Source organism: Idiomarina sp. UBA3162 (assembly GCF_002364475.1).
Taxonomy (GTDB): Bacteria; Pseudomonadota; Gammaproteobacteria; order Enterobacterales; family Alteromonadaceae; genus Idiomarina.
On the sequence record NZ_DEYI01000011.1, the window covers coordinates 57,672 to 102,841 of the forward strand.

General features: G+C 47.7%; 40 protein-coding genes and 1 riboswitch. Of the genes, 30 read left to right on the forward strand and 10 right to left on the reverse strand.

Features of this window, described 5'->3' with window-relative positions; all coding sequences use genetic code 11:
• Positions 1–6: 6 nt before the first annotated feature.
• Positions 7–1,371, reverse strand: a complete 1,365-nt coding sequence (locus B2X00_RS01735; RefSeq protein WP_290485856.1) for an SLC13 family permease — start codon at positions 1,369–1,371, stop codon at positions 7–9.
• A gap of 44 nt (positions 1,372–1,415) precedes the next feature.
• On the opposite strand from B2X00_RS01735, the gene B2X00_RS01740 reads away from it, so the two are divergent.
• Entirely contained in the window at positions 1,416–2,315 is a 900-nt protein-coding gene (locus tag B2X00_RS01740) for an ATP-grasp domain-containing protein (protein ID WP_290485857.1), read from the forward strand.
• A 46-nt stretch (positions 2,316–2,361) separates the two neighbouring features.
• On the opposite strand, the gene B2X00_RS01745 is transcribed toward B2X00_RS01740, so the two are convergent.
• Complete coding sequence (locus B2X00_RS01745) at positions 2,362–4,494, reverse strand: TonB-dependent receptor family protein (RefSeq protein ID WP_290485858.1); 2,133 nt, start codon at positions 4,492–4,494, stop codon at positions 2,362–2,364.
• Positions 4,495–4,671: 177 nt separating this feature from the next.
• Between B2X00_RS01745 and B2X00_RS01750 the strand changes: the two genes are divergently transcribed.
• Genes B2X00_RS01750 through B2X00_RS01760 form a run of 3 tightly spaced genes read left to right on the forward strand, consistent with a single transcriptional unit; the run spans position 4,672 to position 7,341 of the window.
• Positions 4,672–5,625 carry an META domain-containing protein gene (locus B2X00_RS01750; RefSeq protein ID WP_290485859.1) on the forward strand — a complete coding sequence of 318 codons (954 nt, stop codon included), beginning with the start codon at positions 4,672–4,674 and terminating at the stop codon, positions 5,623–5,625.
• Between the two features lie 8 nt (positions 5,626–5,633).
• On the forward strand, positions 5,634–6,065 hold the full coding sequence (locus B2X00_RS01755) for an Rrf2 family transcriptional regulator (RefSeq protein ID WP_290485860.1): 432 nt from the start codon (positions 5,634–5,636) through the stop codon (positions 6,063–6,065).
• Positions 6,066–6,075: 10 nt separating this feature from the next.
• Positions 6,076–7,341 (forward strand): metal-dependent hydrolase family protein, encoded by a 1,266-nt coding sequence (locus B2X00_RS01760; RefSeq protein ID WP_290485861.1) that lies wholly within the window; start codon positions 6,076–6,078, stop codon positions 7,339–7,341.
• A gap of 10 nt (positions 7,342–7,351) precedes the next feature.
• Here the strand turns inward: B2X00_RS01760 and B2X00_RS01765 are convergent, their stop codons facing one another.
• From B2X00_RS01765 to B2X00_RS01780, 4 genes are all read right to left on the reverse strand, one after another.
• Complete coding sequence (locus B2X00_RS01765) at positions 7,352–8,224, reverse strand: MaoC family dehydratase (protein WP_290485862.1); 873 nt, start codon at positions 8,222–8,224, stop codon at positions 7,352–7,354.
• Between the two features lie 13 nt (positions 8,225–8,237).
• Positions 8,238–11,306, reverse strand: coding sequence for an AAA family ATPase (locus B2X00_RS01770; RefSeq protein ID WP_290485863.1), 3,069 nt, complete (start codon positions 11,304–11,306; stop codon positions 8,238–8,240).
• A complete protein-coding gene (locus B2X00_RS01775; protein WP_290485864.1) occupies positions 11,303–12,451 on the reverse strand; it encodes an exonuclease SbcCD subunit D in 1,149 nt (382 codons plus the stop codon). The genes B2X00_RS01770 and B2X00_RS01775 overlap by 4 nt, the downstream gene beginning before the upstream one ends.
• Positions 12,452–12,528: 77 nt before the next feature.
• Positions 12,529–14,568, reverse strand: a complete 2,040-nt coding sequence (locus B2X00_RS01780; protein WP_290485865.1) for a BCCT family transporter — start codon at positions 14,566–14,568, stop codon at positions 12,529–12,531.
• 123 nt (positions 14,569–14,691) lie between these two features.
• Here B2X00_RS01780 and B2X00_RS01785 point away from each other — a divergent pair, with 123 nt between their 5' ends.
• Complete coding sequence (locus B2X00_RS01785) at positions 14,692–15,282, forward strand: TetR/AcrR family transcriptional regulator (protein ID WP_290485866.1); 591 nt, start codon at positions 14,692–14,694, stop codon at positions 15,280–15,282.
• Here B2X00_RS01785 and B2X00_RS01790 read toward each other — a convergent pair.
• The gene (locus tag B2X00_RS01790; protein ID WP_290485867.1) at positions 15,268–16,461 is read right to left on the reverse strand and encodes a cyanate transporter; all 1,194 of its coding nucleotides are present in this window, start codon (positions 16,459–16,461) and stop codon (positions 15,268–15,270) included. The genes B2X00_RS01785 and B2X00_RS01790 overlap by 15 nt on opposite strands.
• 130 nt (positions 16,462–16,591) lie before the next feature.
• On the opposite strand from B2X00_RS01790, the gene gmk reads away from it, so the two are divergent.
• From gmk to B2X00_RS01810, 4 genes are all read left to right on the forward strand, one after another.
• A complete protein-coding gene (gmk, locus tag B2X00_RS01795) occupies positions 16,592–17,218 on the forward strand; it encodes a guanylate kinase (protein ID WP_290485868.1) in 627 nt (208 codons plus the stop codon).
• A 68-nt stretch (positions 17,219–17,286) separates the two neighbouring features.
• Positions 17,287–17,559 carry a DNA-directed RNA polymerase subunit omega gene (rpoZ, locus tag B2X00_RS01800; protein ID WP_006954443.1) on the forward strand — a complete coding sequence of 91 codons (273 nt, stop codon included), beginning with the start codon at positions 17,287–17,289 and terminating at the stop codon, positions 17,557–17,559.
• A gap of 171 nt (positions 17,560–17,730) precedes the next feature.
• On the forward strand, positions 17,731–19,836 hold the full coding sequence (spoT, locus tag B2X00_RS01805; RefSeq protein ID WP_071462082.1) for a bifunctional GTP diphosphokinase/guanosine-3',5'-bis pyrophosphate 3'-pyrophosphohydrolase: 2,106 nt from the start codon (positions 17,731–17,733) through the stop codon (positions 19,834–19,836).
• Between the two features lies 1 nt (position 19,837).
• Positions 19,838–20,230 (forward strand): RidA family protein, encoded by a 393-nt coding sequence (locus tag B2X00_RS01810; RefSeq protein ID WP_071462081.1) that lies wholly within the window; start codon positions 19,838–19,840, stop codon positions 20,228–20,230.
• A gap of 17 nt (positions 20,231–20,247) precedes the next feature.
• Here the strand turns inward: B2X00_RS01810 and B2X00_RS01815 are convergent, their stop codons facing one another.
• Positions 20,248–21,597 (reverse strand): Na+/H+ antiporter NhaC family protein, encoded by a 1,350-nt coding sequence (locus B2X00_RS01815; RefSeq protein WP_290485869.1) that lies wholly within the window; start codon positions 21,595–21,597, stop codon positions 20,248–20,250.
• 130 nt (positions 21,598–21,727) lie between these two features.
• Between B2X00_RS01815 and B2X00_RS01820 the strand changes: the two genes are divergently transcribed.
• Genes B2X00_RS01820 through hemB form a run of 12 tightly spaced genes read left to right on the forward strand, consistent with a single transcriptional unit; the run spans position 21,728 to position 34,018 of the window.
• Positions 21,728–23,257 (forward strand): bifunctional GNAT family N-acetyltransferase/carbon-nitrogen hydrolase family protein, encoded by a 1,530-nt coding sequence (locus B2X00_RS01820; protein WP_110574511.1) that lies wholly within the window; start codon positions 21,728–21,730, stop codon positions 23,255–23,257.
• Between the two features lie 9 nt (positions 23,258–23,266).
• On the forward strand, positions 23,267–23,959 hold the full coding sequence (gene trmH / locus B2X00_RS01825; RefSeq protein WP_290485870.1) for a tRNA (guanosine(18)-2'-O)-methyltransferase TrmH: 693 nt from the start codon (positions 23,267–23,269) through the stop codon (positions 23,957–23,959).
• 3 nt (positions 23,960–23,962) lie between these two features.
• Positions 23,963–26,038 (forward strand): ATP-dependent DNA helicase RecG, encoded by a 2,076-nt coding sequence (gene recG / locus B2X00_RS01830; protein ID WP_290485871.1) that lies wholly within the window; start codon positions 23,963–23,965, stop codon positions 26,036–26,038.
• 52 nt (positions 26,039–26,090) lie between these two features.
• Positions 26,091–26,846 (forward strand): bifunctional demethylmenaquinone methyltransferase/2-methoxy-6-polyprenyl-1,4-benzoquinol methylase UbiE, encoded by a 756-nt coding sequence (ubiE, locus tag B2X00_RS01835; protein ID WP_290485872.1) that lies wholly within the window; start codon positions 26,091–26,093, stop codon positions 26,844–26,846.
• Complete coding sequence (locus B2X00_RS01840; RefSeq protein ID WP_290485873.1) at positions 26,846–27,439, forward strand: ubiquinone biosynthesis accessory factor UbiJ; 594 nt, start codon at positions 26,846–26,848, stop codon at positions 27,437–27,439. The genes ubiE and B2X00_RS01840 overlap by 1 nt, the downstream gene beginning before the upstream one ends.
• A 9-nt stretch (positions 27,440–27,448) precedes the next feature.
• Positions 27,449–29,101 (forward strand): ubiquinone biosynthesis regulatory protein kinase UbiB, encoded by a 1,653-nt coding sequence (gene ubiB, locus B2X00_RS01845; RefSeq protein WP_290485874.1) that lies wholly within the window; start codon positions 27,449–27,451, stop codon positions 29,099–29,101.
• Positions 29,102–29,108: 7 nt separating this feature from the next.
• Positions 29,109–29,354, forward strand: coding sequence for a twin-arginine translocase TatA/TatE family subunit (gene tatA / locus B2X00_RS01850; protein ID WP_290485875.1), 246 nt, complete (start codon positions 29,109–29,111; stop codon positions 29,352–29,354).
• 6 nt (positions 29,355–29,360) lie between these two features.
• Positions 29,361–29,699, forward strand: a complete 339-nt coding sequence (tatB, locus tag B2X00_RS01855) for a Sec-independent protein translocase protein TatB (protein ID WP_290485876.1) — start codon at positions 29,361–29,363, stop codon at positions 29,697–29,699.
• Entirely contained in the window at positions 29,692–30,414 is a 723-nt protein-coding gene (gene tatC, locus B2X00_RS01860) for a twin-arginine translocase subunit TatC (RefSeq protein WP_290485877.1), read from the forward strand. The genes tatB and tatC overlap by 8 nt, the downstream gene beginning before the upstream one ends.
• 15 nt (positions 30,415–30,429) lie before the next feature.
• Positions 30,430–31,230: a TatD family hydrolase gene (locus B2X00_RS01865; protein WP_290485878.1), complete on the forward strand. Its 801-nt coding sequence runs from the start codon at positions 30,430–30,432 to the stop codon at positions 31,228–31,230.
• Complete coding sequence (locus B2X00_RS01870) at positions 31,227–33,011, forward strand: sensor domain-containing diguanylate cyclase (RefSeq protein WP_290485879.1); 1,785 nt, start codon at positions 31,227–31,229, stop codon at positions 33,009–33,011. Before B2X00_RS01865 ends, B2X00_RS01870 begins: the two co-directional genes overlap by 4 nt.
• Before the next feature lie 5 nt (positions 33,012–33,016).
• Positions 33,017–34,018: a porphobilinogen synthase gene (gene hemB, locus B2X00_RS01875; protein ID WP_290485880.1), complete on the forward strand. Its 1,002-nt coding sequence runs from the start codon at positions 33,017–33,019 to the stop codon at positions 34,016–34,018.
• Here the strand turns inward: hemB and B2X00_RS01880 are convergent.
• Complete coding sequence (locus B2X00_RS01880; RefSeq protein ID WP_290485881.1) at positions 34,004–34,942, reverse strand: Ppx/GppA phosphatase family protein; 939 nt, start codon at positions 34,940–34,942, stop codon at positions 34,004–34,006. The two genes, hemB and B2X00_RS01880, sit on opposite strands and share 15 nt — an antisense overlap.
• Before the next feature lies 1 nt (position 34,943).
• The gene (gene rhlB / locus B2X00_RS01885) at positions 34,944–36,209 is read right to left on the reverse strand and encodes an ATP-dependent RNA helicase RhlB (RefSeq protein ID WP_290485882.1); all 1,266 of its coding nucleotides are present in this window, start codon (positions 36,207–36,209) and stop codon (positions 34,944–34,946) included.
• 93 nt (positions 36,210–36,302) lie between these two features.
• On the opposite strand from rhlB, the gene trxA reads away from it, so the two are divergent.
• From trxA to B2X00_RS01930, 9 genes are all read left to right on the forward strand, one after another.
• A complete protein-coding gene (gene trxA, locus B2X00_RS01890; RefSeq protein WP_071462065.1) occupies positions 36,303–36,629 on the forward strand; it encodes a thioredoxin TrxA in 327 nt (108 codons plus the stop codon).
• A 264-nt stretch (positions 36,630–36,893) separates the two neighbouring features.
• Entirely contained in the window at positions 36,894–38,162 is a 1,269-nt protein-coding gene (rho, locus tag B2X00_RS01895; RefSeq protein ID WP_006954424.1) for a transcription termination factor Rho, read from the forward strand.
• Between the two features lie 3 nt (positions 38,163–38,165).
• On the forward strand, positions 38,166–39,638 hold the full coding sequence (gene ubiD, locus B2X00_RS01900; RefSeq protein ID WP_290485883.1) for a 4-hydroxy-3-polyprenylbenzoate decarboxylase: 1,473 nt from the start codon (positions 38,166–38,168) through the stop codon (positions 39,636–39,638).
• On the forward strand, positions 39,639–40,340 hold the full coding sequence (fre, locus tag B2X00_RS01905) for an NAD(P)H-flavin reductase (RefSeq protein ID WP_290485884.1): 702 nt from the start codon (positions 39,639–39,641) through the stop codon (positions 40,338–40,340).
• 35 nt (positions 40,341–40,375) lie between these two features.
• Positions 40,376–40,474, forward strand: a riboswitch (TPP riboswitch).
• 84 nt (positions 40,475–40,558) lie between these two features.
• A complete protein-coding gene (locus tag B2X00_RS01910) occupies positions 40,559–42,673 on the forward strand; it encodes a TonB-dependent receptor (RefSeq protein WP_290485885.1) in 2,115 nt (704 codons plus the stop codon).
• A gap of 9 nt (positions 42,674–42,682) precedes the next feature.
• Positions 42,683–42,943, forward strand: coding sequence for a hypothetical protein (locus B2X00_RS01915; RefSeq protein WP_272978526.1), 261 nt, complete (start codon positions 42,683–42,685; stop codon positions 42,941–42,943).
• A gap of 16 nt (positions 42,944–42,959) precedes the next feature.
• Positions 42,960–43,541 carry a nicotinamide riboside transporter PnuC gene (gene pnuC / locus B2X00_RS01920; protein ID WP_290485886.1) on the forward strand — a complete coding sequence of 194 codons (582 nt, stop codon included), beginning with the start codon at positions 42,960–42,962 and terminating at the stop codon, positions 43,539–43,541.
• Positions 43,538–44,254 carry a phosphotransferase gene (locus B2X00_RS01925; protein WP_290485887.1) on the forward strand — a complete coding sequence of 239 codons (717 nt, stop codon included), beginning with the start codon at positions 43,538–43,540 and terminating at the stop codon, positions 44,252–44,254. Before pnuC ends, B2X00_RS01925 begins: the two co-directional genes overlap by 4 nt.
• 9 nt (positions 44,255–44,263) lie before the next feature.
• The coding region (locus B2X00_RS01930; RefSeq protein ID WP_290485888.1) for an MFS transporter permease at positions 44,264–45,170 on the forward strand (907 nt) is incomplete at its 3' end.

Sequence of the window (45,170 nt, forward strand, 5' to 3'; positions counted from 1 at the left end):
TTTGATTTAGACCAAAACCATGACAATTGCGGTCGTTACAAACGCTAGAATAATGTTTAGTACAACGCCTGTGCGCGCCATATCGCGGATGCTGATGCGATTAGACGCAAATACAATTGAGTTAGGTGGCGTTGCTACGGGCATGCAAAATGCACAGCTGCAAGCAATTACCGCTGGAATCATGAGTATCTCAATAGGCTGATTAATGGCCTGTGCGGTTGCTGCTAAAATGGGCATTAGAAGCGTTGCTGTGGCTGTGTTAGAGGTAAACTCGGTCATAAATGAAACCGCCAGCGTGAGTACCAGTATCAACAACCACAGTGGCCATTCTCCTAATACCGTTAAAGACTCACCCATTAACGTGCCGAGACCACTTGCCATGACGCCTTTAGCGAGACAAATACCGCCCGCGAATAATAATAAAATACCCCATGGGATGTCTTTCGCTAGCGACCAATCGAGTAAGGTGGGTTGTTGCTTTTCTCCCGTTGGAATAATGAACATGGCCAGCGCGCCCGCTAAAGCGACAGTCGCATCGTTCAGTGCGGGTAGCCCCAACAGACCTGTCCAGCCGCCAAACGGGGTGGTGCGCATCACCCACAGTAATACCACGACACCAAACACAGTCAGCACGCGTCGCTCATAAGCTGACATTTTATCTTGTTGGGGTAATTGTAATGGCATGCTCAAATGAACGTTACGAGTGAGATACCAAGCCATTAATGGAATGCTGATAACCATCATGGGTATGCCAATACCTAGCCAACGCGTGAAGTCGAAGCCTTGCCCTGAGATATTTTCATATATTGAGGCAAATATAAGATTAGGTGGGGTGCCCACTAAGGTGGCAATGCCACCCACCGAGCCTGAATAGGCAAGACCTAATAATAGGGCTTTTTGGAATGGCTTGTTGTCGGTGGCATCTGCAAGTGCCAATGCCACGGGGAGCAAAGCTAATACACTCGCGGTGTTAGAGATCCACATCGAAAGGAAGGCGGTTGCACACATAAATGCAACGACGATGCGACGGCCACTGTCGGGTCCAATGAGCGCAATTAATGACAGTGCGAGACGCTTATGTACACCGCTGGCTTCAATGGCTTTTGCCATCATGAACGCCGCCATGAATAGCAGAATAATGTTATCGCCTAAGGCTGTCGCCGCCTCTTTAGGGTCGAGAACACCAATAACGGGTAGTAAAATAAAAGGTAGCAACGCTGTTATCGCCAGTGGAATACATTCAGAAACCCACCACCAAGCCACCCATATGACGATTGCTAGGGTCAGCGCCGCATCAAGCGGCATGTCTAAACTTCGTGTTACTATGACACTTAATAGGGCGGCAATAGGGCCGATAATTTTATGGGACATGAGCGACCTGTAGACGTGTTCTTTTTATTGTAAGGAAGTGTAGCATGCGCGATATCGTAATTTTGCACGAAAATGAAGAATGGTTGAAGCCTCTATACGAAGCGTTCAAAGAACGTGGTGTTACACCTAAAAGTTGGTTTTTAGATGAAGGTGTTGTGCCGTTTCACAATCAGCCCGACGATGCTGTTTACTACAATCGAATGAGTGCGTCGTCACATACGCGGGGACATCGCTTCGCCCCCGAGCTGACAAAATTGGTGTTAACTTGGTTAGAAAGCCAGAATCGTACCGTCGTGAATGGTTCGCAAGTATTAGCGCTAGAGGTGTGTAAACTTTCACAGTATGCCGCATTGCAACGTTCAGGCTTGTCGGTACCGCGCACTTTTGCAGCGGTGGGTAAAGCACAACTGGTGGAAGCTGCGAAGCAATTTAATGACTGGCCGTTAATCGTAAAGCCTAACCGCGGGGGGAAAGGGCTCGGCGTACAAAAGTTCAATCAGCTTGATGAGTTGGTTGCTTATATAGAGAGTGCCGACTACGAGGAGCCGCTTGATGGCACTTGGTTAGTGCAACAATATATCAAAGCGAAATCACCGGTTATTACGCGGGCTGAATTCGTCGGTCAGAAGTTCGTTTACGCGGTGCAGGTCAATACTGAACAAGGTTTCGAATTATGCCCAGCGGACGCCTGTGAGATTGCAGAAAAATTCAAAATTACCACACGTTTTAATGAGCATTCGGTGATTCGTCAATTGGAAACGTTCCTACGCAGTAACGACATTGACGTAGCAGGCATTGAGTTTATTGAGAACAGTCAGGGTGAGCTCTTTGTTTATGATGTGAATACCAATACAAATTATAACCAAGATGCTGAGCAACGTGCGCACGTTGGCAAAACTGGCATGGGAGCGTTAGCGGACTATTTAATTGCGTTAGCTGGCTAGAAAAAGGACCGAGCTCTGGATGAGCTCGGCCGCTTGTACTTTACCACTAAAATTTATAGTCGATACCCATCCAAACGGTCTGTGGTTTGTTTGGGCGCGCACCATCAGGTGTACGTGCAACAATCGCTTGCTGGTCGAAGATATTTTCGACTTTTACATATACCGATGTTTGCGTGTTAAGTTCGTAGCGGCTGACTGCATCGGTAACGAATAGAGATTCTGTCTCATCAAACGCCGCAGTGCTGTTGTTACAACCTACGCTGACACACATTGAGTCAATATATTTAAAGTTGAGGTAGTTAATCCAGCCGGCATTGTTATCAAGGCTAATGCGGACGTTTGCGGTGTGCTCTGGAATATCGTTTAAGCGATCGCCGTCCATAAGACCCGACACTGCATTATCTTTACTAATCTCACCTTGAGTATAGGTGTAAGCAATATCAACTGGGATCAAAAAATTGCCAGCAGCAAAAGTATGTTGCGCTTGGAACTCTAAACCTTGCACAACTGATTCGCCAAGTACATAAGTACCGGATTCAGCACCGTTATCACATGGTGTGGCGATAGAGCACAACTGGGTGGTATCGCTAAAGTCGCTATAGAACGCAATAGCTTCAACAAACGTATTTTGTTCTTGATAGCGTAGACCGGCTTCGTAGTTGATACTCGTTTCTGGCTCTTGGTTTTCTGTTGCACCGCCACCGAGTGGTGAAAAGCCTTTATGGACTCCGGCAAGCACCTGCCATGCGTTGCTTAAGTCGTAGGTAAACGATGCACCAGGTAGCCACTCATCGCTTGAGTTAGAACGGAATGCTGGTGCGGTAGTACGTGCAGCTTCACTGAACTGATTACGGAATGACGATACATCTTCATAGCGCAAGGCTAAATTAACTTTTAGCGCTTGGTTTACTTGCCAGCTATCGGTTATCCAGAGGCTAGTTGCATCGGCACCCTCGATACGGTTATTGCTACCTGAAGGACTGACCGTGGATTGATAGACTAAGCTGCCGTTGATTTGGTCAAAGATCTCCACGGGTTGAAAGCGATCCATTTCATCCGTGTGGTCGCGCCCACCGACTTCAAGTGCATGCGCGCCAAGTTGCCACTGTGCATTGAGCTCAATACCATAGCTTTCATAAGCGCGGTTATTATGTTTGTATTCAAGGCCGAGGGCATCTTCGGTACCGTCAAGAATGCCTTGTGCTAGCATGTCGCCTTGGTTCGCTGCACTCACATACGACCCACCACCGTTGAGCTTAAACCAGTCACGTTTGAATTCGTTACGATATGCGACAGCATTGAGCGTAACATCACTGTTTACATCAAAGCCGTAAGCCAAGCTAAAGCCTTTATGGCTGTTGTCCATTTGGTCAATCGATGAGATGCCGTAACGACGGTTTGGTGTATCAACGAAATCGGCATCGGTTAAGCCAAGGTAGGTCTCATTAGAAATTTCCTCTGAGTACTGCGCCTTGAAAAGCAGGTGGTGTGGTCCTTGATCAAAGCTCAGCTTTGCGGTGTAGTCTTGAATATCATAGCCGCTGTCGCGATGACTGCGATCAATGGCTTTAAAACCGTTACTCTCGCGTTGCACTGTCTCAAGTAAGAAGCCCCAAGCGCCTTGCGTTCCGCCGACGTAAGCATGAATATCGTTACTGCTGAACTCACCCCATTGTGCTAAAACTTGACCTGAAACAGACTGCTCAGGAATGGGGGTCGATACCAGGTTAAGCACGCCGCCCGTTGTTTGAGGGCCGTAACGCAGTAACGGTGCCCCTTTCAGTACTTCAACAGAGGCCATGCGCATGGTGGTTGGGAAATAATACGCTGCTGGGTTTGAATAAGGTGCTGGTGCCATCATCACACCATCTTCTAATAGCGTGACTTTGCTTACCCGACCTGCATTTGCCGCCCGAATACCGATGTTTGGACGTAAACCAAAGCCGTCTTCCTCCAACACGTAAACGCCCGGAAGGGTTTTCATCAACTGGTTGATATCGGTGGGTACTTCAACGCGCATTTGTTCTTCATCTATCACGGCTGATGAGCCTGCGATCTGACGCGCCTGTTCGGTTGATCCAATGATTTTAATTGTTTCGATTTCGGTATTCTCTTCCGCCATTATCAGCGGGCTACTTAGCAAGCTTGCGATAGCTAATGCAATCGGGGCTTTTTTCATTGTATATCTCCACACGTTATTTTGATGCGGCAGATAGTAATTAAAATGCGAATAATTCGCAATTAAAAATTAAGAATTTATTAATTATTTATTTAGCAAAGGTGTAACTAATGTAAACACGTAGTTAAGTGCTTGAGCTTTTGACCTAGCGAGGTATGCTGAGAATCAGAGGTTTATATGAATTTTATTGGATTGATTATGTTTCGGTTTGCAGTCGTTATTTTTCTGACTAGTGTCATTGTCGCGGGGTGCTCGTCTTCTTCGCAACGAGATATGAGCCAAGAGCAGGTGTTCATTTGTGGCGCTTATACGGTGTATACCGAGTGGCAGAATGAGCAACTTAAAGTACGTTTTGGAGACCGCCAAGACACACTAAAGCAACAACCCGTGGCATCGGGCGCTAAATTTGTTTCTGATGATGGTGAAAGTAGCTTCTGGAACAAAGGTAATATGGCCACATTTATCTGGCGGGGCGAGTCACTTCCAGAGTGTCGAGCTGCTGACTCTCTCCCCAAAGCGTTCTCAGCATCGGGTAATGAGCCATTTTGGGCGTTATCGCTTAATGGAAAGCAGGCTGAGGTAAGCACACCAGAGAAGGAGTGGATTGCCACGGTTGCATCTGTTGAACCCGTAAATGAAGGTTCCGATAGGCCGAGTTGGCGGTTGTCTACGGCGAACGGCGACCAAATAGATATTCGTTCCGAGGTATGTCGGGATACGATGAGTGGAATGGTGTACCCCTTTTCGGTGAGTTACTCGGGACAATTAAATGTGACAGGGTGTGGCGGTGAAACGCTGGACTTGGTGCAAGGCCCTAAGTGGATTCTGACCGAGACTAATGCATCAATGACGCCTTCATCTAATATGTATATTCAGTTCTTAGCCGATGGCAAGCTCGTGGGCTCGGACGGGTGTAACCGTCGTTTCGGACAGTATCAGTTTGGCAGCGAAATGGTGCACTTGAAGTGGGTAGGGAGTACACGTCGTGCATGTTCGGAAACCATTATGCAGGACGCAAAAACATTTGCCGAAGCGGTTAACAATGTCCGCACCATTGGCTTTGATCAGAATCGGCTCGTAATAGAAAGTCGCAACGGAACCCAATTAAAACTAAAAAATGAAAAACTCTAGGAAGCCGCGTGCAATTAAAGAAATATACAGATTATGGACTCAGAGTACTCATTTACCTTGCTGCATCTGAGCAAGATAAAAGAGCCACGATTAGTGATTTGAGCGAGGTGTTTTCGGTACCTAAAAACCATTTAAATAAGGTCGTTCATCATCTGGGAAAACTTGGGCTCATTAAGACTTGGCGCGGAAAAGGGGGCGGTTTTTCTCTTGCTACTGACGCGAACCGAATGCGTCTTGATAGCGTCATCCGCCAGCTAGAAGGTGATGAAGAGTGGATTGATTGTTTAAACCCAAGGTGTAAGATTTATCCAGTATGTGATTTAAAAGGTATTATTCACGCAGGTAAAGAGCAGTTTTATAGTTACCTTGCTAAATACACCATTGCTTCTCTGGTTGAGCGACCAGAGGAAATTCAAGTGCATTGGCACATAAATACTTAGGAGTTGAATAATGAATCATAAAATAGCTCTTAGTTTGGTGTTAGCGGTCTGTAGTTCTGCTGCTCATGCAGATGGCTGGTTACATTGCGGAAACGTATTTGATAGTGAACGTGGCGAGTTAGTGGGTGAGCGCTATATTCAGTTTAATAACGATAAAATTGTGAGTGTCACTTCTGACAAGCCGGCATCAGACGTTGTCGATTTGAGTGATAAAACCTGTCTTCCAGGGTTAACCGACTTACATGTTCATTTAGATGGTCAATCAGGCCCTGGCGCCTATTTAAATCGTTTTACCGAGGGGCCTGCCGATCTGGCTTATACCGCCCAAAATTACGGCATGAAGACCTTGCTCGCCGGTTTTACTACGGTACGTAATCCCGGTGATTCTTTTAATGTGACTCTGGCTTTGCGCGATGCGATTAAGGCAGGCAAAGTTCATGGGCCGCGTATATATAGTGCAGGTAAGTCGCTTGCCACAACGGGGGGACATGCGGATCCTACCAATGGTGTTCGACCTGATTTAATGGGTGAGCCGGGGCCGAAACAAGGCGTTGTGAATAGCCCCGCCGATGTTAAAGAAGCAATTCGTCAACATTATAAAGATGGCGCTGACTTTATAAAAATCACGGCTACCGGAGGCGTGTTAAGCATGGCTTCAAGTGGTGAGAATCCTCAATTTACTGATGAAGAGCTTGAAGCGTTGGTCGCTATTGCGGATGACTATAACTTCCATATCGCTGCGCATGCACATGGCAAGAGCGGTATGTTACGGGCGGTGAACGCGGGTATCGATACTATTGAGCACGGCACTTATATGGATGATGAGGTGATCGCGGCGATGAAGGCCAATGGAACGTACTTAGTGCCTACGATTATGGCGGGTAAGTTCGTTGCTGAAAAGGCTAAGATCGACGGCTACTTCCCTGCTGTTGTTAAACCGAAAGCTTTGGCTATTGGTCCAAAAATTCAAGATACCTTTGCTACGGCTTATAAAGCTGGCGTGAAAATTGGATTCGGCACTGATAGTGGTGTTTCTGCTCACGGCGATAATGCGAAAGAGTTTGAATACATGGTTGAGGCGGGTATGCCTGCCGAAGAGGCTATTCAAGCGGCAACGATAGCTGCCTCAGATATCCTAAGAGATCCGCGTTTAGGTCGTATTAAAAGCGGTTCATACGCAGATGTCATTGCAGTCGATGGTAATCCACTTGAGGATATCACCGAACTGCAGCGTGTGACCTTTGTTATGAAAAATGGACAAATTCACAAGCAATAATGAGCAGTAACTACGAAGGGAAGCGAATCTTCCCTTCGAGTTGCACTTGCGTATTGTCGTTATTCCGGACTTCGTAACCCTCGGGTGAGTCACTGTTACGCCAAAGACGAATACGAGCTGGCAGAATGACTGGGCGCTTAAAAGTGACATCAATATAGTTAGCACTTTGACCCTCGGCACGTTCGATATCGGCTTGTGCTCGGGCCATCATGTACATGCCATGAATAATTGGCTTGTTAAAACCAAACCAACGCGATGTAAATGGGTGTAGATGAATTGGATTGAAGTCACCCGATACACGCGCATAACGTCTACCCAACCCCGATCCCAGTTGCCAATGATGCATGTAGGTCCAGTTGGGCTTGTCGATCTTAGCCTCTGGCTTCTTGGCTCGCGGTGCCTCTTTACCTTGGGCTTTCATCACTTGGTATGTGCTAACGCAACGTACCACTTCTTTATTGTCTTGATAAAAACTGACTTCGAACTTGGGGCGCAAACGGCGAGGTGAGACTTGAGGGCCTCGTGCCGGAACACTGACCGAAGCTTTAATATAAAAAGGTTGGTCAGGTTGAATATGTTCCAATTGCTCGAGGCGGTTGTTCAAGTGAACCAAACCTGGCGCCGGCCACGGGAAACGCTTATCGAGCATTTGCGCTAAGTGAGTTCGTTGTGCGAGGCAATAAAACAAGGATAAGGGGATATCACTGACAAAACCACCGAACATATTTTTGTAGGCATCAATGCGTTTGGCCGATAGGGCTTCTAAACTATATTCATGCTCAATTTTATCAGCCTCAGCCTCGCTATTATCGTTACGCAGCAAGGTGAGCAACGAGCGCGCGAGCATGCCGGGCATTGCTGGGAGCGTTGTTGGTGAATGCATGACACCATCCATATTAGTTATTTACCCTCGTAGTGATGTGACTACCGTGTTGACCTTTGTGAACATCAATGCGCGTATCGATACGCTCCTTTAATTCTCTCACATGGGAGATGATTCCAACACTCCGACCACTGGCGCGTAGATTAGCCAGTACATCGATTGCGGCGTCTAATGCCTGCTCATCGAGACTGCCAAACCCTTCATCGACAAACAACATATCGAGCTTGATGCCGCCAGAGTATTGTTGTACTACCTCAGAAAGTCCGAGCGCTAGCGCCAATGCGGCTTGAAAGCTTTCTCCGCCGGAAAGTGTCTTAGTAGAGCGTTGAATGCCTGTGTAAGCGTCCGTAACAGCAAGGTTTAGACCACTGGCTGAGCGAGCATCACTGACTTCGTTTTCACGTACTAGTTGATATCGGTGATGCGTCATTTGCCCTAAATGTTGCGATGCAACAATTAGTATATCATCTAGTAGAACACTTAATATAAATCGGTGCAAACTTAAACGTTGGCTGTTTTGCCCTGTAGCTAGATTGGCAAGTGTACCAATACTGGCATACTGCGCTTCTAATGCTTCGTTCTGTATGACCAATTGCTGTAGGCGTTCTACGGCCTTTTCGTTGTTAAGTAATACACTTTGTTGGTGGTTAAATCGACTTTGTTCTGACTCGCGATCTTTACGTAACTTTTCGAGTTGCCGGGTTAGCTGTTCGATATCAGCTGGCGGAATATCATCAATATAGCGTTGTAGCTCTTTGATAGTTGACTTTAGTTCGATAGCACGTTGATTATGTTCGCTAACTGCTTGGCTGAGTTGTTTAAGCTCAGACTCATCGATTTGTGCCGACTTAAAATCTTCATCGGAACTAAAGTTGCTGGCTGAAAGTTGGGCTTTCCAAGTCTGTTGTGCATTTTTCAAGGCTTGCGTGAGGCGATCGCCCTCCTCTGTCTCTGCCTTCAACTGAGTTTGAGTGGCATGGTACTGTTGCGATTGCTTCTGTGTTAACTGCTGCGCCTGCTCAAATTGCTGTTCAAGCTGGCCTAGCTGTTGCTTAAGCTCTTCGATTCGTGGTTTTACTTCGGCGACACTCATATCGCTTTGTTGCCAACGCTGTTTTAAGTTCTCTAGCTCGGTTTGTGCGCTCGCGTGTTTAGCTTTCACTTCGGCGTATTGTGAGCGGCAGTGGTCAAGTTGTCCTTCAAGTTGACCGCGCTGTTGCTCCGCCCGCTCAAGCTTCTGTTGAACCTTTTGGCGGCGGTTTAACAGTGCTGTGCGTACTTGGCGTTCATTATTAAGTTGGGTTTCTTGTTGCTCCAGTGCTGCTTCGGATAAGTCGGCTAGTTCGGATAATTGTTGAGTCAGTTGGCGTTCATGTTCACTGGTTTTTGCGAGCGTTGTTTGCTCATCGTAAAACGCCTGCTCTGCTCTGCGATAACTCTCGCGTGCTTTATCGAGTTCATGCTGTTCAACTAATGCGTTAGCGTCCGATTGAGCAGGATGAGGGTGTTCTGTACTACCACAAACGGGACAGGGCTTTTGAGGTTCGAGCTGGCGCGCGAGCATGGGGGCTTGGCTCGCAAGCCAGCGTTGTTCAAGTTCGTTGACCTGATTATAGGCTTGCTGTTTGTGTGCGAGCTTTGCCTGCAATGAGCGTTGCAATTGAGCTTGGTCCTTTTTTAGAACAGCCGCTTGCTTAGCCAACTGCTGTTTTTTGAGCAGCTGTTGGCGTTGTTCTGATAAGGCGTGAGTACGGCTTTCCAACTCGGGTAACTCATCAATTTGTGTCTGTACCTGCTGTTGTTCTGTTCGTAGTTGCTTGAGCTCAGACTGAGCGGCATCGTAGTCTGCTCTAAGCTGCTTACCCTCCTTTTCTCGTTGAACAAGCGTAGACTGATACTGCTCGACTTGCTGTGTTAACCGCTCCAGTTGCTCGACGGTTGGCAAAAGCTCCTCTAAGCGCTGAAGTGTACTTCTAAGCGGTTTGCTTTGCTCAAGCTTTGTTCGTGCCTCCGCGAGCTTAGCTTCAGCGTTTGTCAATGATTTAGCTTGTTGCTGCTTTTCTTCACTAAGTTGGGTTTGCTTTTGTCGGCTTACGTTTAGCCGTACCTCCGTCTGTTGCCAGTCATTGTAGGCAGGTACCAGGCGAATGGCGGCTTGAGCCTTGTTAATCCGGTGTTGTTTGTTATCGATTTCTGCTTGCTTGGTGTGCAACTCATCTTGTTGTTGCCTGGCGTGTTGTAAATCTTTGGATTTGGCGTTGCGTGTGTGTTGTTGCTTGAGCTGATAATCGGTATCAACGACCTGCTGATTAAGTTGTTTCAGGGCGTTCTGCTGGGTTTCCAGCCGTGGTTTAAGCTCTGCGATCTGCTGCTCAAGCTGCGTTAAGTCATCGCATTCCGTGCCTTCGAGTATGTGTGCTTTTTGTTGCTCGAGCTTTTCAAATGCTTTTTTAAGATCGCCGGCCTGTTGTTTAAACAACTCTTCATAACGCTTGAAACGCTGGGTCTGAAATAATTGCGACAGAATATTTTCACGCTCATTGGCATCGGCGTTGAGTAGCTCACGGAATTTGCCTTGCGGTAACACAACCACTTGCCGGAACTGCTCAGCACGCAACCCGAGAAGTCCTTCGATGAATTTATTGACCTCGGTTACTTTACGGGTTTCGATAGGGTGCCAGTCCATCGTACTGGATGACTGACCGCTGTGCCATTCGCCGCGTAATTCATATAATGACGCAGTCGTACGGCGCTCAACAGTGGTATTGCCACGCTGCCCCAAAACATGTTGTGTGGGCTGGCGCATCACTCGATAGACTTTGGTGCCGATGGCAAATGTGAACTCGACTTCGGTGGTACAGTCATCGGCTGCATGATCACAGCGCATTTGTTTACCGGCGCGATCTTGCCCTGTGGTTTCACCATAGAGCGCAAAACTGATGGCGTCGAGTAGTGTTGTTTTACCGGCTCCCGTGGCTCCATTGATTAAGAACAAGGGGTGCTCGCCCAACAGCGTGAAGTCAATTGACTGTTGCGTGGGAAAGGGGCCAAATGCCTGCATCGTAAGCGCGAGCGGTTTCACGATCCTGACTCCTCTTGTTCAATCTGTTGAATGACCTGCGAAATTGCGCTTTTCTGATCTTCCGTAAGTGGCTCTCCGTGGACTTCAGAAAAGAAGTCTTGGATGAGCTCACTATCTGCTTTTTTTAGCTGCTCCTGAGCGTGAGCCGCGGGGGAGCGTTGATCGTGCTCAAACTGTTCTTTTCTTAACTGCATCAAATTAGGGTAATAGGCGCGGAGTTTCGCCATCGGATGTAGAATCGCTTGTTTATCAGTCAGTATCGCCTGAATGAAGTCATTATAATGCGGATCGTGTTGAGCCTGTTTAATTAAATCAGCTAATTCACCCTTAATCACGCGCATATCCTGACTGGGCTTAAGCGTGATTTGTTCAATGTCCTGTACACCCTTATTGTTAATATCAATTAAAGTGACCGATTTACTCTGGTTAACTTCAGAAAAGCTGTACTTCATTAACGAGCCACTGTAGCGGATATGTTCACGCCCTTTGTATTGCGGCTGATGAAGGTGCCCTAACGCCGCGTAATCAAAATCAGCAAACATTTGCCAATCAACACGATCGGCACCACCGATAGAGAGTGGTCTTTCTGACTCAGACTCCGATGCACCGTCTAAATAGCAGTGACTGACGATAATGTTGCGAGACAGGTTACTGCGTTGAGCGTTGATACGGTCAACAATCATCTGATGAGCGGTATTAAAGTTTTTACAATCACTTTCCAGCCAATGATTTACCTGCAATGGATCGTGGAAGGGAACGCACCATAAATGTACGTCGGTATCTGCATCACTCAATACAACGGGCTCGACCGATTGCGGTAAGTCGGTAATCAAGTGCAACTTAGCTTGTTTAAGCAGGCTATGTGCAAAGCCAAGGCGCTCGGCGCCATCGTGATTGCCGGAAATGGCGACGATGGTACGCTGCCGCTTAACCGCAACTTGTTCCACAAAGTCACTGAACGCTTTCACCGCAGCTGAAGGCGGTACTGAACGGTCGTAAATGTCGCCCGCGATGATGACTGCATCAACCGCGTACTCATCAATGACATTGACCAGCTGATGGAGAAGTTCGAGCTGCTGGTCAAGCAGCGACTGCTGATGAAATAGGCGGCCAAGATGCCAGTCTGAGGTGTGCAAAATCTTCATGATGATTAACTGAACGCCAAACAAAAAAGTCAGTATATCAGATAAAAAAAGCCCCCATCGCTGGGGGCTTAAATTGTCTACTTATTGGTTTCGATGTCTTGTAAATCCTCATCGTGTTTTTCCATCTCCCAAGGCAATACGCCGGGGCTGTGATGTCTAAAGTGTAAGTAGTTCTCGAACTGGTTAATGACATCGTTAATAATATCTGTCATTTCGTAACCATAGAGGTCGTATGATTGACCGCCTTGGCGTAAAAACAGCTCGGCACGATAGTAGTGCTCATTCTTATGGCTCGGACGTAGCACGAATTGTGGCATCGAATATTCGCGTAAGCGTATCTCATAAGCAAAGTCGAGATCGCCTTCGCGTTCAACAGTCAACATAATACGTTCATGCTCTTCGTCTTTAGTAAATTGAGCCGGCCAATCTTGTGCCTCGAGTTCGGTTTTTACTTTCTCTAACGCTTCGCTTGCACGACCAAAAATAAACTCTTTTACTTCACTTTGCTGTGGGAATTTCACCAAGCCACGTAGACGCTTCTTCCAATAATCAGGTCCTTCGTTAACGCCACGGCGGTGAGACTGACGGTGGCTCTTCAGGCTTGAGTATTGGTGACCCTCAATCACTAACGCGCGCCACATGCCGACGGCAGCAATCAATATGATAATCGCAAACGGAAAGGCGCTTGTGATGGCTGCGGTTTGTAATGCATTTAAACCACCTGCAACGAGTAGCACCGCAGCAACTAAGCCTTCGGTCGATGCCCAAAATACGCGCTGCCATACAGGCGTTTCACCCACACCGCCAGACGCCAGCGAGTCGACAACGAGCGAGCCCGAGTCAGATGATGTAACGAAGAAGGTGATAATCAGCAGCACGGTTGCGAAACTGAGTACATTAGTGAGTGGTAAGTTTTCAAATAGTTTAAACAACGCGATAGCTTGGTTGTTTTGGACCTCGGAGATCAACGAGGTATATCCCTCGTTCATAATCATGTTGAGTGCTGTATCCCCAAATACCGCGAACCAAAAGAAGGTAAAGAACGTGGGCACTAACATAACACCTAAGACAAACTGGCGAATCGTGCGGCCGCGGCTGATCTTGGCAATAAAAAGGCCGACAAATGGTGCCCAAGCGATGGTCCAGCCGAAGATAAAGAGTGTCCAATTACCTATCCAATCACTGCGGGTATAGGCCTGCAGATTGAAGGTACGTTCCACAATGCCACTCAAGTAGGCACCTGTGTTTTGTAGGTACGTCTCAAGAATATGGATAGTTGGACCCACGGCAAAAACGAATATCAGCAAGAACATAACCAGCGCCATGTTCAACAAAGACAGTCGTTTAATCCCTTTATCCATACCAGCAACAACCGACGCAATAGCGGCAAGCGTAATCACTGCAATGGCAATTACTTGTACCGTGGTATCAACCGGGATGTCCTCCCAAAGATAATTCAATCCTGTATTAATTTGGATAACCGAAAGGCCCAGCGTGGTGGCGATACCAAACAGGGTGCTCAGAATCGCAAACGTGTCGATCGTGTGTCCGGCAGGACCATGAATTTTATCACCAATTAAAGGGTATAAGGTCGATCGCATGGATAGCGGTAGGCCATGGCGAAAGGAAAAATATGCCAGAACCAGACCTACCAGGCCGTAAATAGCCCAGATGTGAAAGCCCCAGTGGAAGTAGGCGATTTGCATCGCTTGTTTAGCGGCATCGACGGTTTCGGCGGCCCCAACTGGAGGCTCGGCAAAGTGCAATACAGGCTCTGCAACACCGAAAAATAATAACGCAATGCCGTAACCAGCGGAGAAAAGCATGGCAAACCATGAGGTAAAGCTGTACTCGGGTTCGCAGTGATCGGGTCCGAGTTTAATTCGGCCCCATCGTGATACAGCAACACCGACAATAAAAATCAAGAATAATGCGACGGCTAGCATATAAAACCAACCGAAATGCTCCGTGATTCCAGCTAGAGTTGCACTAAAAAGGTTGCCAGCTAGCTCCGGTGCGCTTAAAGTGCCTATTACCAATAAGGCTATAACGATAACTGCGGGGAGGAAGACGGGAACCAAAATGGCGTTGCGCCAATTTCCTTTGGCGTTGGACATAAATTGCTCCTGTTATCTATAATTCTTGTTCGTTTATATATAGCCTACTGTGTCTTTATGGAAAAAGCTCACAATTGGTGATTACTGTTTAATGGCAAATGAAATCATTCTTAGGGAAGGAAAATGGCTAGAACACCACAATTTGATAGGGATATTGCACTCAACAATGCCATGCTTTTGTTTTGGAAACAGGGCTACCACGCAACATCAATGAAGGATATTGAATATGCGTTGGATATGCGTCCAGGTTCAATCTATGCGGCCTTTGGTAACAAAGAGTCGTTATTTAATGAAGCACTGAGAACTTACGGCGAGCGACTTATCGATCAGTACACAGCGTTATTGTTTGAAGGCTCAGATGTAATGGACGGCTTCCGCCAAGTCATGATTACTATGGTGGACGAATGTGGTCAGAACAAGCCGAGCATGGCGTGTATGATCGTAAAGAGCATGCTCGAATTGCATACCCTTGATGATGCAGACGCATCAACAGCGATTAATTATATTGATCGGTTCGAGAATCTATTCAAAGAAGCGTTCCTACTGGCAAAAGAGCGTGGCCAGTTAAACGCCTCGGCTGATCCAGAGCGCCTGGCGTTGTTGTACCAAGCGACGCTAATCGGCGTAACGACGTATGCTCACCGTGGTTTAGATAAAACAGCTCTGAATCATTTGGTTGAGGATGCATTGTCGCGTATTTTACCGCTTAACTAAAAATGCGTCGCTGTAGCCTGCAGGACGAAAGCGCGTCGTCATAATTAGAATGACGACGCCTACTAAAATATGAAACGCCCAACCCAACTGATAATTGCCGCTTAAATCTCGAAACGCTCCAGTGACGAGCGGCATAATACTCGCAAATATAAATCCAATACCTTGCATGAACGAAACCAGTCTGCCTGACTGTACCGGGTCTTCGATATGATCGAGTGCCATGACAATACACAGCGGGAACGCACCACCCAAACCGAAGCCACACAGCGCAGACCACAACCAAGGTGCTTGTTCTGGCAGCCAGCATAACCCTGCAAAACCAACCATTTGTGTAATCACAGCTAATGCTAACCACGGACGCCGATCCATGCTGCGTGATAGCGTTGGCAAAATCAGCGCACCCATTACTTGAACTAAAGAGAATAGTGCGAGTAGATTACCGGCTTGCTGGGTGGTCCAGCCATATTCACCATAAAACGGAGCAATCCAAGCGATAAAACCAGCGTAACCTGCATTAACTAAGGCAAAGTAGGCGCCTAATAGCCAGCTGCGAGGATATTTAAACGCTTTAAGCAGTTCATTTCGTGGCGGGATGTCGGCTCTTGGCACACGGTTGGCAGGGGCCAACCACAACGCTAACGTCATGATTGCGAGAATCGCCCAACTGGCGAGCGCGATGGAGTGAGAGTCAAAGTGAGTATCCAGCCAAGGTGTTAACACTGCGCCCAATGCAGCACCGCCCATGAGCGCGGCTGACCAAACGCCGGTCATGGCACCCAGTCGATGTCGGAATTGTTGTTTAGTTAATTCGGGAATAATAATGTGCAATAACGCAATGCCGAAGCCACCAATGACTGCGCTTATCACAAGCGTCGTCGCTGAGGCGGGCCACGCGCGAATAGACAGACCAGCGATAAGGACAAGTAAGCCCGCAGCGATACCCTGTTGGTAGCCGAGCGCTCGCGTCATCCTGCCTGCAAACAGCGCAAGCATACCAATCATCATGATGGGAATCGTGGTCAGTAATGAGAAGCTACTGTAGGGCATGCCTGAGGCGGCCTGTAAGTCCTGAGTGAGCGGACCTATCGAGGTAAGCAATGGGCGTAAATTTAATCCTAAAAGTATCAATAGGAGAATCGCAAACCAAACACGTGTATTGCCTTGCTGTGTGATGCTCATGGCGTCCTTGGCATTATTTAAAAGCGTTTATGATACTGATTTCGGCATAAAGAGTGAATGTTAACTTTTTCCAAATCTCGCTGCCCGTGTTATTCTTGCTCCCCATATAAAGCAAGGTACTGTGTTTTTTATGGCAAATCACACTGGCAATTTATTTATTATTGCAGCGCCAAGCGGCGCAGGCAAATCGAGCCTGATCGGCGCTTTGTTGAATAAGCATAATGATGGTTCAATGCAGGTTTCGGTCTCTTGCACCACCCGAGAGCCCCGTCCAGGCGAACATGACGGCGTGCACTATCACTTTTTATCGGTGTCAGGATTTGAGGAAAGAATCGAGAAAGGTGAGTTTTATGAGTGGGCAAAAGTCTTTGATAACTACTATGGCACTTCAAAAAAAGTGATAGAGGAAGGCTTGGCAGCAGGCATCGATATTTTCCTTGATATTGACTGGCAGGGCGCGCAGCAAGTGCGTGAACACCATCCTGACACCTGCTCTATTTTTATTATGCCGCCGTGTCTAGCGACTTTAGAGCAGCGCCTTAGGCGCCGTGGACAAGACAGTGATGAAGTCATAAGTAAGCGGATGGCAAAGGCTCAAGCAGAAATGTCTCACTATCATGAATTTGATTACTTGTTGGTGAATGATAATTTTGACGAGTCGTTAGCGCAGCTTGAACACATTGTTTTAGCCCAGCGTAATGCAATGGCTGTGCAGCAAGAACGTCACAAAGCTGTGATAAACGAATTACTTGGCTAATTGCGCTTATTTCCGTATAATTATTAGCCTTTCGAAGAATTTCACTCAGGTTGGATGGAGAGTAGAGCATGGCTCGCGTAACTGTAGAAGACGCTGTTGACCGCGTAGGTAACCGTTTTGATTTGATCTTGCTTGCTGCACGCCGAGCGCGTCAGCTGTCAGTCCAAGGCAAAGATCCATTGGTTGAAACAAAAAACGAGAAACCCACGGTTATCGCTTTACGCGAGATCGAGCAGGGTAAAATTGATGCTGATCGCTTGGATGCAGAAGAGCGTGCGGCGCAGCAAGAAGCAGACGCCGAAGAAATGCGCGCAGTTGATGCGTTGCGTCGCGTAGAATAAGCTAATTATTAGCTAAAGGGCTCGCCCTTTAGCAGGATGAGTTCGCACTCATACTAAAAGCCAACGGTGTATTCCGTTGGCTTTTTTGTCTTTTGCTCTTATGCTGTCAGTAAGTATCGGTAGTTACCGTAGCAGAAACTTTGCCTAATCGCCCACAAATGGAGTCTTTCGGTGTATTTATTTGAAGGCCTGAAAAATCAAATAAGTGAGTATTTGCCAAGCGATCAAGTTGATCGTGTTGAACATGCCTTTAAAGTGGCCAAGGATGCCCACAGTAGTCAGAAGCGTAGTAGCGGTGAACCTTATATAACTCACCCTGTTGCGGTTGCCAGCTTACTCGCGGATATGCGCCTTGACCACGAAACCCTGATGGCAGCGCTGTTACACGATGTCATTGAAGATACCGAGATCAAGGAGGAGGACCTTGCCGAAATGTTCGGCTCGACCGTCGCTGCATTGGTCGAAGGGGTTTCTAAACTCGATAAGTTGCAATTCAACTCTAAGGAAGAAGCGCAAGCCGAGAACTATCGTAAAATGATCATGGCGATGACGCAGGATATTCGTGTCATTTTGATTAAGCTAGCCGACCGTACGCATAACATGCGAACAATACAGCACTTGCGGCCTGACAAGCGTCGTAGGATTGCCCGCGAGACATTAGAAATTTATGCCCCACTCGCGCATAGGCTGGGTATTCACGATGTTAAGAATGAGCTTGAACGGCTGGGCTTTTGGGCGCTGTTCCCTTGGCGTGCCAAGCTACTGGAGTCTGAAGTTAAAAAAGCGCGCGGTAACCGTCGCGAATTTATGGAACGGGTTCAACATGAAATCCATGCCAGACTCGAAGGGAATAGTATTAGCGCACGAGTGATGGGGCGTGAGAAGCACTTGCACAGCATTTACCGCAAGATGTTGAACAAAGAGCTGCGGTTTAATCAGGTGATGGATATCTATGCTTTTCGCGTCATTGTTGATTCGGTGGATACCTGTTATCGCGTGTTAGGCGCGCTGCATAACTTATACAAACCGATTGAAACACGCTTTAAGGACTATATTGCGATTCCTAAATCAAACGGTTATCAGTCCCTGCATACATCGCTAAAGGGGCCGCATGGCGTTCCTGTCGAGATTCAAATTCGCACGGAAGAAATGGACTTGATGGCAGATCGCGGGGTAGCTGCACACTGGCTTTATAAAAATAATGATGACTCGGGCACCACGGCGCAGGTAAGAGCGCGTAAATGGATGCAAAGTTTATTGGAGCTGCAACAAAGCGCAGGCAGCTCGTTCGAGTTTATTGAAAATGTTAAGTCGGATTTGTTCCCCGACGAAATCTATGTGTTTACCCCAGATGGGCGCATCGTCGAGTTACCTCAAGGCGCCACTGCCGTCGACTTCGCGTACGCAGTACATACGGATGTGGGCAATACGTGCGTGGGTGCTCGTGTTAATCATCGTACTTACTCACTGAGTAAACCGTTAGAGACGGGGCAAACCGTCGAGGTTAAGACCGTTCCTGGCTCACGCCCCAACATTGCATGGCTTAACTTTGTAGTTACTGGAAAAGCGCGCGCTAAAATCCGTCAATTTTTAAAAGGGCAAGAAGCTTCCGAGGCCGAGCATCTGGGCGAGCGTTTGCTGCGCTCCGCGTTAGGCTCTCTGAGCTATGATGAAATTCCTAATTCAGAGTTTGAACGTGTAATTGCTGAATTGAAATTAGAAACACGTGGTGAACTATTGAAGCAAATCGGTTTGGGCAACCTGATGTCGCTCGCTGTTGCAAAAAGACTCATGGGCGAATTGCAACCACTGAAAGATGAAAGCTTGAACCGTAAGAGTTTGTCGATCAAAGGTGCTGAAGGGTTGTTAGTCAGTTTTGCTAAGTGCTGTCGCCCGATTCCTGGCGACGACATTATTGCTCATGTCAGTCCTGGGAAAGGGCTGGTGATTCACCGACGTGAATGTAAAAACGTTCGTGGTCATGAAGATGAGCCGGGGCGTTACTTCCCAGTGGAGTGGGATAATAATCCAGAAGCCGAGTTTATTTCCGAGATTAGAATCGAGATTATCAACCATCAGGGCGCACTGGCTAAGCTGACTTCAGCTATTGCGACGACAGGTTGTAATATCGATGGTCTCAAAACTGAAGAAATCGATGCCAACATTTATTTTATTGATGTGGCACTGACTATTAAAAATAGAAAGCATCTCGCTGATGTGATTCGTCATATTCGTAAGATGCCTGATGTACAGCGCGTGACGCGCTTAAGGAAGTAAAATGTCTAAGGTAATCATTGCAACAGATAAAGCGCCCGCGGCGATTGGCACATACTCGCAAGCGGTAAAAATCGGTACCACAGTCTATCTTTCGGGTCAGATTCCGCTTGATCCTGAAACCATGGAGTTGGTATCTGAGGACTTTCAACATCAAGCCGAGCAAGTGTTTAAGAACTTAGCAGCGGTGTGTGAAGCCGCCGGGGGCGAGCTTCAGGATATGGTCAAAGTACAAATCTACTTAACTGATTTAGGTGAGTTTGCCATCGTCAATGAAGTCATGGCTCGCCACTTCAGCAAACCTTACCCAGCGCGCGCGGCTATTGGTGTGAAGCAGCTGCCAAAAGGTGCTCAGATTGAAATCGACGGTATTCTCGAATTACCAAGCACCAATTAATTTTTGATAGAAGCGGTCTAAGTGACCGCTTCTGTTTGCTCCGGTATACGATCCTCAAGTGGCTTGCGCCAAACAATAATCACTAAAGCGACTGCACCTAAGATAAAGCAATAGCCGGTATGGATACTTACCGACAATGGGGAAATACCGAAACTCGCCCCCATCAGTAATGCCTGCGCGCCATAAGGCAATACGCCCTGTACAACACAGGCAAAGATATCTAATAGGCTGGCGCTTTGGCGTGCTGCTAAATTACCTTTTTTAGCTAAGCGAGCACTGACTTCTCCCGCAAGTAAAATACTCACCGTGTTGTTCGCGACACACAGGTTTGTAAGTGACGTAAGGCCAGCGACGCCAAGCGCAGAAGAACGCTGTTTATGCTTGCTTAAACGGCTGGTGACCGCTTCAACGGCCTTGGCAAGGAAAGCCAAACCGCCCTGCTGACGGATCAAGCCCGAAAGCCCGCCTATCAGCAACGACAGCAAAAATATTTCCTGCATTGATGAAAAGCCATCGTAGATATCCTGACTAAACTTCACCCATTGGTAATCTACCGCAACCATGCCAAACGCAGCAGCCAATACGATACCGAGACCTAACACCGCAAATACATTTAAGCCCATTACTGCTAGCACAATGATGGCGAAGTAGGGAATACATAACCATAGGTTGGCTTCAGGAATGTTCAAAGGCGCGTTACTGGTGTCGTAACTCACTAACCAAAGCATTGTAATAATTGCGGCGGGAATCGATATTTTTAGATTCGCTTTAAACTTATCTCGCATACTACAGCCTTGGGTACGGGTGGCTGCGATTGTAGTATCGGAAATGATTGAGAGGTTATCACCGAACATGGCGCCACTGACCAATACCCCCGCCAGTAGCGGCAAACTGATATCGGTTGCTTCACCAATACCGAGGGCGACCGGGGCAAGGGCAGCCAAGGTGCCCATCGAAGTACCCATCGCGGTCGAGATCACGCCCGCAATAATAAATAGGCCCGGTAAGAGAAATGAAGCTGGGATAATACCTAAACCAAGGGCCACCATGGCATCAACACCACCGGTTGCCTCCGCAACGGTAGAAAACGCACCGGCTAATAAATAGATCATGCACATGGTGACAATGTTGCTGTCACCCACGCCCGCGACAAAGGTGGCGATACGCTCCTCGAATGCTTGTTTGCTTAGCAAAATGCCTAACGCGATCGCAGGCAAAATGGCGACGGGGCTTGGTAGTTGATAAAAGGCGTATTCCACACCCTCTGACTGAAAATAAATACCTGTTCCTAAAAACAGCGCGAGGAACAAAGCAAGTGGCAACAACGCCTTAGCGCTAGCGGGTTGCGCAGGAATTTGTGACGACATAAGTGACCCTTATGGTAATTCGGTATTTTTATTTGGACGTCCAGAAGTTTATATAGCTAACTGATGTGATGCAACCTTTATTAAAAACCGTGTACACTACTCGTATAGTAATTGGCGTAAAGAGGCAAGTATGAGCCCAGAAGAATTGCATCTTCAGATTCGTAATCTCCGATTAGATGATTACGAGCAGTTAAAAGAGTTAATGGATGCCATCTACACCGATATCGGTGGTGCGTGGAGCCGTTTTACCATCGAGAAGTTGATCAAAGACTTCGCCGAAGGACAGTTTTGCCTCGAAGATAATGGTCGCATTATTGGTGTGGCGTTGACCGTGAAAGTGGCCTATAACAAATTTTCGAACCCGCACACTTACGATGATTTGATTGGGCATCGCGAAGCCATTCTTAATGATAAGAAGGGCGATGCATTGTATGGCCTGGATGTGCTGATTCATCCAGACTATCGCGGCTACCGTCTAGGCCGCCGTCTCTATGATGCTCGTAAAGAACTGTGTCGCCAGAAAAACCTGCGCGCTATTCTTGCCGGTGGGCGTATCGTTAATTACCACAAGTACTCAAACGATCTGTCTCCGTCTCAGTACTTAGACAAAGTACAACGTCGTGAAATCTATGATCCGATCCTGACTTTCCAGTTAGCGAACGACTTTAGTGTGAAGCGCTTGCTCGGGAAGTACTTACCTGAGGACGAGCGTTCGCGTGGTTTTGCCACGTTATTGGAGTGGAATAACTTCCTCTACGATCCGTCAACAAATATGCTGAATACGCGCGTTCAAAATGTGCGTGTCGGTGCCGTGCAGTGGCAAATGCGATCAGTCGAGTCTGTTGATGAGCTTCTTCAGCAAGTGGAGTACTTTGTTGATGCGCTTTCGAGCTACCAGAGTGACTTTGCGGTGCTTCCGGAATTTTTTAACGCGCCGCTGATGGGGTTGACCGATCAGAGCCAACAGATGAATGCCATTCGTTTTCTCGCCGGTTTTACCGAGCGATTTAAACGCGAAATGTCGCAAATGGCCGTCAGTTACAATGTAAACATCATCACGGGTTCAATGCCGTTACAAGAGGGCGACAGTATCTACAACGTATCGTACTTATGTCGTCGCGATGGCTCAGTTGAAGAGCAGCGTAAACTGCATATCACTCCGCACGAGAAGCGCGACTGGGTCATTGAAGGCGGCGATGATGTGCGCGTATTCGATACCGATGCAGGGCGTGTCGGTATTTTGATTTGTTACGATGTCGAATTCCCTGAGTTGGGTCGCATTATGGCTGAAGAGGGACTTGAGATCCTGTTTGTGCCCTTTTGGACCGATACACGGAACGCGTATCTGCGAGTTCGACACTGTGCACAAGCACGTGCCGTTGAAAACGAGTGTTACGTAGTGATTTGTGGCAGTGTTGGTAACTTACCTGAGGTGGAAAGTTTAGACGTACAATATGCGCAGTCTGCTGTGTTTTCGCCGTCAGACTTTGCCTTCCCACACGATGCGGTGATGTCAGAGACGACTCCGAATACAGAAATGTTAATGTTCTCAGATTTGAATTTAGATGAGCTGCGTTATCTGCATCACGAAGGTTCAGTGACTAATAAAAAAGATCGTCGTACTGATATTTACGATGTAGTAAGAAAGCACAGAAGTTAAAGGCTATCAATGAGTCCAGAACGTTATCAACGCATTACCGAAATGCTGGCGTTTCGTCAGCCCGACTTAACTGTCGTCATGGAAGGCGTGCATAAGCACCATAACTTATCGGCGGTAGTGCGTACTGCGGACGCGGTGGGCGTCCATGAAATGCATGCCATATGGCTGAGCAGCAAAATGCGCGTGTCCGGTGGTACTGCTTTGGGTAGTCAAAATTGGGTTAACGTGCATCATCATAGCCAGTTAAACCCTGCGGTAGAGCAAATAAAGCAACAAGGTATGCAAGTCGTGGTGACTCACTTGTCTGATCAAGCGGTGGATTTTCGTGAAATCGATTACACCCAGCCCACCGCAATCTTGTTAGGTCAGGAAAAACACGGTGCGACGGAAGAGGCGCTGAAAATTGCCGATCATCACGTTAAGATTCCAATGGTGGGTATGGTGCAGTCGCTGAATGTCTCAGTCGCAGGTGCAGTGATGCTTTACGAGGCACAGCGTCAGCGAGAGCAAGCGGGCATGTATGACGCTATGCGCTTAAGTGATGCCGAACAGCACCGCGTATTGTTTGAAGGGGGCCACCCAATTTACGCCAAAGCCTGCAAACGCAAGGGACTACCGTATCCACCACTAGATGAATACGGGCAAATTGTCGCGGATGACGAGTGGTGGTTAGCCATGCGCGCAGCTAAAAAGCGAGCTTAGTCAATGCAGCCTCTCAGCAAAATTCCACTGACCACGCTCAAAGGGGTCGGCGATAAAGTCGCTAAGAAGTTGGAAAAGCTGGGCTTGGTGACGGTCAATGATGCGATCTTTCATCTACCTGCACGGTATGAGGATCGCACACAGATTTACCGAATTGCTTATGCGCGTCCTGGGGTGGCAGGTCACTTTCAGGTAACCGTCGATAATGCGGACATTAAATATGGTCGCAAGCGTATGTTGGTGTGCCGAGTGCGAGACGAGACCGGCACCATGACATTGCGCTTTTTCCAGTTTAGCGCCGCGCAACTAAAGCAGTTCAGTGCTGGCACCTCGTTATTAGTCTTTGGCGAAGTGCGGGCGGGGCTTAGCGGTCTTGAAGTGATTCATCCCGAATATCGTGTACTTTCTTCATCCGACGCGATTGAGTTGCCCGAGACGCTGACGCCTATCTACCCCACCACTGAGGGCGTGTATCAGGCATCTTTGCGTAAGATTATTGACCAAGCGCTCTCTTATGTGACCGGACGAGCGCTGCCTGAGTTATTGCCTGAGTCCCTTCAGCCCCACGATCTATCTTTGGTCGAGGCACTCAAAACACTGCATAACCCACCCAAGGATGTCGGTCTCGCACAACTTGAACAGGGGTCACATCCTGCACAACAGCGGTTAGCAATGGAGGAATTGATTGCTCATCAGGTTAGTTTGTTGCAGTTACGCGAAAAACGTCAGCAAGAGCGTGCACATGCGCTGAATGCGGAGCCACGCTTACAAAGTGAATTTTTACAACAACTGCCGTTTAAGCCGACGTCTGCTCAGCAGCGCGTATTGAGTGAGATTCATGCGGACCTCGCGCAGAATCAGCCGATGATGCGTCTTGTCCAAGGTGATGTGGGATCGGGAAAAACGCTTGTGGCGGCGCTTGCCGCATTAGCCGCTATCGAACAAGGTCATCAAGTGGCGATTATGGCGCCCACAGAAATTCTCTCAGAACAACACGCGCTGACGTTTGAGCAATGGTTTGCCCCCCTGGGTATTGAAGTCGCCTGGTTGAGTGGTCGCAGCAAGGGTAAGGCGCGTCAACACACGTTAGAGCAGCTTGCGAACGGGAGCGTTCAGCTCATTGTGGGAACTCATGCATTGTTTCAAGCCGATGTACACTATCACTCACTCGCGTTAGTTATTATTGATGAACAGCACCGTTTTGGTGTGCATCAGCGGTTACAATTACGAGAGAAAGGTGTACAAGCGGGCTTTCAACCGCATCAATTAATTATGACAGCCACACCGATTCCGCGAACGCTGGCGATGACTGCTTATGCTGACTTAGCTACTTCAGTGATTGACGAGTTACCACCGGGGCGCACGCCGATCACAACAGTGGCCATCCCAGACACACGACGTGATCAGGTGATCGAGCGTGTACGCGACGTGTGTACTCACGAAGGTCGACAAGCTTATTGGGTCTGTACTTTGATTGAGGAATCTGAGGTATTGGAATGTCAGGCGGCTGAGGACACTGCAACGGAGTTACAAGAACAGCTTGATGGGTTGACGATAGGGCTCGTGCATGGACGAATGAAAGCCGACCAAAAGGAAGCAGTGATGTCACGCTTTAAAAGTGGTGACGTCGATTTATTGGTCGCCACAACGGTGATTGAGGTGGGCGTTGATGTACCCAATGCATCCTTGATGATTATTGAGAACCCAGAGCGGCTTGGATTAGCCCAGTTGCATCAATTACGAGGACGTGTCGGACGGGGTTCGGTCGCCAGTCATTGCGTTTTATTGTACAAAACGCCGTTATCGAGAACCGCAACAGAGCGTTTATCCGTACTTAGAGACAGTAATGATGGTTTTGTTATCGCACAGCGCGATATGGAGATCCGCGGATATGGCGAATTACTTGGGCAGCGTCAAACCGGACTGACTCAGATGAAAGTCGCCGACATTGAACGTGATGAGGTGTTGATACCTGAGGCTCAAGCGGTTGCAGAGGAACTTATCAGGGATTATCCCAATACTGTCAATGCGTTGATTGCGCGCTGGTTACCGCGGCGAGATCATTACGCGCAGGTGTAGTATTACAGCAGTGACGCCCGTACAATAGGGTAAAAAGTTGTTAGGAAAAATTATGTCAGATAAACACGAAGATGGAATCGACTTTGGCTACCAGCGCGTGCCAAAGGATGCGAAAAAGGGCCTCGTTGCCAATGTATTTAACTCAGTGGCAGCCAAGTATGATGTTATGAATGACCTCATGTCGATGGGGATCCACCGTGTTTGGAAACGCTATACCATAGACTGCAGTGGTGTACGTAAAGGCATGAAAGTGCTCGATATCGCCGGTGGCACGGGCGATTTAACGGCACAGTTCTCGCGTCGTGTCGGAGATACCGGCGAGGTTGTGTTGGCTGACATTAACGATGCTATGTTAAAGGTCGGACGTGACAAATTACGCGATAAAGGGATAGTTGGTAACGTAAATTGTGTACAAGCAGACGCAGAAAACCTGCCTTTTGCTGATAATAGCTTTGATATTGTGACTATTGCTTTTGGTTTGCGAAATGTGACGGATAAGCCAGCTGCTTTACGATCAATGTTACGGGTATTGAAGCCAGGCGGTCGTTTACTGATCTTAGAGTTTTCCAAGCCAACAACAGCGACGCTGAATCAGCTTTACGACTTTTACTCATTTAATATTCTGCCCAAAATGGGCCAGTTGGTGGCCAACGATGCAGATAGTTACCAGTATTTGGCTGAGTCGATTCGTATGCATCCTGATCAAGAGACACTGAAACAGATGATGTCAGAAGCAGGCTATGAAAACGTCGACTATCAAAACTTGACGGGCGGTATTGTCGCACTTCATCGAGGATACAAATTTTAATGATTTGGCAATTGATTCCGTGGATGGTGCTTGAGCGCACTATCAATGCACTGTTGCAGCAGGACCCGAATTCAACCGAGCGATTAAATCAGTTGGCGGGTAAGCATTTTCGATTTAGCTTCAAAGAGCTACCCTTTGATATCAATATCGCTGTGCACACCGACGGACTCAACTTAAGCTCTGTTGATGATGGCGGTGAATTGGATTGCCATGTCAGAACGGAACTCGGCGTGTTACCGGAGTTAAGCGATACGGCTAATCTTACACGCCTTATCAAAGCCGATAAACTGGATATTGATGGCGACCCCATGCTAGCGCAGCAATTGGTTAATTTGGTTAAAGCGCTGGATATTGATTGGGAAGCCAAACTAGCGGAGAAACTCGGTGACGGTATGGCGCACCGTATCAGCGCCCTATTTAAACAGAGTCGTGAGCGCTTTCAGCAACAAAGTGAAATGCGTCAACGTTGGCTCAAAGGTGTGCTCACAGAAGAAAAGCAAGTGCTTCCTAACCGTTTGGAATTCGAATTATTTAAAGACGATGTGCAGGCTTTGCGTGCGCAAATTGAGCGACTTCAGCGAAAATTAAAGTAGAGACCCAGCATGCGCAGTAAACGTATATATCGCATTGCAAAAACCTTTTTAAATTACGGTTTGGATGACTTAATTCCGGCACGTTGGCTACCGTGGTATCTGCGTTTTGGGCGCCATATGATGTTTTGGTGGCCTAATAAGCATAAAGAAAAATCTGCTGGCGAACGTTTGCGTTTAGCACTGGAATCGCTGGGCCCTGTCTGGGTTAAGTTCGGTCAAATGTTATCCACTCGGCGTGACTTACTCCCCCCTGATATCGCATTAGAACTGGCCTATCTGCAAGATCGGGTGGCGCCATTCGATGGCCATGCAGCGCAACGTATCATTGAAAAGTCGTTGGATATTGAGCATATCGGTGAGTTGTTTCAAGACTTTGCGGTTAAGCCATTAGCGTCTGCATCGATTGCACAAGTACATACCGCTAAGCTAAAACAAAAAGATGGTGAGCTCAAAGACATCGTCATTAAGGTGATTCGTCCAGACATACGTGAGACGATTAACGCTGACTTGGAGCTGATGGAGTCGCTTGCTGCCGTATTAGCGCGGCATTTGCCCGATGGACGTCGATTAAAACCGAAAGAAGTGGTACGAGAATATCGTAAGACGTTATTGGATGAATTAGATTTGTTGCGTGAAGCAGCCAACGCTATTCAGTTAAAGCGCAACTTTGAGGACTCTGAGTTACTTTATATCCCCACGGTTTACAGCGATTTAAGTCGTAAAAACGTGATGGTAATGGAGCGTATCGACGGGATCCCTGTCAGCGAAGTCGATATGTTGAAGGCACGCGGCGTGGATATGAAAAAGTTAGCCGAGCGTGGAGTCGAAGTGTTCTTCACACAAGTGTTTCGCGATAGCTTCTTTCACGCGGATATGCATCCAGGCAATATTTTTGTCGCCAAGGATGACCCGACGTATCCTCGGTACATCGGTATTGATTTTGGTATCGTCGGCACCCTCAATCGTGAAGATAAACGTTACTTAGCGGAAAACTTCCTCGCCTTTTTTAATCGCGATTACCGTAAAGTGGCTGAGCTTCATGTGGATTCGGGGTGGGTGCCACGAGAAACAAATATCGAAGAATTTGAATCAGCGATCCGAACGGTGTGCGAACCCATATTCGAAAAACCTCTCGCGGAGATTTCATTCGGGCATGTGCTAGTTAATCTTTTTAATACCGCCCGTCGGTTTCAGATGGAAGTACAACCCCAGTTGGTACTTTTACAAAAGACCTTACTATATATCGAGGGGTTAGGTCGCCAGTTGTATCCTGAATTGGATTTATGGAAGACCGCTAAACCGTTTTTAGAGCGTTGGATGAATGAGCAACTAGGATGGCGAGCGGTGGTGCGCTCAGTGAAGGAAAACGCGCCTTATTGGGCTGAGAAACTGCCGGAGCTTCCGAACCTATTGTACGATGGGCTGCGCTCTCAACAACGTATTCAAGAGCAACTGGAACGACACCGCGTTGAGCAATTAATGACGCAACAGCAAGCGGCCACCAGTCAGTTTTGGACTATTTTGACGGCAAGCGGGGTTGTCAGTTCGGTATGGTTAATTAGCCAAGGTACTGCTGCTTGGGCGCTTGGTTCTGGTATACTTACCGTAATGGTTGGATTAAAAGCGTGGCGCGCGCGCCCTCAAATTAAGACAAAGGAATAGGTGAATTATGAGTCCAGGTCCTTGGCAATTACTGATTTTATTACTCATTATCGTGCTACTTTTTGGTAGTAAGCGCCTACGAAATCTCGGTTCAGACGTTGGCAGTGCTGTGCGCGGCTTTAAAAAGTCAGTGAGCGACGACTCTAAAAAGGATGAAGACGCAAACGAAGACGATGAGCCAACTAAAAACCTGAATCAAAACAAACAAGCGGACAGCACAACCAGCGAATCCGAGAAAGATAAGAACGCCTAATTTTTTATGTTCGATATTGGATTTTGGGAGTTGCTGGTCATTATCGTGGTCGGCCTATTAGTGCTGGGACCCGAGCGCTTGCCATCAGCTTTGCGCGGCGTTCAGCGCGGCATGGCAAAAGTGAAGGCGTTCTCTCAAAACGTACAAAATGAACTTGATCATGAACTCAGAGTTAAAGAGTTACATGAGCATTTGCGAAAGTTCGAACAAGAAGGCAAAGACTTTCACGAATTGAGTCCTGAGTTACAGCGCTCAATCGTTGAGTTACAAAATGCCGCAGCCGACGTTCAGCGCCCTTACCAAGCGGCAGAAGAATCTGACTCTGAGCCTAAAAAGCATGACTGATTCGCCCCTCCTTAGTCACCTGATCGAACTTCGCAAACGCTTGCTCAGAGCTGTCATCGCAGTGGTGGTCGTGTTTGCTGCGTTAGCTTATTTTGCTAATGACCTATATCGTTTACTGGCTGACCCGCTCATTCGGTACTTGCCAGAGGGTTCGCAGATGATCGCGACTAATGTCGCGGCACCTTTCTTCACGCCTTTCAAGCTGACTTTTGTCGTCGCGTTCGCGTTAGCAGTGCCTATTATTTTATGGCAAATATGGGCCTTCATTGCGCCAGGGCTGTACAAAAAGGAAAAGCGTTTTGTCGTGCCATTATTAGCCAGTAGTACATTGCTGTTCTATCTCGGTATCGCGTTTGCGTACTTCGTTGTGTTGCCATTAGCAATGAGTTTTTTTATGGCAGCCGCCCCTGACGACATTCAGGTTGCTACGGATATCTCAAATTATCTCGACTTCGTTCTAGCAATATTTATTGCCTTTGGTATCGCCTTCGAGACACCGGTAGCTATCGTGCTTCTGATATGGTCTGGTGTTACCAACCCAGCGAGTTTACGTAAGAAAAGACCTTACGTTATTGTTGCGGCTTTCACCATCGGTATGTTGTTGACACCCCCAGACGTTATCTCACAAACGCTAATGGCGATACCAATGTGGCTATTGTTTGAGCTTGGTCTTATTATTGGAAGCTGGTATAAACCCAAATTGAACGATAATTAAATTAAAGTGGGCTCTATGGAATGGTTTGATGCGGGCGTGAATCTGACACACGCTCGACTTGATCGCCAACTTGAATCAGTCATCGAAAGGGCGCAGAATGCAGGTGTCCTTAACCAGCTTGTGATAGCCACCAATTTACGTGAGGCTCAATCAGCACTGGAGTTATGCCAGCGTTTTCCTGACTCATTACATATGACGGTAGGGGTTCACCCGCACGATGCTGATGACGCGCCCCATGACTTACAACAACAGCTTTTACAATTAGCTCAGTCGCCTTATGTTAAAGCCATAGGTGAGTGTGGCCTTGATTTTAATCGAAATTTCTCGAGTCCAACGAATCAGCAGCGTGTTTTTATTGAGCAAATTGAAGTTGCTAATGAGCTCAATCTTCCGCTTTATCTGCACGAGCGCGAAGCGCTTAAAGAACAGCTGAGTATACTCGATCGTTATGCTTCCCCTGGATTACCGCGTTTAACCCATTGTTTTACGGGTGGGCGCATCGCCGCAGATGCTTATAATGAACGTGAACATTGGTTTGGTCTAACGGGCTGGTTGTGCGACGAGCGCAGAAACCATGAATTATTGACAGCATTACCGTGGCTTCCGAAACAAAGGACAGTACTTGAGACTGATGCGCCTTTTCTACTACCTCGGAATATTCGTCCACGGCCTCGCGATAATGAGCCCGCGTTCGTACCTTATATTGGCGAGGTCTTAGCTACGCATTGGGATTTAAGCGTGGCTGACGTCGCAAAGTTGACTACCGCTAATGCACACCGCCTGTTTAACCGCGACAAGATGTTGAGTCAAGCATGAGTCGCTGGTCCTCGATCGTTGTTTTCTTAGTTGTTATTGCCGCGACCATCCTATGGTTCGCTTTTTCATCGCTAACGATGGATCAGAGGCGCAGTTCAGAAATATTAGATATTAAGTACTTCAGTACGCCGGCTGCTTTAACGTTAACGGATGTTGAGGCACGTTCTGACTCCGATTGGCAGAAGCTGAGTGGCGCGCGAGGCTCATTTGGCTATACCGATGAACATTACTGGCTTAAGTTCAGTATCGATGAAGCAGATTATGATCGGGTCCTATATATTGCCTACCCTCTACTCGACGCCATTCACATTTATTGGCGCACGCGTTCGGAGCTGGTTGAGTATCAACTAGGGGATAAGCAGCCCTACTTTGAACGGCCGATATTAATCTCGGACTTTGCTATCCCTATTGCGGAAGCTCAACAAGGTGAATTCTTCATTGAGGTAACAACCTCAAGCTCCATGCGTGTGCCAGTCGCATTGATGTCCGAGACCGATTTTTTTGATGCCAAGCTACAACGTCGTCTTATAGAAGGCCTGTATTTTGGCTTACTGTTTTGTATGACGGTGTACAATTTATTCGGTTTTCTTGCTTCGCGTGAGCCAGAGTTCGGCATATATTCCTTGTACACAATTTTTTTTGGCGGCTTGATGCTGAGTCTCGATGGTCTCGGGTTCCGCTATTTATGGCCCGATTGGTTGTATCTACAAGATAAAGGAATACCGATATTTGGTAGTTTGACATTGTTGATGGCTGCCCTGTTTGCTTATCAACTATTACGTCTGAAAAATTATCGCCGTACCCTCGCAAGAGGGTTATTCATTATGGCTGGACTCGCAATACTCAGCCTGGCTATAGGTGCCTTTAGCAGTTATCAGGTAGGCATTCATGCACTGCTTGCGTTGGCTGTACCCGGTTGTCTCTACTTGCTAATAATTGGCGTGTACTTGTGGAAAAAAGGCCTCGTTTATGCACGCATGTTTACGATTGCTTGGGGGGCTCTACTACTCTCTGTGATGGTTAATTCACTCGGATACCTTGGCATAATCGACAGTATGTTTATCCAGCGTCACGCCATTATGCTCGGTTCTGCACTCGAAATCCTGCTGCTGTCTTGGGTGCTTGCCGTGCGCTACAACGAGCAGAGACGTGAAAGGTTGCTCGCTCAACAACGCTATAATGAAGAGCTTGAAACGCGTGTAGAGGAGCGCACCTTCGAGCTGGAAATTACCTTAAAAGAATTACAAGAGGTGAATAACGAGCTTGAACAACGCAACTTAGAGGATCCGCTGACTGGACTGAATAATCGCCGTTATTTTAATCAGCAATTAGAGCGTGAATACCGTCGCAGTCGCCGTAATCAAAAACCGATGTGTTTAATCATGGTCGATATCGATCGTTTTAAGGCGGTCAATGACACCTATGGGCACGGTGTAGGTGATGACATTCTACAGGCAATAAGTAAAGAGTTATGCAAACAAGCTCGGCGTCCGACTGATGCGGTGTGTCGCTATGGTGGCGAGGAGTTTGCGTTCATTCTTGCGGAGACCGATTTAACAAACGGTGTCGCGTTTGCAGAGAAGTTGGTAGCTCATATACGACAGTGTGTGTTCTCGACACGTGACGGTGAACACTCAATTACTATCAGCGCTGGAGTTGCAGCGATAGATAATACGCGCGATCATAGTGTGCATGATTTATTTACTGCGGCAGACTCGGCGCTATACAAAGCCAAGCGCGAGGGCCGCGATCAAGTTGTAACAACGTCCATTGAGGAGTAACCGTCATGTCGACGAATGGCAATTTTCCACGCACGCGTATGCGCCGCAATCGCGTATCTGATTTTAGACGCCGGTTGGTCGCAGAGAACTCGCTCACGGTAAATGACTTAATTTATCCCGTGTTTGTTTTAGAGGGAGAGCAGCAACGCGAAGCAGTGCCCTCGATGCCCGGTGTGGAACGTAAGTCCATTGACTTGTTGCTTGATGAATGCGCTGAACTGGTAGAGCTTGGGGTTCCACTGGTGGCGTTATTTCCCGTTACGCCCGCGTCAGCAAAGTCAGAAATGGCTGAGGCTGCATATGACGACGATGGTCTTGCTCAGCGCGCAGTACGCGCAATTAAAGCCAAATTCCCACAGTTAGGTGTGATGACCGATGTCGCACTCGATCCGTTTACCATTCATGGGCAAGATGGCATTATCGACGAGTCGGGTTACGTATTGAATGACATCACCACTGACGTATTGGTCAAACAAGCGTTGTCGCATGCACGGGCAGGCGCTGACATGGTCGCGCCCTCAGACATGATGGATGGACGAATTGGTGCTATCCGCGACGCGCTAGAGCGTGAGGGTTTCTCGAACACACAAATCATGGCTTATTCAGCGAAATACGCCAGTGCATTTTATGGGCCTTTCCGGGATGCAGTGGGATCAGCGGGTAACCTTAAAGGTGGTGACAAGAAAACCTACCAAATGGACCCGGCCAACCGTCTTGAAGCGTTGCATGAGATTGCCCTAGATATCGAAGAGGGTGCTGACATGGTAATGGTCAAACCCGGTATGCCGTACCTGGATATTGTTCGAGAAGTGAAAGACCAGTTTAAGGTACCGACATTTGCTTATCAGGTGAGCGGTGAATACGCGATGTTGCAGGCTGCGATTGAAAACGGTTGGTTAGCAAACGATGTCGTGCATGAAAGTTTGCTCGCATTTAAGCGCGCAGGAGCCGATGGCATTCTCACCTACTTCGCTAAACAAATTGCGCGCGAATTAGCGCAGCGCTAATTGTTCATTTGGCTGACTAATCTCAGCCAGCAAGCCTTCTCGTAAAGCGCCATTGGTTATCTCAATGGCGTGAATACCTAGCTGCTCCACAAGTGTGGCCAGAATCACTAACCCGCCCAAAAAGATAGGCTTGCGATCGTCGCGTAGACCGAACAGCTTTAAGTTGTTCACTGTGCCTGCTTGGACGCATTGTGAAACTAGGTCAGAGAGGTACTGGCCGTCGATCCGATCATGCTGGTTTGCCTGAGCGATTTCGTACACTGCTCTGAACGTGCCCGATGCACCTATGACGCGTGTCCAACCAAGGCGTTTAAAGGCGTCTTGGTAGTGGCTGAGTTGATTTCGCACTTGTGCTTGCGCGGATTCGATACGACTTCGCGTGATAATACCTTCAGGAAAATAATTATTTTGAAATACGACACAGCCCATATCAAAGCTATGTAATAGTTTGGGTGTTCTATCATGGCCCGCAATCACTTCCGTACTTGCACCGCCAATATCAATGACCAACGTGTCGCCTCGGCTGCGTGCTGTTGATGTCACGCCCGCATATATTAATTCGGCCTCGCGTAAGCCCGTAATAATCTCAATAGGAAATTTTAATGAGGCTTCGAGCGCTTGCAATACATCGGCTTGATTATTTGCTTGACGCATCGCAGCTGTGGCGACGGCTTTAATGGTACCTGCGCCGAACTGAACGATCTCATCATGAAACAGACTCAGGCATGCTTTAGCGCGATCGATGCCTTGTTGGCTAATATTTCGAGAGGCATCAAAGCCATCTGCTAAACGCACTTTTTGTTTAACGCGTTTAATAATACGAGGAGATTCAATACCGCCGCGCGTTACCATTTCGGCTAAAAGTAAGTGAAAACTGTTGGAACCTAAATCAATGGCAGCAATGCGGCGGCTATTTGAGGTCATGTTAGTTCTTAGGACCTCTGTGCTTGTTATTGCGATTGCGGTTACGATTGTTAGGGTGAGGTCCGCGGCGACGGCGATGTTGATTTCGAGGACGTTTCAAGTCCGTCAAAATCGCAGTCTCATCATACTTGGTTACTGGAATAGCATGCCCGATATAATCTTCGATAGCGGGTAGATTATAAACATACTCTTCGCAGGCTAAGCTAATGGCAGCCCCACTCGCACCCGCGCGACCTGTGCGTCCAATACGGTGTACGTAATCTTCGCAGTCATCAGGTAAGTCGAAATTATAAACGTGGGTTACCTCTGGGATATGAAGTCCACGCGCTGCCACATCAGTGGCTACTAAAATATCGAGATGACCTTCGGCAAAATCATCTAAAATTTTCAGGCGCTTCTTCTGCGGTACGTCGCCGGTTAACAAGCCCACTCGATGTCCGTTAATTTCGAGCCATTGGTGAACCTTGTCACATCCATGCTTGGTGTTTGCAAACACAATAGCGCGATCAGGCCAGTCTTCCTCAATCAACGTCAGCAACAGCGGCATCTTGTCGTACTTAGACGGATAGAATAGTTCCTCCGAAATACGCACACCGGTTTTTTGTTGAGGCTCTACTTCGACTTTGGTTGGTGCATTCATGTGTTCATACGCCAGCTCCTGCACACGATAAGATAAAGTCGCAGAGAACAACAAGTTGAGTCGCTCACTCGGGTCTGGCATGGCTTTCAGTAAATACCGGATGTCGTTGATAAAGCCCAAATCGAACATGCGGTCAGCCTCATCGAGCACCACCACTTCGATATTACTGAGTGGGAATAGGCTTTGTTTGTAGAAGTCAATGATACGACCTGTGGTACCAATGATGATGTCCGGCTTGTCGGCCAATTGCTGTTGTTGTGCCTCGTAACCCTCACCGCCATAGATGACTGCTGTTTTGAGACCACAGCTTTGCGTTAAGATGTTTGCATCGTTAGCAATTTGTATCGCAAGCTCACGTGTCGGCGCCATAACAATGGCTCGAGGGCCCTGCTCAGACGATTTTTGCGATTGCATTAATCGGTTGAAAGTTGCCAACAAAAATGCCAAGGTTTTGCCAGTGCCTGTTTGGGCTTGACCTGCAACATCTTGATTAGCGAGCGCTACCGGTAGGCTAAGTGCTTGAATGGGTGTACAATTTTCGAATCCTGCAGACGCAAGTGCCTGTTGGATTTTTTCATGCAAACCCAGCGTTTCGAATCGAGTTTCAGTTAAATGTGTTTTATTCATAGGTTATAAGCATATCAGTTTGCGCTTGTAATCAAAAACAGAAATAATATCATCATACACACATTAGTCGCGAAAAGAGTAGCGGAGATTAACATGAGTGACGTAATTGTTCAGCTTAGCGATGACAGCTTTGAAGCGGATGTCATCAATTCTGATAAACCTGTATTAGTAGATTTTTGGGCCGAGTGGTGTGGCCCATGTAAGATGATCGCACCTATTTTGGACGACATCTCTAAAGACTACGAAGGTCGTTTGACCATCGGCAAGCTGAACGTAGACCATAACGATCAGACTCCACCAAAATATGGTATTCGTGGCATTCCCACGTTGCTGTTGTTCAAAAACGGTGAAGTGGTTGCAACCAAAGTAGGTGCGTTGTCTCGAGCTCAGTTAACTGAGTTTCTTGATCAACACATCTAATTGATCGTAAAAAACGGCGTCCATGACGCCGTTTTTTAATTTTTATGGCCTAAAAACTGGACGAATCCGAAGTTTGGTGTTAGGTTTTGCTCATTAACTGAGCATCGAGGCAATGTGCGCTAGTCATTGCACGCAAAATAAGTCTTTCTTGACTCGATTTCCAACCGCTCGGAATCCAAATTTCAAATTTTAATGTAACCCTAACTTATAACCTAAGCGAGTCCTTACCGACTTTGTGATGAATCGATAATTCGAAACCCTCCTATGAATCTGACTGAACTTAAAAATAAACCTGTAAACGAATTAGTAGAACTAGCCGATAGCATGGGCCTTGAAAACATGGCTCGTCTGCGTAAACAAGATATTATCTTCGCGATTTTAAAGGCGCACGCCAAAAGTGGTGAGGATATATACGGCGGTGGTGTCCTAGAAATATTGCAAGATGGCTTTGGCTTTTTACGCTCAGCCGATTCTTCATATCTCGCGGGACCCGATGACATTTATGTCTCGCCGAGTCAGATCCGACGCTTTAATTTACGCACCGGTGATACGATTGGCGGTAAGATCCGTCCTCCGAAAGACAGCGAACGCTACTTTGCTCTACTAAAAATCCGTGAAGTTAATTTTGATAAACCAGAAAACTCACGTAATAAGATCCTTTTCGAAAACCTGACGCCTCTTCATGCGAATGAGCGCTTCCATCTTGAACGTGGTAACGGCAGTACTGAAGACATTACTGCACGCGTGCTCGATTTATCAGCACCTATCGGTAAAGGTCAGCGTGGTCTTATCGTTGCACCACCTAAAGCGGGTAAAACCATGTTGCTGCAGAACATCGCAACGTCGTTAGCAGCGAATCATCCTGAAGCCGAACTCATCGTATTGCTGATTGATGAGCGTCCAGAAGAAGTGACTGAGATGCATCGCTTGGTAAAAGGTGAAGTCGTTGCATCGACGTTTGATGAACCAGCAAACCGTCACGTGCAGGTTGCGGAAATGGTCATTGAGAAGGCTAAGCGCCTAGTTGAACACAAGAAAGATGTGGTTATCTTGCTCGATTCAATCACGCGTTTAGCGCGTGCTTATAACACCGTGATTCCTAGTTCAGGTAAAGTCCTGACTGGTGGTGTTGATGCCAATGCGCTGCATAAGCCTAAGCGTTTCTTTGGTGCTGCGCGTAATGTTGAGGAAGGTGGTAGCTTAACCATTATTGCGACGGCGTTGATTGATACCGGCTCGAAGATGGATGAAGTGATCTACGAGGAGTTTAAAGGTACTGGTAACATGGAGTTGCATTTGAACCGTAAGCTGGCGGAACGTCGTGTGTTCCCTGCTATCGACTTCAATCGCTCGGGTACTCGCCGTGAAGAACTTCTAACCTCACAAGACGAACTACAGAAGATGTGGATACTACGTAAGATTATGAACCCGATGGGTGAAGTTGAGGCCATGGAATTCTTAATCGACCGTCTGCAAATGACCAAAACCAATGACGAATTCTTTGAGTCGATGAAGCGTCAACGCAATAGCTAACCTATGAAATATCAAGATCTGCGTGATTTTATTCAGCAGCTTGAGGGGAAAGGTGAACTCAAGCGTATTCAACACGAGATCGATCCATACTTAGAAATGACAGAAATTGCCGACCGCACGCTAAAAGCGGGCGGGCCGGCATTGTTATTTGAGAATGTGAAAGGTCACTCGATTCCTGTGCTTGCCAACTTGTTTGGTACGCCTGACCGTGTCGCTATGGGTATGGGACAAACATCGGTCACAGCGCTGCGTGATGTCGGTAAGCTACTGGCTTTTTTGAAAGAGCCTGAACCTCCTAAAGGTTTCAAAGACGCGCTTAATCTATTACCCACGTACAAAAAAGTGCTAAGCATGGCACCTAAGTCGATTAAAAAAGCGCCTTGCCAAGAAGTGGTTGTCGAAGGTGATGACGTTGACTTGACGCAGTTGCCTATTCAATATTGTTGGCCGGGTGATGCTGCGCCGTTAATTACGTGGGGTTTAACGATTACTCGAGGTCCGCACAAAGAGCGTCAGAACTTGGGTATTTATCGACAACAGGTTCTGGGCAAAAATAAGCTCATCATGCGCTGGTTGTCGCATCGTGGCGGTGCGCTCGACTTCCAGGAATGGTGTCAGCAAAACCCGGGCAAACGGTTTCCTGTGTCGGTCGCTTTGGGCGCTGATCCGGCGACTATTTTGGGGGCTGTTACGCCGGTTCCAGACAGTTTATCGGAATACGCCTTTGCTGGCTTGTTACGCGATAGTCGCACACAAGTGACTCAGAGTGTGAGCAATGACTTACAAGTGCCAGCCCACGCCGAGATGATCTTAGAAGGCTATATTGAGCCTGGCGAAATGGCGCCAGAAGGACCTTACGGCGACCATACAGGTTATTACAACGAGGTGGATGAGTTCCCTGTATTTACAGTGACTCACATTACACATCGTAACGACCCTATCTACCACAGCACCTATACCGGGCGTCCGCCGGATGAACCCGCCGTATTGGGTGTTGCATTGAACGAAGTGTTTATTCCGCTTTTACAAAAGCAATTTCCAGAAATAGTCGACTTTTACTTGCCGCCTGAAGGGTGCTCGTATCGCTTGGCCGTCGTGACCATGAAGAAACAATACCCCGGTCATGCGAAGCGTGTAATGATGGGCGTTTGGTCTTTTTTACGTCAATTTATGTATACCAAGTTTGTCATCGTATGTGACGATGATGTCAACGCGCGTGATTGGAAAGACGTGATTTGGGCGATGACAACGCGTATGGATCCAGCGCGAGATACAACGATGGTTGAGCATACGCCAATCGACTATTTAGACTTTGCTTCACCGGTTTCGGGTCTGGGCTCAAAAATGGGCATGGATGCCACGAACAAGTGGCCCGGGGAGACCCATCGCGAGTGGGGTGAACCCATCGTGATGAGTGAAGCAGTCAAGCAGCGCGTTGATTCGCTGTGGGATGAATTAAATATTTTGGAGAAGTAAATGTCGCAAGTGATGCACTGTAAAGCGCATGTGAGCCGTCAGTTAGCAGAGCACGTCTGGGAAGTCAGTGTGACCTTACCTGAGGCGACAAAATTTGAAGCGGGCCAATACTTAATGGTGGTGATGGGCGAGCGTGATAAACGCCCATTTAGCATTGCGTCGGCACCGACTGCGCATAAAGAATGGTTACTTCATATTGGCGCGCCACCGGATAACAGCTACGCGACAGAAGTGTTAGATGTTATAAAAGACAAAGGTGAACTCACGATTGAAGCACCGGCAGGCGAGGCTGTATTTAAGTCCGATCGTGCTGGAGATACGGTGTTGATTGCCGGAGGTACGGGCTTCTCTTATACGTACTCTATTCTGCAAAAACTGCTGACAGATGGCCTAGATAAACCCGTTTATTTTTATTGGGGTGCAAAGTCGGCGAATGATCTTTATTTGCATGAGGAACTGCAGGCATTAGCAGTCGACCACCCATTATTTACTTACCATCCTGTGCTCGAAGAGGCGCCGCAGGGTTGGCCTTACGGGGTTGGTTTAGTCCACCATGAAGTGATGGCTCAGCAATCGAATTTGTCGGAATGTCAGATCTATATGGCTGGACGTTTTGAAATGGTTCGTGTCATTCGTGATGATTTTACGGCACGTGATGTGCCGATGGAAAATATGCACGGTGACGCATTGGCATTCATCTAGGTTTGCCAATTTTAAACAAGGCGTTATACTAGCGCCCGAGTACCAAGGGGTGCCTTTTTAGGCTGAGATGCGAAAGCGAACCCTTTTTACCTGATCCGGTTAATACTGGCGTAGGGATGGTAAAGTCTCGCATACAATGAGTGAATAACCTCCTTCAGTATCAGTCTCTGACTGATCCAACCGGGTCGTTTCTTTGCAGTCAATAAGGGAAATGATCCATGCATAACAACAGTTTTAAACTATCTGCGCTTCTGGTCGGTGTACTGAGCAGCACTTCTGTTTGGGCACAAGACACCAACGAAACCACTATTGATGAATCCATTGAGGTGGTCGGTGACTTTCAGAAGCAGACCATCACACAGACCACTCGCAGCATCGCGATCGTCGATGAAAATGCAATGCAGCAACGCGCATCGCGCCACCTGCAAGACGTGTTGAACTCAGTTGCTAACGTCAATTTTTCGGGTGGCTCCAGTACGGCGCGTTTCATTCAGATCCGCGGTATTGGCGAGCGCTCGCAATTCGTTGATGCAATTAATCCATCGGTAGGCTTGGTTATCGATGGTATTGACTATTCGGGGTTAGGCTCTGCGGCGACATTATTCGATGTCGGACAAGTGGAGGTCTATCGCGGCCCGCAAAGTGGTCGGTTTGGCGTTAATGGGTTAGCGGGTATGGTGTTGCTCGAGTCGAATCAACCCACCGAGATTACGAGTGGTGAGTGGCTAATCGGTGTGGGCAACTACTCTGAGAGCACACTGGCTGGTGCTGTAGGCGGCTCTTTGGGCGCGTTGGGCAATGCGCGCTTATCCCTCATGCAGTTTGACCAAGATGGCTATACCGAAAATACTTTTCTAAACCGCGATGATACAGAGCAACGTGATGAGTTCACTGCACGCTTAAGTATCGACACTCAGCTCGGGCAAGATTGGCTTTTAAAAACACGTATCCACAAAATGGATATTGATAACGGCTACGATGCTTTTAGTTTAGAGAACAACCGTACCACCCTATCCGATGAACCTGGGTTTGATCGTTTGGATTCAACGGCTGCGCGATTACAGCTGGATTACAGCGGCTTTGAAAAATTCACGATTGAAACCGCGGTTAACGTGCTCAGCGCTGACAAAGATTACGCGTTTGACGAAGACTGGACTTATGTCGGTATTGCTCCCGGTTGGGAGTACTCTTCTTTTGACGCGTATTATCGTGAGCGAGATGACGTGACGGCTGAAATCCGCTTTACCTCGGATGCGCCGATTGACTTGTGGGGATTGCCAACAGACTGGACAGCCGGTGTTTACTATTACAGCAAAGACGTGAATCTAATCCGTGATTACTATAATTGGGATATCGGTTCACCAAGTATTTTCGGCAGTAGTTACGAAACTCAAAACCAAGCGATCTATGGCGAGCTGGTTCAGCAAGTCAACGATAATTGGAGCTGGATTGCTGGCTTGCGTGTCGAACGTTACGACAATGATTATGTTGATAGTAACGGCGTGGTCGCAGAGCCTAGCGATACCATGATTGGTGGTAACCTAAGTCTGCGCTATCAATATGCGTCGCAAAGTTATGCTTATGCAACGCTAGCACGGGGGTATAAAGCGGGCGGCGTCAATGGAGAGGCATTGGGACGTGCGAAAGATCAACAACTCGAGGAGCTTGAAGCTTACTTACTTGATCGCGCCACTTTTGCTCCTGAAATTTTATGGAATGCGGAGGTAGGCATGAAAGCCACGCGCAGCGATTGGAGTTATCGGGTTGCTGCGTTTTACAACTGGCGTGATGATGTACAGCTCAAGAGCTGGGTCAATCGCAATCAGTCGTTCGTGGGTTACATTGAGAACGCCGCACAAGGCAGTAATTATGGGTTAGAAGCCGAGCTAAGATACCGTCTGAGTGATTCCATCAGTGCGTTTGCATCATTAGGCTGGTTGGATACGGAAATCGATGGCTTCGTGACTGAAGATGGCATGGATATGAGCGGACGAGACCAAGCTCATGCACCTAACTACCAAGCCAACATTGGCTTAGAGGGCCAATTGACGAATGCGTTGAGCTGGAGTGTTCAAACCGATCTAAAAGATGGCTTTTACTTCTCTAACTCACACAATCAACAAGCCGATAGTATGGCCTTGCTGCACGCGCAACTTAATTACGATTGGAACCAGTGGCGTTTTACCCTTTGGGGACGTAACTTAACCGATGAAGACTACGAAATTCGAGGTTTCTATTTTGGTAACGACCCGCGCGATGAATACGTGACGGAAACCTACGTCCAATATGGTGAGCCGCGTCGATTTGGCCTCACCGCACGTTACACATTTTAAGGAGGTTGTATGCCATTTTCTGCAGAACTCTCGCTCTATCCGCTTGCAAATAATTACATAGAGGTGATTCAAGCGTTTATCGATAGACTGAATGAGTATCCCGATTTAACCGTGCTCACTAACACCATGAGCACACAAGTATTTGGTGAGCTTGAAGTGGTTATGGGCGCTCTGACGAAGGAGCTCAAGTGGTTATACGATCGGGTGCCATCGCAGGTGCTTGTTTGTAAGTTTATCAATAAAGACCTGACCCCTGACCATGTTAAGTGAGTTAATGGATCAACTTATGCTGAGCTCCTTTTGGGAGCTCGGCGCTTTGCTACTTGCGCTTGCTTACTTAGTGCTCGCCGCGCATCAAAGGCAATGGTGTTGGCTCGCGGCGGGAGTAAGCTGCTGTGTTTACGCAAGCATCTTTTGGGATGCAAAGCTGTATATGGAATCGTTACTACAAGTGATTTACGTCATCATGGCAGGTTATGGTTGGTGGCAATGGCGACAACAGGGAAGTGCGATTGACGAAAATCAACGCGGCCATCATTACTCTTTTAAATGGCATCTCAAGCAATGGGCGTGGGTTTCAGTGGCTGCCGTGGTTACCGCCTTACTGTTACAAACTTATACCGATGCAGATGCAGTCTGGCTTGATACCTTTACGACCGCATTTAGCCTATTAGCAACCTACTTGGTGACTAAAAAGGCGATGGAAACGTGGTGGTATTGGCTGGTGATCGATTCGGTCTACGTCTATCTCTATCTAAGTAAAGGCTTTGTCGCCACAGCCATGCTGTTCGTGGTCTACCTGGTACTTGTGGTGTATGCCATGTATCGTTGGCGAGTGGATGAAGAACCTGCGGCTCAGGCGACATGAAACTGCCAATTCCTCAATGCGTTGAACGTATATCGACCGGACAGCTTAACGACGTTTGGCGCATTACCTGCGTGGACCAAAGCTACCTGTTCAAGTGGCTCAACGCATCCGAGGGGTTATTGCTTGACCGTGAGGATGAGTTGCGGTTGCAAGATGCTTTGGCGGCAAAAGGTTTAGCCCCTAAAGTTATTGATAGTGACTATAGCCGTTGGGTGCTGCAAGCGTTCGTCGAGGGACTTACGCTAACGCAAAGTCCATTACCGAGAACCGAAAAGCTAACTATCATGGTTGACCTCATGGTTACGCTGCATCAAACGCGCGTTGATTATCAGGGGCCTTCTTTCTGGCAACGCCTTGAGGGCTACTTTGCTTGTGCTTCTGAGCAACAGTTAACACGCATACGTGCGCTGCAAGACCAATTAACGATTGATGCAGCGCAATCTTGTCTTTGCCATTTCGATCTTTCTTTCGATAATATCGTACTAACAGAACGACCTGTGGCGTTAGACTGGGAGTACGCCAGTTTTGGTAACCCCGCCGTTGATTTTGCCAGTGCTATGTTAATTAATCGCTGCTCAGTGGCTGAGCAGCATGACTGCTTTGATGAATACCGTCGCCAGTCGCCGATATCTTTGAAGTGGGACGATGTTCTAGCCGCGCTGCAACTGATGCAATGGGTTAATGACATTTGGTATCAATTAGCTGACGATTAGGGAAAGGTGATGGCTGATAAGCAATTGATGAATCGTGTCTACGGCTACCTTGCTGAGGACGAAGACGCGCGCGTATGTAAGGATATTCCCGAAAATGCATGTAATGAACAACCGCGTTCATTCGTGTTGATGCTTATTTCTCTAATGCTCACCAAGCTCGGGGATTCACTGGTGAGCGCACGTTTAGTATTGGCGTGGATGCTTAGCGCACTGGGCGCGCCACCGGTATTCATTAGCGCCTTAGTGCCCATTCGAGAATCTTTGGCTTTATTGCCGCAACTTTTTGTCGCCCAGAAGTTACGCGAGCAACCTGTACGAAAGTGGTTTTGGGTCGCGGGTAGCGTTGGGCAAGCCGTGTCATTGGCGCTAATGCTTGTCGCTGTCGCGACTTTGGACGGTACCGCATTGGGTTGGACCGTCATTTTATTCCTAATCACTTTTTCACTGTCGCGTGGGGTTTGTTCAGTAGCTAATAAAGATGTGACGGGTAAAACCGTCTCGAAAACGCGACGTGGAAGGCTGTCGGGCGTAGCCGCTTCGGCGGCGGGGTTACTGACCTTAGTGACTGCGTTAGTCATCGTGATGTTCCCCGATGTTGAGGGACAACGCAGTCTTTTCCTGGTTTTGCTCGGAGGTGGCGTGCTGCTTTGGACCTGTGCTGCAATCACGTACGCAGGGATACCGGAAGTGGCTGGCGCAACAGAGGGCGGCGGTAACGCTATCAGCGAGGCGTTAAAATCACTGTCATTACTATGGCGAAATGCGCTTTTTGGTCACTTTGTTCTCACTCGTGCGCTATTAGTGGCGGCTGCTTTTGCGATTCCTTATATCGTCGTTCTTATTCAGCGCGAAGGTGATGCGGGCTATACCAGTCTAGGTAGTCTGCTATTAGCGAGCGGTTTAGTTGGCCTATTGG

What these genes read in the sequence shown, in the direction of transcription:
- B2X00_RS01735 (WP_290485856.1), bottom strand. Translation starts at nt 1,371, where the DNA reads ATGTCCCATAAAATTATCGGCCCTATTGCCGCCCTATTAAGTGTCATA.
- B2X00_RS01740 (WP_290485857.1), top strand. Translation starts at nt 1,416, where the DNA reads ATGCGCGATATCGTAATTTTGCACGAAAATGAAGAATGGTTGAAGCCT.
- B2X00_RS01745 (WP_290485858.1), bottom strand. Translation starts at nt 4,494, where the DNA reads ATGAAAAAAGCCCCGATTGCATTAGCTATCGCAAGCTTGCTAAGTAGC.
- B2X00_RS01750 (WP_290485859.1), top strand. Translation starts at nt 4,672, where the DNA reads ATGAATTTTATTGGATTGATTATGTTTCGGTTTGCAGTCGTTATTTTT.
- B2X00_RS01760 (WP_290485861.1), top strand. Translation starts at nt 6,076, where the DNA reads ATGAATCATAAAATAGCTCTTAGTTTGGTGTTAGCGGTCTGTAGTTCT.
- B2X00_RS01765 (WP_290485862.1), bottom strand. Translation starts at nt 8,224, where the DNA reads ATGCATTCACCAACAACGCTCCCAGCAATGCCCGGCATGCTCGCGCGC.
- B2X00_RS01775 (WP_290485864.1), bottom strand. Translation starts at nt 12,451, where the DNA reads ATGAAGATTTTGCACACCTCAGACTGGCATCTTGGCCGCCTATTTCAT.
- B2X00_RS01780 (WP_290485865.1), bottom strand. Translation starts at nt 14,568, where the DNA reads ATGTCCAACGCCAAAGGAAATTGGCGCAACGCCATTTTGGTTCCCGTC.
- B2X00_RS01785 (WP_290485866.1), top strand. Translation starts at nt 14,692, where the DNA reads ATGGCTAGAACACCACAATTTGATAGGGATATTGCACTCAACAATGCC.
- B2X00_RS01790 (WP_290485867.1), bottom strand. Translation starts at nt 16,461, where the DNA reads ATGAGCATCACACAGCAAGGCAATACACGTGTTTGGTTTGCGATTCTC.
- gmk (WP_290485868.1), top strand. Translation starts at nt 16,592, where the DNA reads ATGGCAAATCACACTGGCAATTTATTTATTATTGCAGCGCCAAGCGGC.
- rpoZ (WP_006954443.1), top strand. Translation starts at nt 17,287, where the DNA reads ATGGCTCGCGTAACTGTAGAAGACGCTGTTGACCGCGTAGGTAACCGT.
- B2X00_RS01810 (WP_071462081.1), top strand. Translation starts at nt 19,838, where the DNA reads ATGTCTAAGGTAATCATTGCAACAGATAAAGCGCCCGCGGCGATTGGC.
- B2X00_RS01815 (WP_290485869.1), bottom strand. Translation starts at nt 21,597, where the DNA reads ATGTCGTCACAAATTCCTGCGCAACCCGCTAGCGCTAAGGCGTTGTTG.
- B2X00_RS01820 (WP_110574511.1), top strand. Translation starts at nt 21,728, where the DNA reads ATGAGCCCAGAAGAATTGCATCTTCAGATTCGTAATCTCCGATTAGAT.
- trmH (WP_290485870.1), top strand. Translation starts at nt 23,267, where the DNA reads ATGAGTCCAGAACGTTATCAACGCATTACCGAAATGCTGGCGTTTCGT.
- recG (WP_290485871.1), top strand. Translation starts at nt 23,963, where the DNA reads ATGCAGCCTCTCAGCAAAATTCCACTGACCACGCTCAAAGGGGTCGGC.
- ubiE (WP_290485872.1), top strand. Translation starts at nt 26,091, where the DNA reads ATGTCAGATAAACACGAAGATGGAATCGACTTTGGCTACCAGCGCGTG.
- B2X00_RS01840 (WP_290485873.1), top strand. Translation starts at nt 26,846, where the DNA reads ATGATTTGGCAATTGATTCCGTGGATGGTGCTTGAGCGCACTATCAAT.
- ubiB (WP_290485874.1), top strand. Translation starts at nt 27,449, where the DNA reads ATGCGCAGTAAACGTATATATCGCATTGCAAAAACCTTTTTAAATTAC.
- tatA (WP_290485875.1), top strand. Translation starts at nt 29,109, where the DNA reads ATGAGTCCAGGTCCTTGGCAATTACTGATTTTATTACTCATTATCGTG.
- tatB (WP_290485876.1), top strand. Translation starts at nt 29,361, where the DNA reads ATGTTCGATATTGGATTTTGGGAGTTGCTGGTCATTATCGTGGTCGGC.
- tatC (WP_290485877.1), top strand. Translation starts at nt 29,692, where the DNA reads ATGACTGATTCGCCCCTCCTTAGTCACCTGATCGAACTTCGCAAACGC.
- B2X00_RS01865 (WP_290485878.1), top strand. Translation starts at nt 30,430, where the DNA reads ATGGAATGGTTTGATGCGGGCGTGAATCTGACACACGCTCGACTTGAT.
- B2X00_RS01870 (WP_290485879.1), top strand. Translation starts at nt 31,227, where the DNA reads ATGAGTCGCTGGTCCTCGATCGTTGTTTTCTTAGTTGTTATTGCCGCG.
- hemB (WP_290485880.1), top strand. Translation starts at nt 33,017, where the DNA reads ATGTCGACGAATGGCAATTTTCCACGCACGCGTATGCGCCGCAATCGC.
- B2X00_RS01880 (WP_290485881.1), bottom strand. Translation starts at nt 34,942, where the DNA reads ATGACCTCAAATAGCCGCCGCATTGCTGCCATTGATTTAGGTTCCAAC.
- rhlB (WP_290485882.1), bottom strand. Translation starts at nt 36,209, where the DNA reads ATGAATAAAACACATTTAACTGAAACTCGATTCGAAACGCTGGGTTTG.
- trxA (WP_071462065.1), top strand. Translation starts at nt 36,303, where the DNA reads ATGAGTGACGTAATTGTTCAGCTTAGCGATGACAGCTTTGAAGCGGAT.
- rho (WP_006954424.1), top strand. Translation starts at nt 36,894, where the DNA reads ATGAATCTGACTGAACTTAAAAATAAACCTGTAAACGAATTAGTAGAA.
- ubiD (WP_290485883.1), top strand. Translation starts at nt 38,166, where the DNA reads ATGAAATATCAAGATCTGCGTGATTTTATTCAGCAGCTTGAGGGGAAA.
- fre (WP_290485884.1), top strand. Translation starts at nt 39,639, where the DNA reads ATGTCGCAAGTGATGCACTGTAAAGCGCATGTGAGCCGTCAGTTAGCA.
- B2X00_RS01910 (WP_290485885.1), top strand. Translation starts at nt 40,559, where the DNA reads ATGCATAACAACAGTTTTAAACTATCTGCGCTTCTGGTCGGTGTACTG.
- B2X00_RS01915 (WP_272978526.1), top strand. Translation starts at nt 42,683, where the DNA reads ATGCCATTTTCTGCAGAACTCTCGCTCTATCCGCTTGCAAATAATTAC.
- pnuC (WP_290485886.1), top strand. Translation starts at nt 42,960, where the DNA reads ATGCTGAGCTCCTTTTGGGAGCTCGGCGCTTTGCTACTTGCGCTTGCT.
- B2X00_RS01925 (WP_290485887.1), top strand. Translation starts at nt 43,538, where the DNA reads ATGAAACTGCCAATTCCTCAATGCGTTGAACGTATATCGACCGGACAG.